This window comes from Saccharothrix longispora (genome assembly GCF_030852425.1).
In the GTDB taxonomy this organism is placed as follows: Bacteria; Actinomycetota; Actinomycetes; order Mycobacteriales; family Pseudonocardiaceae; genus Actinosynnema; species Actinosynnema longispora.
Genome location: NZ_NSDM01000027.1, coordinates 1 through 56,472 on the forward strand (window position 1 = coordinate 1; position 56,472 = coordinate 56,472).

General features: G+C 73.3%; 56 protein-coding genes and 1 riboswitch. Of the genes, 14 read left to right on the forward strand and 42 right to left on the reverse strand.

Translation table 11 applies throughout. From position 1 onward, the window contains the following. Positions 1–125: 125 nt before the first annotated feature. The 5 genes from CKY47_RS34910 to CKY47_RS34930 all read right to left on the reverse strand — a co-directional run bounded on the left by CKY47_RS34910 (position 126) and on the right by CKY47_RS34930 (position 5,025). Complete coding sequence (locus CKY47_RS34910; RefSeq protein WP_306750650.1) at positions 126–350, reverse strand: hypothetical protein; 225 nt, start codon at positions 348–350, stop codon at positions 126–128. A gap of 61 nt (positions 351–411) precedes the next feature. Beyond that, positions 412–1,344 (reverse strand): RluA family pseudouridine synthase, encoded by a 933-nt coding sequence (locus CKY47_RS34915; RefSeq protein WP_306750651.1) that lies wholly within the window; start codon positions 1,342–1,344, stop codon positions 412–414. Continuing rightward, positions 1,341–1,958, reverse strand: a complete 618-nt coding sequence (gene lspA / locus CKY47_RS34920) for a signal peptidase II (protein WP_306750652.1) — start codon at positions 1,956–1,958, stop codon at positions 1,341–1,343. Before lspA ends, CKY47_RS34915 begins: the two co-directional genes overlap by 4 nt. Positions 1,959–1,981: 23 nt before the next feature. Further along, complete coding sequence (locus tag CKY47_RS34925; RefSeq protein ID WP_306750653.1) at positions 1,982–3,301, reverse strand: aminotransferase class V-fold PLP-dependent enzyme; 1,320 nt, start codon at positions 3,299–3,301, stop codon at positions 1,982–1,984. A 40-nt stretch (positions 3,302–3,341) separates the two neighbouring features. Continuing rightward, positions 3,342–3,455, reverse strand: a riboswitch (SAM riboswitch). Between the two features lie 88 nt (positions 3,456–3,543). After that, entirely contained in the window at positions 3,544–5,025 is a 1,482-nt protein-coding gene (locus tag CKY47_RS34930; protein WP_306750654.1) for a potassium/proton antiporter, read from the reverse strand. A gap of 177 nt (positions 5,026–5,202) precedes the next feature. Between CKY47_RS34930 and CKY47_RS34935 the strand changes: the two genes are divergently transcribed. Continuing rightward, positions 5,203–6,144: a M28 family metallopeptidase gene (locus CKY47_RS34935; RefSeq protein ID WP_306750655.1), complete on the forward strand. Its 942-nt coding sequence runs from the start codon at positions 5,203–5,205 to the stop codon at positions 6,142–6,144. Between the two features lie 24 nt (positions 6,145–6,168). Here the strand turns inward: CKY47_RS34935 and CKY47_RS34940 are convergent, their stop codons facing one another. Then, positions 6,169–6,447, reverse strand: a complete 279-nt coding sequence (locus CKY47_RS34940) for a DUF167 domain-containing protein (protein WP_306750656.1) — start codon at positions 6,445–6,447, stop codon at positions 6,169–6,171. Further along, positions 6,440–6,988 (reverse strand): TetR/AcrR family transcriptional regulator, encoded by a 549-nt coding sequence (locus tag CKY47_RS34945; protein ID WP_306750657.1) that lies wholly within the window; start codon positions 6,986–6,988, stop codon positions 6,440–6,442. The genes CKY47_RS34940 and CKY47_RS34945 overlap by 8 nt, the downstream gene beginning before the upstream one ends. Positions 6,989–7,046: 58 nt before the next feature. On the opposite strand from CKY47_RS34945, the gene CKY47_RS34950 reads away from it, so the two are divergent. The 3 genes from CKY47_RS34950 to CKY47_RS34960 all read left to right on the forward strand — a co-directional run bounded on the left by CKY47_RS34950 (position 7,047) and on the right by CKY47_RS34960 (position 8,918). Further along, a complete protein-coding gene (locus tag CKY47_RS34950; protein WP_306750659.1) occupies positions 7,047–7,502 on the forward strand; it encodes an SRPBCC family protein in 456 nt (151 codons plus the stop codon). Between the two features lie 202 nt (positions 7,503–7,704). Then, complete coding sequence (locus tag CKY47_RS34955) at positions 7,705–8,253, forward strand: RNA polymerase sigma factor (protein WP_306750660.1); 549 nt, start codon at positions 7,705–7,707, stop codon at positions 8,251–8,253. A 98-nt stretch (positions 8,254–8,351) separates the two neighbouring features. Next, positions 8,352–8,918, forward strand: coding sequence for an RNA polymerase sigma factor (locus tag CKY47_RS34960; RefSeq protein WP_306750710.1), 567 nt, complete (start codon positions 8,352–8,354; stop codon positions 8,916–8,918). A gap of 114 nt (positions 8,919–9,032) precedes the next feature. On the opposite strand, the gene ileS is transcribed toward CKY47_RS34960, so the two are convergent. After that, the gene (gene ileS, locus CKY47_RS34965) at positions 9,033–12,140 is read right to left on the reverse strand and encodes an isoleucine--tRNA ligase (protein WP_306750661.1); all 3,108 of its coding nucleotides are present in this window, start codon (positions 12,138–12,140) and stop codon (positions 9,033–9,035) included. Between the two features lie 328 nt (positions 12,141–12,468). On the opposite strand from ileS, the gene CKY47_RS34970 reads away from it, so the two are divergent. Further along, positions 12,469–12,969, forward strand: a complete 501-nt coding sequence (locus CKY47_RS34970; protein ID WP_306750662.1) for a hypothetical protein — start codon at positions 12,469–12,471, stop codon at positions 12,967–12,969. A 12-nt stretch (positions 12,970–12,981) separates the two neighbouring features. On the opposite strand, the gene CKY47_RS34975 is transcribed toward CKY47_RS34970, so the two are convergent. From CKY47_RS34975 to mraZ, 20 genes are all read right to left on the reverse strand, one after another. After that, a complete protein-coding gene (locus tag CKY47_RS34975; RefSeq protein WP_306750663.1) occupies positions 12,982–13,533 on the reverse strand; it encodes a hypothetical protein in 552 nt (183 codons plus the stop codon). A gap of 28 nt (positions 13,534–13,561) precedes the next feature. Then, positions 13,562–14,377 (reverse strand): DivIVA-like cell division protein Wag31, encoded by an 816-nt coding sequence (wag31, locus tag CKY47_RS34980; RefSeq protein ID WP_306750664.1) that lies wholly within the window; start codon positions 14,375–14,377, stop codon positions 13,562–13,564. 45 nt (positions 14,378–14,422) lie between these two features. After that, positions 14,423–14,707, reverse strand: coding sequence for a YggT family protein (locus CKY47_RS34985; RefSeq protein ID WP_233812844.1), 285 nt, complete (start codon positions 14,705–14,707; stop codon positions 14,423–14,425). 20 nt (positions 14,708–14,727) lie between these two features. After that, on the reverse strand, positions 14,728–15,345 hold the full coding sequence (locus tag CKY47_RS34990) for a cell division protein SepF (RefSeq protein ID WP_306750665.1): 618 nt from the start codon (positions 15,343–15,345) through the stop codon (positions 14,728–14,730). Between the two features lie 68 nt (positions 15,346–15,413). Continuing rightward, the gene (locus CKY47_RS34995) at positions 15,414–16,139 is read right to left on the reverse strand and encodes a YggS family pyridoxal phosphate-dependent enzyme (RefSeq protein ID WP_306750666.1); all 726 of its coding nucleotides are present in this window, start codon (positions 16,137–16,139) and stop codon (positions 15,414–15,416) included. Positions 16,140–16,189: 50 nt separating this feature from the next. After that, positions 16,190–16,894 carry a peptidoglycan editing factor PgeF gene (gene pgeF / locus CKY47_RS35000; RefSeq protein ID WP_306750667.1) on the reverse strand — a complete coding sequence of 235 codons (705 nt, stop codon included), beginning with the start codon at positions 16,892–16,894 and terminating at the stop codon, positions 16,190–16,192. 238 nt (positions 16,895–17,132) lie between these two features. Beyond that, entirely contained in the window at positions 17,133–18,452 is a 1,320-nt protein-coding gene (gene ftsZ / locus CKY47_RS35005; RefSeq protein ID WP_306750669.1) for a cell division protein FtsZ, read from the reverse strand. A 209-nt stretch (positions 18,453–18,661) separates the two neighbouring features. Next, positions 18,662–19,174, reverse strand: a complete 513-nt coding sequence (locus CKY47_RS35010) for a DinB family protein (RefSeq protein WP_306750670.1) — start codon at positions 19,172–19,174, stop codon at positions 18,662–18,664. A gap of 78 nt (positions 19,175–19,252) precedes the next feature. Further along, on the reverse strand, positions 19,253–19,987 hold the full coding sequence (locus tag CKY47_RS35015; protein WP_306750671.1) for a cell division protein FtsQ/DivIB: 735 nt from the start codon (positions 19,985–19,987) through the stop codon (positions 19,253–19,255). Then, positions 19,984–21,330, reverse strand: coding sequence for a UDP-N-acetylmuramate--L-alanine ligase (gene murC, locus CKY47_RS35020; RefSeq protein WP_371320790.1), 1,347 nt, complete (start codon positions 21,328–21,330; stop codon positions 19,984–19,986). The genes CKY47_RS35015 and murC overlap by 4 nt, the downstream gene beginning before the upstream one ends. A gap of 47 nt (positions 21,331–21,377) precedes the next feature. Further along, positions 21,378–22,481 (reverse strand): undecaprenyldiphospho-muramoylpentapeptide beta-N-acetylglucosaminyltransferase, encoded by a 1,104-nt coding sequence (gene murG, locus CKY47_RS35025; RefSeq protein ID WP_306750673.1) that lies wholly within the window; start codon positions 22,479–22,481, stop codon positions 21,378–21,380. A gap of 36 nt (positions 22,482–22,517) precedes the next feature. Then, the gene (gene ftsW, locus CKY47_RS35030) at positions 22,518–23,960 is read right to left on the reverse strand and encodes a putative lipid II flippase FtsW (RefSeq protein WP_306750674.1); all 1,443 of its coding nucleotides are present in this window, start codon (positions 23,958–23,960) and stop codon (positions 22,518–22,520) included. Positions 23,961–24,021: 61 nt separating this feature from the next. Beyond that, entirely contained in the window at positions 24,022–25,377 is a 1,356-nt protein-coding gene (gene murD / locus CKY47_RS35035) for a UDP-N-acetylmuramoyl-L-alanine--D-glutamate ligase (protein ID WP_306750676.1), read from the reverse strand. A gap of 4 nt (positions 25,378–25,381) precedes the next feature. Continuing rightward, positions 25,382–26,470 (reverse strand): phospho-N-acetylmuramoyl-pentapeptide-transferase, encoded by a 1,089-nt coding sequence (mraY, locus tag CKY47_RS35040; protein WP_306750677.1) that lies wholly within the window; start codon positions 26,468–26,470, stop codon positions 25,382–25,384. Next, the gene (locus CKY47_RS35045) at positions 26,467–27,939 is read right to left on the reverse strand and encodes a UDP-N-acetylmuramoyl-tripeptide--D-alanyl-D-alanine ligase (RefSeq protein WP_306750679.1); all 1,473 of its coding nucleotides are present in this window, start codon (positions 27,937–27,939) and stop codon (positions 26,467–26,469) included. The genes mraY and CKY47_RS35045 overlap by 4 nt, the downstream gene beginning before the upstream one ends. Next, a complete protein-coding gene (locus CKY47_RS35050; RefSeq protein ID WP_306750680.1) occupies positions 27,936–29,465 on the reverse strand; it encodes a UDP-N-acetylmuramoyl-L-alanyl-D-glutamate--2,6-diaminopimelate ligase in 1,530 nt (509 codons plus the stop codon). Before CKY47_RS35050 ends, CKY47_RS35045 begins: the two co-directional genes overlap by 4 nt. Before the next feature lie 70 nt (positions 29,466–29,535). After that, positions 29,536–31,446, reverse strand: coding sequence for a peptidoglycan D,D-transpeptidase FtsI family protein (locus CKY47_RS35055; RefSeq protein WP_306750681.1), 1,911 nt, complete (start codon positions 31,444–31,446; stop codon positions 29,536–29,538). Further along, positions 31,446–32,126, reverse strand: coding sequence for a cell division protein FtsL (gene ftsL, locus CKY47_RS35060; RefSeq protein ID WP_306750682.1), 681 nt, complete (start codon positions 32,124–32,126; stop codon positions 31,446–31,448). Before ftsL ends, CKY47_RS35055 begins: the two co-directional genes overlap by 1 nt. Continuing rightward, positions 32,123–33,073 (reverse strand): 16S rRNA (cytosine(1402)-N(4))-methyltransferase RsmH, encoded by a 951-nt coding sequence (gene rsmH, locus CKY47_RS35065; RefSeq protein ID WP_306750684.1) that lies wholly within the window; start codon positions 33,071–33,073, stop codon positions 32,123–32,125. The genes ftsL and rsmH overlap by 4 nt, the downstream gene beginning before the upstream one ends. Before the next feature lie 158 nt (positions 33,074–33,231). After that, positions 33,232–33,663 (reverse strand): division/cell wall cluster transcriptional repressor MraZ, encoded by a 432-nt coding sequence (mraZ, locus tag CKY47_RS35070; RefSeq protein WP_306750685.1) that lies wholly within the window; start codon positions 33,661–33,663, stop codon positions 33,232–33,234. Positions 33,664–34,186: 523 nt separating this feature from the next. Between mraZ and CKY47_RS35075 the strand changes: the two genes are divergently transcribed. The 3 genes from CKY47_RS35075 to CKY47_RS35085 are packed head-to-tail and all read left to right on the forward strand — an operon-like array spanning position 34,187 to position 38,938. After that, positions 34,187–35,236, forward strand: coding sequence for an AAA family ATPase (locus CKY47_RS35075; RefSeq protein ID WP_371320788.1), 1,050 nt, complete (start codon positions 34,187–34,189; stop codon positions 35,234–35,236). 1 nt (position 35,237) lies between these two features. Then, positions 35,238–36,503 (forward strand): DUF58 domain-containing protein, encoded by a 1,266-nt coding sequence (locus CKY47_RS35080; RefSeq protein WP_306750686.1) that lies wholly within the window; start codon positions 35,238–35,240, stop codon positions 36,501–36,503. Between the two features lie 2 nt (positions 36,504–36,505). Beyond that, positions 36,506–38,938 carry a transglutaminase TgpA family protein gene (locus CKY47_RS35085; protein WP_306750687.1) on the forward strand — a complete coding sequence of 811 codons (2,433 nt, stop codon included), beginning with the start codon at positions 36,506–36,508 and terminating at the stop codon, positions 38,936–38,938. A gap of 113 nt (positions 38,939–39,051) precedes the next feature. On the opposite strand, the gene CKY47_RS35090 is transcribed toward CKY47_RS35085, so the two are convergent. The 7 genes from CKY47_RS35090 to CKY47_RS35120 form a co-directional block, all read right to left on the reverse strand. After that, positions 39,052–39,435, reverse strand: a complete 384-nt coding sequence (locus CKY47_RS35090) for an SCO2097 family morphological protein (protein ID WP_306750688.1) — start codon at positions 39,433–39,435, stop codon at positions 39,052–39,054. Positions 39,436–39,721: 286 nt separating this feature from the next. Then, positions 39,722–40,660, reverse strand: coding sequence for a hypothetical protein (locus CKY47_RS35095; protein WP_306750689.1), 939 nt, complete (start codon positions 40,658–40,660; stop codon positions 39,722–39,724). Positions 40,661–40,864: 204 nt separating this feature from the next. Then, positions 40,865–41,122, reverse strand: a complete 258-nt coding sequence (locus CKY47_RS35100) for a hypothetical protein (protein ID WP_306750690.1) — start codon at positions 41,120–41,122, stop codon at positions 40,865–40,867. An 84-nt stretch (positions 41,123–41,206) separates the two neighbouring features. Further along, the gene (locus CKY47_RS35105; RefSeq protein ID WP_306750691.1) at positions 41,207–41,848 is read right to left on the reverse strand and encodes a Crp/Fnr family transcriptional regulator; all 642 of its coding nucleotides are present in this window, start codon (positions 41,846–41,848) and stop codon (positions 41,207–41,209) included. Positions 41,849–41,920: 72 nt separating this feature from the next. Continuing rightward, entirely contained in the window at positions 41,921–43,198 is a 1,278-nt protein-coding gene (locus CKY47_RS35110) for a DNA polymerase IV (RefSeq protein ID WP_306750692.1), read from the reverse strand. 61 nt (positions 43,199–43,259) lie between these two features. Beyond that, complete coding sequence (locus tag CKY47_RS35115; protein ID WP_306750712.1) at positions 43,260–43,850, reverse strand: sigma-70 family RNA polymerase sigma factor; 591 nt, start codon at positions 43,848–43,850, stop codon at positions 43,260–43,262. A 373-nt stretch (positions 43,851–44,223) separates the two neighbouring features. Beyond that, positions 44,224–44,946, reverse strand: a complete 723-nt coding sequence (locus CKY47_RS35120) for a class I SAM-dependent methyltransferase (RefSeq protein ID WP_306750694.1) — start codon at positions 44,944–44,946, stop codon at positions 44,224–44,226. Positions 44,947–44,979: 33 nt separating this feature from the next. On the opposite strand from CKY47_RS35120, the gene CKY47_RS35125 reads away from it, so the two are divergent. Genes CKY47_RS35125 through CKY47_RS35135 form a run of 3 tightly spaced genes read left to right on the forward strand, consistent with a single transcriptional unit; the run spans position 44,980 to position 47,649 of the window. Continuing rightward, positions 44,980–45,828, forward strand: a complete 849-nt coding sequence (locus CKY47_RS35125; protein WP_306750695.1) for a ParA family protein — start codon at positions 44,980–44,982, stop codon at positions 45,826–45,828. Further along, on the forward strand, positions 45,815–46,612 hold the full coding sequence (locus CKY47_RS35130) for a DNA-formamidopyrimidine glycosylase family protein (protein WP_306750696.1): 798 nt from the start codon (positions 45,815–45,817) through the stop codon (positions 46,610–46,612). The genes CKY47_RS35125 and CKY47_RS35130 overlap by 14 nt, the downstream gene beginning before the upstream one ends. Positions 46,613–46,623: 11 nt before the next feature. Beyond that, positions 46,624–47,649, forward strand: coding sequence for a quinone-dependent dihydroorotate dehydrogenase (locus CKY47_RS35135; RefSeq protein ID WP_306750697.1), 1,026 nt, complete (start codon positions 46,624–46,626; stop codon positions 47,647–47,649). On the opposite strand, the gene CKY47_RS35140 is transcribed toward CKY47_RS35135, so the two are convergent. The 7 genes from CKY47_RS35140 to rimO all read right to left on the reverse strand — a co-directional run bounded on the left by CKY47_RS35140 (position 47,646) and on the right by rimO (position 54,095). Next, positions 47,646–48,890: a uracil-xanthine permease family protein gene (locus CKY47_RS35140; RefSeq protein WP_306750698.1), complete on the reverse strand. Its 1,245-nt coding sequence runs from the start codon at positions 48,888–48,890 to the stop codon at positions 47,646–47,648. The genes CKY47_RS35135 and CKY47_RS35140 overlap by 4 nt on opposite strands. 231 nt (positions 48,891–49,121) lie before the next feature. Further along, positions 49,122–49,883: a phage shock envelope stress response protein PspM gene (gene pspM, locus CKY47_RS35145; RefSeq protein WP_306750699.1), complete on the reverse strand. Its 762-nt coding sequence runs from the start codon at positions 49,881–49,883 to the stop codon at positions 49,122–49,124. 51 nt (positions 49,884–49,934) lie between these two features. Next, the gene (locus tag CKY47_RS35150) at positions 49,935–50,795 is read right to left on the reverse strand and encodes a PspA/IM30 family protein (protein ID WP_306750701.1); all 861 of its coding nucleotides are present in this window, start codon (positions 50,793–50,795) and stop codon (positions 49,935–49,937) included. A 284-nt stretch (positions 50,796–51,079) separates the two neighbouring features. After that, positions 51,080–51,502, reverse strand: coding sequence for a helix-turn-helix domain-containing protein (locus tag CKY47_RS35155; protein ID WP_306750702.1), 423 nt, complete (start codon positions 51,500–51,502; stop codon positions 51,080–51,082). A 156-nt stretch (positions 51,503–51,658) separates the two neighbouring features. Beyond that, entirely contained in the window at positions 51,659–52,141 is a 483-nt protein-coding gene (locus CKY47_RS35160) for a CinA family protein (protein ID WP_306750704.1), read from the reverse strand. Continuing rightward, a complete protein-coding gene (pgsA, locus tag CKY47_RS35165) occupies positions 52,138–52,722 on the reverse strand; it encodes a CDP-diacylglycerol--glycerol-3-phosphate 3-phosphatidyltransferase (RefSeq protein ID WP_306750705.1) in 585 nt (194 codons plus the stop codon). Before pgsA ends, CKY47_RS35160 begins: the two co-directional genes overlap by 4 nt. Beyond that, complete coding sequence (rimO, locus tag CKY47_RS35170; protein ID WP_306750713.1) at positions 52,719–54,095, reverse strand: 30S ribosomal protein S12 methylthiotransferase RimO; 1,377 nt, start codon at positions 54,093–54,095, stop codon at positions 52,719–52,721. Before rimO ends, pgsA begins: the two co-directional genes overlap by 4 nt. Before the next feature lie 127 nt (positions 54,096–54,222). On the opposite strand from rimO, the gene CKY47_RS35175 reads away from it, so the two are divergent. From CKY47_RS35175 to CKY47_RS35185, 3 genes are all read left to right on the forward strand, one after another. Further along, positions 54,223–54,723 carry an amino-acid N-acetyltransferase gene (locus CKY47_RS35175; protein ID WP_306750707.1) on the forward strand — a complete coding sequence of 167 codons (501 nt, stop codon included), beginning with the start codon at positions 54,223–54,225 and terminating at the stop codon, positions 54,721–54,723. A gap of 63 nt (positions 54,724–54,786) precedes the next feature. Then, entirely contained in the window at positions 54,787–55,641 is an 855-nt protein-coding gene (locus CKY47_RS35180) for a MerR family transcriptional regulator (RefSeq protein ID WP_306750708.1), read from the forward strand. A 224-nt stretch (positions 55,642–55,865) separates the two neighbouring features. Beyond that, the gene (locus CKY47_RS35185; protein WP_306750709.1) at positions 55,866–56,297 is read left to right on the forward strand and encodes a phospholipase; all 432 of its coding nucleotides are present in this window, start codon (positions 55,866–55,868) and stop codon (positions 56,295–56,297) included. Positions 56,298–56,472 lie beyond the last annotated feature (175 nt).

Consider the following 56,472-nt stretch of genomic DNA (forward strand, 5'->3'; position numbering starts at 1 on the left):
CGAGGGCCTCCGTCGGTTTGGTGTAGACGTCGCAATCCACACCGAACCCGGAGGCCCTCCCTCATTCCAACATCATCCGACTACGTGTCGGACCGCCCACAACCTCCCAGGGCAGTACAACTAGGTCATCCGTCGCGGCGGAGGAACCGGCCCAGGAACGAGCGCTTCGCCGCCCCCTCCGGCGCCTCGTCCACCCGCGCGGGCGGCGGCGCGGCGGTCGGCAGCGGCTCGGGTTCCGGCAACTCGCCCCCGATCACGGCGGGCGCCACGCTCCAGCCGTCGTCATCGGCGGCAGGCATCCCGATGCCCTGCGGCGGCGTGAGATCCAGGTCGTCGTTGCCCGTGGACACCACACGTACCTCCCCTACGAGCGGGCCGTCGCCGACCACGCTACGCGAGGGAGGCCCGCGATCAGTAGCCCTCGGCGCGCAGCAGCTCCAACGCGTCCCGCAGGTCGGCGGGGTACTCGCTGGTGAACTGGACCCACTGGCCGTCGGCCGGGTGGTGGAAGCCGAGCGTGCGGGCGTGCAGCCACTGCCTGGTGACGCCGAGGCGCTTGGCCAGGACCGGGTCGGCGCCGTAGGTCAGATCGCCCACGCACGGGTGGCGCAGCGCGGAGAAGTGCACCCGGATCTGGTGGGTGCGACCGGTCTCCAGGTGCACGTCCAGCAGGGACGCGGCGCGGAACGCCTCGACCACCTCGTAGTGGGTGATGCTCGGCTTGCCGTCGGCCATCACGGCGAACTTGTAGTCGTGCTTCGGGTGCCGGTCGATGGGGGCGTCGATGGTGCCCCTGGTCGGGTCCGGGTGGCCCTGCACGAGCGCGTGGTAGAGCTTGTCGACGGTGCGTTCCTTGAACGCGTGCTTGAGCGCGGAGTACGCGTGCTCGCTCTTGGCGACGACCATGACGCCGGTGGTGCCGACGTCGAGCCGGTGCACGACGCCCTGCCGCTCGGCCGCACCGGAGGTGGCGATGCGGATGCCCGCGGCGGCCAGGCCGCCCACCACGGTCGGGCCGGTCCACCCCGGGCTGGGGTGCACGGCCACGCCGACCGGCTTGTCGACCACGATCACGTCGTCGTCCTCGTGCAGCACGAGCAGACCCTCCACGGGCACCGCCTGCACCTGGACCGGCCGCTCGGGCTCGGGGAGGGTCACCTCCAGCACCGAGCCGGCCACGAGCCGGTCGGACTTGCCGGCGGGCTGCCCGTCCAGCACCACGTCACCGGACTCGGTGAGCGCGGCGACGACGGTGCGCGACAGGCCCAGCAGCTTGGCCAGGCCCGCGTCGACCCTCATCCCGTCCAGGCCGTCGGGCACGGGCAGGGTGCGGTAGCCGCTCATTCGCCGGCCTTCTTCTCGGAAGTGGACCCCGCCGAAGTGGACCCGGCCGGCTTCTTCTTCTCCACGCGCGTCCCGTCGTAGTCGCGCTGGAGCAGCGCCATCAGGACGATGACACCCCCGCCCACGCAGATGGCCGAGTCGGCCAGGTTGAACACCGGGAAGAACCGGCCCCACGGGTCGAGGACCGAGATGTAGTCCACGACCCCGCCGCGCAGCGGGCCGGGCGCCCGGAAGATCCGGTCGGACAGGTTGCCCGCGGCGCCGCCGAGGACGAGCCCGAGGCCGATCGCCCAGCCGACCGAGCGCAGCCGGCGGGCGATCCACAGGATGAACCCGACCACGCCGCACGCGATCAGCGCGAGGACCACCGTCCAGCCCTCGGCCATGCCGAACGCGGCGCCGGTGTTGCGGATCAGCGGCAGGTAGACCAGGCCGCCGAACAGCTCGACCGGCTCCCGACCCTCCAGCCGGTCGACCGCGATCACCTTGATCACGACGTCGAGCGCCAGCACGACCGGCGCGATGACCGCCAGCAGCGCGACGCGGCGCTTCGGCAGCGGCGCCTCGGGCTGGTCGGCGACGTCGTCCGGCTCGGCGCTGGGATCGGTGCTCACCCGGCCATTGTCCAACACCCCGCTCAGCGCAGGAACGGCGGGAGCGCGCGCCGGTCGTCGCACGGCGCCCAGCGGCCGTCGCGCTGCTCGTAGGACCACCGCGAGCCCTCGGTGACCAGGCCGCGCAGCGCCGCCACGAGCCGGTCGACGTGCTCCTCGGTGGTGCCCAGCCCGAGGGACGCGCGCAGCGCCCGCCGGTCGCCGGTGAGCCGGTGCACGGCGACGTGGGCGCAGAACGCGCCGTCGCGCACGCCGATGCCGTGCTCGGCGGACAGCGCCGCGGCCAGGTGGCCGGCGTCGTGGCCGCCGACGGTGAAGCTCACCACGCCGACCCGGTCCCGGTCCCCGTCGAACAGGGCCGGCTCGTGCATGCCGGGCACCGTCCGCAGGCCCTCGCGCAGCCGGGCCAGCAGGGCGCGCTCGTGCGCGGCCGTCTGCTCCCAGTGCCGCCCGAGGACGTCGCAGGCCACCGCGAGGGCGTGCACGCCGACCACGTTGGGCGTGCCGGCCTCGTGCCGCTCGGGCACCGCCGCCCAGGCCACGCCGAGCCGGTCGCCGTGGTCGGTGACGCGGCTCGTCGCGCCCCCGCCGACCAGGTACGGCTCGGCGGCCTGGAGCCAGTCGCCGCGGCCGACCAGCGCGCCGGAGCCGAACGGCGCGTACAGCTTGTGCCCGGAGAGCACGGCGTAGTCCACGTCGAGGGCGCGCACGTCGACCGGGCGGTGCGGCGCGAGTTGGGCGGCGTCCAGGGCGGTGCGGGCGCCGTGCCGGCGGGCGACCCGGGCCAGCTCGGCGACCGGCCACAGCTCGCCGGTCACGTTGGACGCGCCGGTCACCACGACCAGGCGCGGCCCGACCGGGGCCTCGCGCAGGGCGCGGTCCAGCTCCGCCACGGCCGCGGCGGGCGAGGACGGGGTCCGCAGGCGGCGCACGTGCGGGCCGCGCCAGGGCAGCAGGGCGGCGTGGTGCTCGGTGTCGAACAGCACCACGGCGGTGTGCCGGGGCAGGCTGCGGGCCAGCAGGTTCAGCGCGTCGGTGGCGTTGCGGGTGAACACGACGGCGTCCGTGGACCGGGCGCCGAGGAAGCGGCGGACCGCGGCGCGGGCCTGCTCGTACACGCGGGTGGAGACCTGCGAGGCGAAGCCGGCGCCCCGGTGCACGCTGGCGTACCAGGGCAGCAGCTCGTCCACGGCGTCGCGGACCTGCTCCAGGCACGGGGCGCCGGCGGCGTGGTCGAGGTTGGCGTACTCGACGAGTTCGCCGGTGACCAGCGGCACGCGCAGCGCGGAGCCGACGACGCGGGGCAGGCCTGCGGTGGTGGGCCTGGGGACTGCGACGGTCATGACACCCTCCGGGGAGTCCGGGACTCACCCGTGGAGAGGGAGTCCGCGCTTGCCGGACGCCCTGCGCGCCGGCCAGGTCCTCATCGGGGGCACCCCACCGCGGTAGGAGGGTTGCCGGCCGGCTAGCCCGAGCTTGTCACCGGCACTCATGACCTTCGCCACGACGGTAGCCCGGACGCCGCGCCGCCGTCGAGCCGCGCCCACATCCTGGGAGCCCTCCGCCCCGGCAGGGGAACCCGGCGCTACGGGAGCCCGGCGTCGCCCTTCCAGCGCGCGAACCGGCCGGCCCGGTCGACCGCCCTGATCCGCTGCTCGGTGGCGGTGCGCGCGACCTCCGTGCACACGACCAGCAGCTGGTCGTGCTCCTGGAGGCGGGTGGTCGGCTGCGGGGTGAAGCTGTTCTCGGCCCGCACCACGAGGCTGACCGAGGAGCCCGGCGGCAGCCGCAGCTCGGACAGGTAGACGCCGTGCAGCTTGGAGCCGCGCTGGATGCGGACCTGGAGCAGCTCGGCGCCCAGGGCGTCCAGCGCCGACGAGTCGACCTGCACCTCGCGCGCCTCGCCGGACTTGACCAGCCCCAGCCACTTCGCGAGCCACGGCAGGGTGGTGCCCTGCACCAGGGTCAGCAGCACGACCAGCACGAACACCGCGTCGACCAGCCGCTGGGCGCCCTCGACGCCCTGGATCAGCGGGATCAGCGCGAACACGATGGGCACCGCCCCGCGCAGCCCGGACCAGGAGATGAACACCTGTTCCCGCCACGGCACCCGGAACGGCAGCGCCGCGCACAGCACCGACAGCGGTCTGGCCAGCAGCACGAGCACGGCCCCCGCGACCAGGGCGGGGACCAGGGCGTCGAGCAGCCGACCGGGTGACGCGTACAGGCCGAGCAGCACGAACAGGCCGATCTGGGCGATCCAGCCCAGGCCCTCGGCGAACGACAGGGTGTCCGCGCGGTGCGGCAGGCGGGCGTTGCCGAGGACCAGCGCGGCGATGTAGACGGCGAGGAAGCCGGAGGCGTGCGCGAGGTCGCCCGCCGTGTAGGCGAGCAGGCACACGGCGACCGTGGCGAGCGGGTACAGGCCGGTTGCGGGCAGCGCGGCGCGGCGCAGCCCCACGCCGCCGAGCCAGCCCAGCGCGATGCCGATGAGGGCGCCCGCGACCAGCTCGTAGGCCATCAGCGCGGGCGCGGCCCAGGTCACCGGGTCGGACGCGGCGAGCAGCACGACGGCGATGTAGACCGGCGCGTCGTTGATGCCCGACTCCAGCTCCAGCGCGCCGATGAGCCGCTTGCCCACCCCCACCCCGCGCAGCACGCTGAACACGGCCGCCGCGTCCGTGGACGACAGCACCGCGCCCCACAGCAGGGCCGTGCGCCAGTCCATGTCCAGCAGGAAGTGCAGGGCGAAGCCGGTGACCGCGATGCTGACGCCGACGGACACTGTGGACAGTGCGACGCCCAGGCCCAGCGCGGGCTTCACCGCGCTCCACCGCGTGGTCAGGCCGCCCTCGGTGAGGATGAGCACGAGCGCGGCCGTGCCCAGCGAACGGGTGAGGTCGGCGTCCTCGAACTGGATGCCGACCACCGCCTCGCCCAGCAGCACCCCGATGCCGAGGTAGAGCAGCAGCGACGGCAGGCCGAGCCGGATCGACACCCGCACCGCGACGACCGAGAGCAGGAGGACCGCGGCGGCCACGCCGAGGAAGCCCGTCACACCGCCCACTCGACCTCCTGTAGCCACCCGACGGGGGTCATTCTCCCCGGTGGCGTGGAAATGGACTAATCCGGCAACGGTGAGGACCACCATCCGAACGCCCCTAGCGCGGCCCGCGCGCGTGCGGGCATGTTGGTGTGCGGGTCCGCCGCCCCGGTCACCTCCACTTCCCTGCGGGAGAACACCGTGAAGTTGCGAACGATCTCCACCGCGCTGGTCCTGACCGGCGCGCTCCTCGGTTCCGGGGCGGCCACCGCCGCGCCCGCCGCCGTCCTGGCCGGGCCGGACATCCCGGTCGCCGCCATCCAGGCCGACCTGGCCCAGCTCCAGTCGATCGCCTCGTCGAACGGGGGCAACCGGGCGCACGGCAGGCCCGGCTACCTCGCGTCGGTCAACTGGGTCAAGTCCAAGTTGGACGCGGCCGGCTACACCACCCGGGTGCAGTCGTTCACCAGGAACGGGGCCACCGGCTACAACCTCATCGCCGACTGGCCGGCGGGCGACGCGAACAACGTCGTCATGGTCGGCGGGCACCTCGACAGCGTCGCCGCGGGTCCGGGCATCAACGACAACGGCACCGGTTCGGCGAGCATCCTGGAGGTCGCCCTCGCCGTGCGGTCCAGCGGTTTCCAGCCCGGCAAGCGTTTGCGCTTCGCCTGGTGGGGCGCCGAGGAGCTGGGCCTGGTCGGTTCGACGCACTACGTGAACTCGCTGTCCACAACGGACCGGTCGCGGATCAGGAGCTACCTGAACTTCGACATGACCGGCTCGCCGAACCCCGGCTACTTCGTCTACAGCGCGTCCGGGCAGCCGTCCGGCTCGCTCGCCCTCCAGCAGACGCTCCAGGGGTACTTCGGTTCGATCGGCGTGCCCACCGAGCTGACCAGCGTGGGCGGCCGGTCCGACCACGCGGCGTTCGCCCGCGCGGGCATCCCGGTCGGCGGCACGTTCACCGGCGCGGAGGGGGTCAAGACCTCCGCGCAGGCGCAGAAGTGGGGTGGCACGGCGGGCACCGCGTTCGACCGCTGCTACCACCGCTCGTGCGACACCACGTCGAACGTGAACGCGACCGCGCTGGACCGCAACGCGGACGCCATCGCGCACGCCGTGTGGACGCTGGGCGCGTGACGCCGCGCGGGCCGGGGGCCTGAGCTAGCCCAGCAGCCGTTCCAGCACGTCCCGGGCGTCGGCCGGGGCGGGGTCGACCTGCACGACCTTGTCCCGGCCGCGCGCGCCCGCGACCACCTCGACGTCCTGCTTGCGCACGCCGAACGCCCCGGCCAGGGCCTTGCGCACGGCCTCGTTGGCCTTGCCCTCGACGGCGGGCGCGGCGACCGCGACGACCAGCGCGCCGTCACCCCACCGCCCGCCGACCGCCTCGCGCCGGGCCCCGGGCTTGACCCGGACCGCGAACCGGAACGCCTCAGCCACGACCCGTCACCGCCGCCAGCGCCTCCTCCAGCAGCGCCTGCCGGTCACCGGTCACGTGCGGGGCGGCGACCAGCAGGTGCACCTGGCCGACGTAGACGGAGTAGGCCAGCAGCGCCCTCCTGCGCGCCGTCCCCGGCGCGAACCCGAGTTCGCCGAAGAGGCCGGTCAGGTACTCGACGCGCCGGTCCGTGACGCGCCGCAGCACCGGGGCCACGGCCGGGTCGTCGCGGGCGGCGAGCATGGCCGCCTCGACCGCGGCGTCCCCGACGCGCTCCAGGACCGTGCCGAACAGCAGCCGCAGCCGGTCGAGCGGGTCCGGCACGGCCTCCACCAGCCCGATGACGGCCTCGGTGTGCTCCCGCTCCCAGCGTTCGAGGGTCGCCGCGAGCAGGGCGGCCCGGTTGGGGAAGTGCCAGTAGGCGCTGCCCTTGGTCGCCCCGAGGCGCGCGGCCAGCGGTTCGACCGCGACCGCGGGCACCCCGCCCTCGGCGAGCGCCCGCAGCGCGACCGCGGTCCAGTCGTCGCGGGTCCTCCGTGCCACGGTTCCGTACGCTACCGTACGGGCGCGCACCGTACGGTGCCGTACGGAAGGGGTACCGGTGATCGACAACGTGCACGAGCGCGCCGTCCCGGGCGCGGCGGACCTGGTGGACCGGGTCGTCGAGCTGTGGCCCGCGGACCGCTGGCCGCCGCTGGTGCTCGACCGGCCCCTCGGCGTGGGGGCGACCGGCGGGCACGGGTTCGTGCGGTACGCGTGCACCGGGCACCGACCGCGCGAACGGGTGGAGTTCACCTTCGCGCCGACCCTCGGCCTGGTCGGCGGGCACGTGCTGGAGGTCGTCCCCGGCGGGCTGCGCCACGTGCTGCGGGGCGAGCCGCGCGGGTGGATGCGGCTGTGGTGGCCGCTCGCCGTGCGATGGCTGCACGACGCGCTGGTCGAGGACCTGCTGGACCGGGCCGGACGGATGGCGGGACACCCACCCGCCCGGCCGGCCCGGTGGTCGCCGTGGGTGCGGCTGCTGCGCGCCGGGGCGCGCCGGCTCGCCCGCCCCTGACGACCGCCCTGCCCGACGACCGCCCTGCCCGACCAGCGCCCTCCCGGGGCGACCCGGCCGCGGTTCACCCGGACAGGTGGTCCAGGCGGGTCGGCTTGCCCCGGGCGGCGACCGGGAGGATGGTCGGCGGCGAATTTCCTCCACAACCCGCGGGTCCGTCCGTCTACCGGGTACGGGCACCGATCGGAGGGGAGGGGGGTTCGTGCCGGCAGACCCCGATCACGCGGCCGCCTTCACCGACTTCTACCACCGCGAACGCACCCGCATGTGCCGGTTCGCGGCGGTGCTGTCACCCCACCTGGACCACGAGTCCGCGGTGCAGGACGCGTTCGCCTCCGCGTGGCGGAACTGGCCGGTGATCGCCGTCGCGTCGAGACGTGCTTGGCTGGTGCGGACGATCCGCAACCTGCTGGTGGACCAGGCCCGCCGGCGGGAGCGGCCGAGCGAGCTGTCCGACGAGGTCGTGGCCCGGCAGCGCGGTACGTTCCGCATCCTGGTGCAGCGGCACCGGGACGCCGAGGCGTGGCACGAGTTGACCAGCACGCTGGCCGCCGTCGCGACCCTGCCGGAGCACCTGCGCACCGCGCTGGTGCTCCGGTTCTGGGACTTCGCCGACGACGAGATCGCCGACGTGCTGGGCTGCGGCCGCGACTCGGTGCGCCGGTACGTGTCGGAGGCGCGGGCGAAGGTGAGCGCACGGGTGGGCAACGAGGAACGCCGCGTGCGCGGGAAGGGGACTTCAACTCCATGAGCGACGAACTGGACCCTCGGCTGGACCACCTGCGCGCGGAGCTGGCCGACGCCATCCCCGACGACCCGGAGCCGGACGAGCTGGGCCTGGTCGCGATCATGGCGCAGGAATCGCGGCACGAACGCCAGGCCGCCCTCGTCACCGCCGCCCGGTCCGGCTCCCGCGAGGCGATGGACGCGCTGGTCACCGAGCTGACCCCGCTCGTCTGGCACGTGGCCCGCGGCAACGGCCTCGACCAGGTCACCGCGGAGGACGTCGTGCAGACGGTGTGGTTGAGCCTGCTGCGCCACCTGGACCGCCTGGTCGAGCCGCGCGCCGTCGCCGGCTGGCTGATCGTCGCCACCCGCCGCGAGTCCCAGCGCGCGTGGCGCGAGCGCAACGGCCGCCCAACGCTGTCCACGGACTCGGCCCTGGACATGCCCGACGACCGCTGGCTGCCCGAGCCGGAAGCCCTCCAGAACGACCGCGACCGCCGCCTGTGGCAGGCGTTCGGCACGATGTCGAGGCGCTGCCAGGAGCTGCTCAGGCTCACCGTGCTGGCGGGCCGCGCCGAGTACCGGGCGGTGGCCGAGGCCCTGTCGATGCCGAGGGGCTCCATCGGCCCCACCCGCGGCCGGTGCCTGACCCGGTTGCGCGAACGCCTGGAGAAGGACGACGTCGTGTGACGACGCGTGCGGCACCGGAAGTCGTCCACAGGCCGCCGCGGACGCGCCGGAGCCGTCGGTGCCGGCCGGCAGGATGAAAGCAGGGGTCCCCTGGCGGGGACCCCTGCGGCAGCCTCAGACCCGCGACACCGCGATCCGGGCCTTCCGGCCCTCGCCGACGACGCAGTCGGAGCCCTCCGGCACCTCGCCGTGCACGACCACCTCGGCGAGGGTCTCCTGCTTCACGAACGCCTCGAACGCGCGCACCGCCGCCTCGACGTCCTCCGGCAGGTCCAGCACCAGCGCGATCCGGTCCGACACGTCCAGCCCGGCGTCCTTGCGCGCCTGCTGCACGCCCCGCACCAGGTCGCGTGCGACGCCCTCCGCCGCCAGCTCCGCCGTCACCACCGTGTCCAGCACGACGAGACCCGAGTTGTTCGGCAGCGCCGCCGTGGCGTCCTGGTCCGTGGCGACCAGCCGCTGCTCGTACTCCTCCGGGAACAGCTCGACCCCGGCGGCCACGACGCGGCCGTCGACCTCGGCCCAGTCACCGGCCTTCACGGCCCTGATGACCTTCTGCACGTCCGGCCCGAGCCGAGGCCCGGCCACCCGCGCGTTGACCGCGAGCTGGAAGTGCCCGTGCGCGTCCACGTCGTCGGTCAGCTCGACCGACTTGACGTTCACCTCGTCCCGCAGGACCTCGGCGAACGGCTCCAGCAGCGCCACGTCCGGCGCGGCGATGACCAGCTTCGCCAGCGGCAGCCGCACGCGGAGCTTGTTCGCCTTGCGCAGCGACAGCGCCGTGGACGCCACCTGCCGCACCTTGTCCATCGCCGCGACCAGCACGGCGTCGGCCGGCAGGTCGGACGCGGCCGGCCAGTCGGCCAGGTGCACCGAGCGCCCGCCGGTCAGCCCGCGCCACACCGACTCGGTGGTGAGCGGCAGCAGCGGCGCCGCCACCCGGCAGACCACCTCCAGGACGGTGTGCAGGGTGTCGATCGCGTCCTGCTCGCCCGCCCAGAACCGGTCGCGCGACCGCCGCACGTACCAGTTGGTCAGCACCTCCAGGAACTCCCGGACCGTCGCGCACGCGCCCGAGATGTCGTAGGCGTCCAGCTGTCCCGTCACCGCCGCGACCAGGTCGTGCGTCTTGGCCAGCGCGTACCGGTCCAGCACGTGCGGCGAGTCGGTCCGCCAGGTCCCCTCGCGCCCCTCGGCGTTGGCGTACAGCGCCAGGAAGTACCAGGAGTTCCACAGCGGCAGCACGGCCTGGCGCACCGCGTCCCGGATGCCCCGCTCGGTGACGACCAGGTCGCCGCCGCGCAGGATCGGCGACGCCATGAGGAACCACCTCATCGCGTCGGACCCGTCGCGGTCGAACACCTCGTTCACGTCCGGGTAGTTCTTGCGCGACTTGGACATCTTCTGGCCGTCGTCGCCCAGCACGATGCCGTGCGCCACGCAGTTGCGGAACGCGGGCCGGTCGAACAGCGCCGTGGCCAGCACGTGCATGGTGTAGAACCAGCCGCGCGTCTGGCCGTTGTACTCGACGATGAAGTCGCCCGGGTAGTGGTCCTCGAACCACGCGCGGTTCTCGAACGGGTAGTGCACCTGGGCGAACGACATCGAACCGGACTCGAACCAGCAGTCCAGCACCTCGGGCACCCGGCGCATCACCGAGCGGCCGGTCGGGTCGTCCGGGTTCGGCCTGGTCAGCTCGTCGATCACGGGCCGGTGCAGGTCGGTCGGGCGCACGCCGAAGTCGCGCTCCAGCTCGTCCAGCGAGCCGTACACGTCGACCCTCGGGTACGCCGGGTCGTCCGACACCCACACCGGGATCGGGGAGCCCCAGAACCGGTTGCGGCTGATGTTCCAGTCGCGGGCGTTCTCCAGCCACTTGCCGAACTGGCCGTCCTTGATGTGCTCCGGCACCCAGTTGATCTGCTGGTTCAGCTCGACCATGCGGTCCTTGAACTTCGACACGGCGACGAACCACGACGACACCGCGCGCTGGATCAGCGCGTTGTCGCACCGCCAGCAGTGCGGGTACGGGTGGTCGTAGGTCTCGTGGCGCAGCAGCAGGCCCGCGTCCTTCAGGTCGCGGATGATCGGCTTGTTCGCCTCGAACACCTGGAGGCCCTCGTACGGCGGCACCTCGGCGGTGAACCGGCCGTGCGCGTCCACCGGCACGACGACCTCGATGCCGGCCGCGTCCGTGACGGCCTTGTCCTCCTCGCCGAAGGCGGGGGCGATGTGCACGACGCCCGTGCCGTCCTCGGTGGTGACGTAGTCGGCGGGCAGCACCTGGTGCGCGTTCTCCCGCCCGGCGAAGAAGCCGAACGGCGGCGCGTACTTCCGGCCCACGAGGTCGGCGCCCTTGCACCGGGCCACGACCGGCGGCTCCTCGCCCAGCTCGCGGGCGTACGCGGGCACGCGGGCCTCGGCGAGCAGGTAGCGCTCGCCGTTCGCCTCGACCGTCACGTAGTCCACGTCCGGGTGCACGGCCGCCGCGAGGTTCGACGGCAGCGTCCACGGCGTCGTCGTCCAGACCAGGGCCAGCTCGCCGGTCTCCAGGCGCAGGCCGACGGTCACCGCCGGGTCCTGCCGGTCCCGGTAGGTGTCGTCCATCTTCGTCTCGGTGTTGGACAGCGGCGTCTCGCAGCGCCAGCAGTACCAGAGCACCCGGAAGCCCTCGTAGACCAGGCCCTTGTCCCACAGGGTCCGGAAGGCCCACATGACGCTTTCCATGTAGTCCAGGTCGAGGGTCTTGTAGTCGTCGTCGAAGTCCACCCAGCGGGCCTGCCGGGTCACGTAGTCGCGCCACTGGCCGGTGTACCGGAGCACCGACGTGCGGCAGGCCTCGTTGAACTTCTCGATGCCGAACGCCTCGATCTCGCTCTTGGACGAGAACCCGAGCTGCTTCTCCGCCTCGACCTCCGCGGGCAGGCCGTGCGTGTCCCAGCCGAACCGGCGCTCGACGTGCTCGCCCCGCATGGTCCGGTAGCGCGGGACGACGTCCTTGACGTAGCCGGTCAGCAGGTGACCGTAGTGCGGCAGGCCGTTGGCGAAGGGCGGGCCGTCGTAGAAGACGAACTCGTTGGACCCGTTGTCCCCCGCCGGGCGCGCGTCGATCGACGCCTGGAACGTCGCGTCGGACTTCCAGAAGTCGAGGACGCCCTCTTCCAGGGCGGGGAAGGACGGCTGGGAGGGAACGGAGCCCTCGCCTGCCTTCGGGTAGGCCATCGTGCTGCTCCTCGCGTGCGTACATCCGGCTCACGGGGACGACGCGCCGACGGACGGCGCACCGCGGTACCACCCCGCTTGCCAGGGCGCGAAGGCTCTGGCCTCTCTTGGTCGAACGGCTGTGACGGGCCGCACCCGTCCGGTTCTACTGAGGCCCTCGCGGGCCCGTTCTTCCGGAGGCTCCCCGGTGATGGCCGGATCGGCGCCTTGCTACCACCAAGGGTAGCCGAGCGGGCAAACCGCTTTGAGTAGTTCCCCCCATGGCGGCGGGACGGACCACACCGACAACCTGGTGGAGCAGCTATCGCCGTTCACGAGGGGGAACACCGTGGGAAGAACCACCGCACTGCTGCTGGCGGTCGTCGCGCTGCCGGCCCTGGCCCTGCCGGCCGCGGCCGGCGAGGAGCGGGTGGCGACGTTCGAGGTCCGCTCCGAGGCGGGATCGTTCCCGGTCGGCGAGCGGGACGTGCACTGGTCCACCCCGGAGGACGACGTCCGGGTCTGGGAGCTGGACGGCGTGCTCAAGTTCGACGTGGACTCGGTCCCGAACGCGGACCTCGTCCGGGTCGAGCTGGCTGCGGCGGGCGGCGCACCGCTGGAGGTCGGCACGTACACCGACGTCACCTGGCGCCTCGACCCGGCGAAGCCGACCCTGCGGGTGATCGCCGGGGGGTTCGTGTGCGGCCCGGTGTCCGGGCACTTCACGATCCACCGGATCGAGCGCGACCCGGGGACGGGGCGGCTCACCGACGTGGACGTGGAGGTCGAGCAGCGCTGCGGCACCGCCGACGCGCCCGCGTTCCGGGGACGCGCCACGCTGGGCAGCTGAGTCGCCGGTCGGCTAGGACGCCTCGGACTCGGCGGGTTCCCCGGAGCCCGTCGAGTCCGCCGAGCGCTCGGCCCCGGCGAGCGAGGAGTCCGGCCGGCACACCGCGCACGGCGTGAACCCGAGCCGGCGGGCCTCGTCGACCGGCAGCCCCAGCGAGGTCCGCTCCCCCAGCCACGAGCAGTCGGCCAGGTGGTAGCGGGGTCGTTCGTCGAGCACCCGGACCTCGTCGGTCAGGTCGGCAACGACCAGGGCGTCGGCGGCGTCCACGTCCTCCTCGGCGGGCTCGGCGTCGGAGCGCTCGACCTGCCCGGACGACGCCCGCGGGCCGTCCGCCCCCTCGGTTCCGCCCCGTCGACCGCCACCGCTAACCTGATGATCAACACCGGTGGCGCCGGCAGCCCGGGGTCCCGACCGGCGGCGGAGCCACCAGTCGAGCACCAGGACCACGGCCGCGGCCCCGCTCGCGCCCACCGACGACCACGCCCAGGACGTCTGGGTCGTGGTCAGGGCGGGCACGAGCAACCCCAGGGCTACCAGCACCAACAGCAGGACTACGTACAGCACGTCGAGCAGACTAGATCAGCGACGCCGATCAGCCGGCCTCGGCGCGCGCCCCGAACGAGTAACCACCGGGCTGGCGGCTGTCGGACGGTGCGGCCGGGCCCCGGTCCTGGAGGTCGCGCAGCGACGACTCCAGCATGGTCTTGAGCCGGGTCCGGTACTCGCGCTCGAAGGTCTGGAGCTTGTCGATCTGCTTCTCGAGCGTGTTCTTCTCCTGGGTGATGTTGCCCATCACCTCGGCGTGCTTGCGCTGCGCGTCGCGGTCGAGCGCACCGGCCTTCTCACGGGCCTGCCGCTCCAGCGTCTCGGCACGGGTCCGCGCGTCGTTGAGCATGGTCTCGGCACGCGTGCGCGCCTCGTTGACCATCGTGTCGGCCTTGGCACGGGCCTCGCTCAGCAGCTGCTCGGACTTCGTCCGGGCCTCCGACAGCATCCCGTCGGCCTCGGCCTTGGCCTCACCGGTGAGCCGGTCGGCCATCTCCTGGGCCAGTCCGAGCACCTTGGCGGCCTGGACGTGGTGGTCCCCACCACCACCGGGCGACGTCTGCTCCAACGCCGAGGGGGGCGGCACGGGCGCGAGCCTGCGGGGCTCGTCCACGACGCGGCTGGGGCCGACGCCTGCCGCGACCTTGGCTCGGGCGTCCTCGAGGTCGGCACGCGCGGTCTCGACCTGCTGGTCGAGCTGCTCGACCTGCTGGCGCAGGTCGTTGTTCTCCTCGATCAGGCGGGCGAGCTCGCCCTCAACCAGGTCGAGGAACGCGTCCACCTCGTCCTCGTTGTAGCCCCGCTTGCCAATCGGCGGCTTGCTGAACGCGACGTTGTGCACGTCCGCGGGGGTCAACGGCATCAGATCACCTCACGCACTCCTGGGCTGTGGACATCCCCGGTCCCCTCACCTGGGATCGGCTACTCGCATCAGAATGATAACGACCAGCAACAGCACAATAATGGACAAGTCCAGCCCGATGCCCCCGATCCGCACGGTCGGGATGAGCCGACGCAGCAGGCGGACCGGGGGATCGGTCACGGTGTACACGGTCTCCAGAGCAACTGCCACCCCGCCCGCAGGCCGCCATCCCCTGGCGAAACTGCGGACCAGCTCGACGACGACACGCGCCGTGAGCAGCAGCCAGAACGAGAACAGGACGTAGTAGACCACGAGCCAGAGGGCATCCACAGCGTCAACTGTGCCACCACTCAGTCCCGCTTGAGGAACCCGCCCTCGGCGAGCCGCCTCCGGTCCTCCGCAGTCACCTCGATGTTCGGAGGTGAGAGGAGGAACACCTTGTGGGTCACCTTGTCCATGGACCCGCGCAGCGCGAACACGAGACCCGCCGCGAAGTCGACAAGCCGCTTGGCGTCCGCGTCGTCCATGTCGGTGAGGTTCATGATCACCGGCGTGCCGTCGCGGTAGTGCTCGCCGATGGTCCGCGCCTCGTTGTAGCTGCGCAGGTGCAGGGTGGTGATCCGGGCCAGCGGGTTGCCCGCGGGCTCGGGGGTCGGGCGCGGCCTGCTGACCGGCTCGCGCTGCGGCTCCACGGCCAGCGCGCCGTGCGTCTCCGGGCTCCACGAGCGACGCGGCCGCGCGCCGCGCTCGGGCTCGTAGTCCTCCGCCTCGTCCAGCTCGGCGCGGTAGGCGCCGGCCGGCCGGCGGCGGGGGCCGCGCTGCTCGGGGTACGGCTCGTAGTCGTCGGCGTCGGAGTACTCGGACCGGTAGTCCGAGTACCGACGGTCACCGTCGTAGGCGTCGGGGTCGTCGGCGTACTCGGCGGGGACCATCCCGAAGTAAGCCTTCAGCTTGTGAAACCCGCTCATGGTTCGAGCCCTTCCTCCGCCGATCCCTACCCGCAAGGACGTCGCGGCCGTCCCAGGGTTCCAGACAGTTACGGCGAGGCTAGTCTCCGGCTGCCCAGCAACGCTGTTCCGACACGCACGCACGTCGAACCGTGTGCAATGGCATCTTCCAGGTCGCCGCTCATCCCCGCCGAGATCACGGTGGCATCGGGATGATCGTCCCGCAAGCGGGTTACCGCTTCGTATAGAGCGGCAAACGCCTGCTGTGGAGACATGGAGAGGGGTGCGACGGTCATCACACCTCGCAAAAAAAGTTCACTCGTAAGTGCTACGTGATCGGCCAGTCGCGGTAGGTCACCGATGGGGTGCCCGCCACGTGCGACGTCGCCGTCGATGCTCACCTGGACGAGGACGTCCACCGGCTCCGTCGCGGCCCTCGCGAGGGCGTCGGCGAGCCGGGTCGAGTCGACCGTGTCCACCCGGTCGGCCCAGCCGAGCACCGAGCGGGCCTTGTTCCGCTGGAGGGAACCGACCATCCGCCATTCGGCCGCGGCGCCGGGTCGCAGCTCGGCGAACTCCGCCACCTTGCGGCTCGCCTCCTGGTCCCGGTTCTCGGCGAACTCGGTGAGCCCCAGGTCCGACAGGATCGCCACGTCGGACGCGGGCCACGTCTTGGTGACCGCGAGCAGCGCCACCTCGTCCTCGCCGCGCCCGACCGCCCGGCAGGCCCGCGCGATCCGCTCCCGCACCTCCCCGAGCGCCTGCGCAAGCTCCTCCCGCCGCCCAGGCGCCTCCGCCACGTCACCCTCCGCCACGTCACCCTCCGCCACGTCGCCCCCACCCACCCGACTCACCGCTCCCGCGTTCACCGGTCGATCCAGACGACGCCGGCCAACCGCCCGGTCCCGGGCGTGCGGCGGTGGCTGAACAGCGTCTTCTCCTCCACCGTGCACCGCGGGTCGACGCCGATCTTCCCGACGCCGGCGTCCGCGAGCTGCTGCCACAACCCGGCCCGCAGGTCGAGGGCGGGCTTGCCGGCCCGGGTCGTGGCGGCACTGCCCGGCAGGTGCTTCTCGACGTCGGCGCGCATGTCGGCGGGCACCTCGTAGCACTGGCCGCACACGGCGGGTCCCAGCAGCACCTCGACGCGCCCCGGGTCCGCCCCCAGCTCGACCATGCGCTCCAGCGCGGCCGGCACGACCCCGACCCGCGCGCCGACCCGTCCGGCGTGCACGGCGGCGACGACACCGGCCTCGGGGTCGCCCATCAGCACCGGCACGCAGTCGGCGGTGAGCACCACCAACCCCAGCCCCGCCTGGTCGGTGACCACCGCGTCGGTGGCCTCCAGCGGCGCGTCGACCGGCCCGCGGACGACCCCCACCGTCCGCCCGTGGACCTGTTCCATCCAGACCAGCCGGTCGGGCGCCAGCCCTATCCCCTCGGCCAACCTCCTCCGGTTGGCCTCGACGGCGACCGGGTCGTCACCGACGTGGTCACCGAGGTTGAACGAGTCGAACGGAGCCTTGGACACCCCACCCTCACGGGTGGTCAGGACACGACGGATGCGCACCCCCCCAGCTTCCCACCCCCGCGAGTCCAACCCCCAAACCCCGAGAGTCGTAAGCCCAGCCCGCGCGAGTCGTACGTCCAGCCCCGGCGAGTCGTAAGTTCGGGCGCCCCGTGCCGAACACTCGTGCCGCCGAGCGCGAAAGCCCAGGACCTCCGAAGTCACGACTCGGGGGTCCTGGGCTTACGACTCGCGGAGCCTGGGCTTACGACTCGCCCGGGCTGGGCTTACGACTCGCGGGTCAGCGGCGCATGAAGGGGGGGACGTCCACCTCGTCGTCGGGGTCGTCGGTCACCGGGACGGCGCGGTTCGGGAGGGTTCCCGAGGTGCCGCCCTGGAGGCCCGGGGACAGCGAGCGGGGTCCGGTGGGCTGCGGTGCCGAGTACGGCGACTGGCCGTTGCCCTGGACGGGCTGGGGCTGCTGCGGCACGACGGTGCGCTGCGGCACGACCGGGGGCTGCTGCTCCACGGGCGCGACGGGGGGCGGCGGCGGCTGCACGGCGGGCGGCGGGGGCTGCTGGGGCGCGGACAGCTCGCCGGCGGTCGCCGTGGCGACCGGGTTGCCGCGGGCGGGACCGGCCAGCGCCTGCGGCTCCAGCTTCTTGTGCGTCGGCCCACCGCTGTCGAACCCTGCCGCGATCACCGTCACCCGCACCTCGTCGCCGAGCGAGTCGTCGATGACCGTGCCGAAGATGATGTTCGCGTCGGGGTGCGCGGCCTCCTGGACCAGCGACGCCGACTCGTTGATCTCGAACAGCCCGAGGTCGCTGCCGCCGGCGATCGACAGCAGCACGCCGTGCGCGCCCTCCATCGACGCTTCCAGCAGCGGCGAGTTGATGGCCTTCTGCGCAGCCGTCACGGCTCTGCCCTCGCCGCGCGCCGAGCCGATGCCCATCAGGGCGCTGCCCGCCCCGGACATCACGGACTTCACGTCGGCGAAGTCGAGGTTGATCAGACCGGGGGTGGTGATGAGGTCGGTGATGCCCTGGACACCGGACAACAGCACCTCGTCCGCCGAGCGGAACGCGTCCATCAGCGAGACACCGATGTCGCCGAGCTGGAGCAGCCGGTCGTTCGGGATCACGATGAGCGTGTCGCACTCGTTGCGCAGGGCCTGGATGCCCTCCTCGGCCTGCTTGGCGCGGCGCTTGCCCTCGAACGAGAAGGGCCGCGTCACGACGCCGATGGTGAGCGCGCCGAGCTTGCGGGCGATGGAGGCGACGACGGGCGCGCCGCCGGTCCCCGTGCCACCGCCCTCGCCGGCGGTCACGAAGACCATGTCGGCGCCCTTGAGGACCTCTTCGATCTCCTCGCGGTGGTCTTCTGCGGCCTTGTGGCCGACTTCCGGGTTGGCGCCTGCTCCGAGACCGCGGGTGAGTTCGCGGCCGATGTCGAGCTTCACGTCGGCGTCCGACATCAGCAGAGCCTGGGCGTCGGTGTTCACCGCGATGAACTCGACGCCCTTGAGCCCGACCTCGATCATGCGGTTGACGGCGTTCACGCCGCCACCGCCGATGCCGACGACCTTTATCACCGCGAGGTAGTTGTGCGGGGGCGTCATCGGTCCGCCTTCCTGATCGTGTCCGTGCTCATGTGCTGGAGTGGATGACCACCGGTGTCACAGCCCGGACGGAACTCCACCCGGATTGAAACCCTCAACCAGAGGTCAAGAGTTGTGTCAACCCCGTATGTTCCTGCTGGACGTTATGCACCATGAATGCCTCGGTCCAGCAGCCACGCCGTGTTGTGTCCTGACCGGGTGAGCAGTCACTACTCGCCGATCGTCCCGTCGAGCAGCTCCCGCACCGCGTCCAGGTGCCCCGCGTGCCGACCCGTTTCCTCGATCATGTGGATCAGCACCCAGCGCACGGAAAGGCGTTCGTCACCCCGGAACGCCACCTCGTGGTCGAGGTCGAGTCCCGCGACGAGCTCCCGACTCGCCGTGCACTCCGCAGCGTAGTCGGCGAGCAATCCCGAGATCGTCTCGCCCGGCTCGACTCGCCAGTCCGCGTCCGGGTCCTCCTGCGTGTAGGGGGCCTTGCTCGGCTCGCCGGCCAGCGCCACCCGGAACCAGTAGTTCTCCACCCACCGCAGGTGCTTGACGATGCCCGCGGCCGTGGTGAGCTGCGAGGGGAGCACGGGACGCGCCGCGTCCTCGTCGCCCAGGCCACGGCACTTGTGCTCGATCGTGCCGCGCAGGAAGTCGAGGAAGGAGCACACGAGGGTCCGCTCGTCACCGGAGAACGGCACGTCGACGCGGTTGTCGGTCTTCTCACTGCCCATGGGGCGCGAGTATCGACGGCCGGGCGACGCGCGACGACCGACTTTTCCCCTTCAAACCCGTTCGGGGTGTGGGGGTTTTCACTCCGGCCCGTCGGACACGGTCGGCAGTTCGGGGCTGGAGACGTCGAACACCGTGCCGTTCCGGGTGAGCAGGACGTCGAGCACGGCGGCCTTGCGGGGAGTGTCCTCCGGCGAGCCCCAGCGGACCTCGCGCCCCTCGGAGAGGGTGAGCCGGATGTCGGCCGGCGACCCGGCCCGCACGAGCGACACCTCCCGGCGCAGCGACTCGGGCACGGCCGTCAGCACGCTCACGGCGGCGGCCACCGCGTTCGGCTGCGCGGTCAGCTCGGGCACGCCGTCGGGCGGCGACGCCACGACGGCGTAGTCGAGCCCGGTCGCGTCGACCAGGTGCGCGCCGTCCGCGGCCTTCACCACGGCGACCGGCTCGCGCTCGTCCACGGTGAGCCGCACCGTGGACGGCAGCACGCGCTCCACGGTCACCCCGGCGACCCGGGGCAACCGGTGGACGCGGTCGGCGACGGCCCGGGTGTCGAGCTGCACGAGCGGCGTGCCCTCGTCGATCGCGGCGACCTCGCGGACCTGCGCCTCGGTGAGGTCCACCACACCGGCGACCTCGACCTCGCGGACGCCGAGCGCGGGCGTGAACCAGACCGTCACGACGAAGGCCGTGACGCCGACCAGGACGAGGATCGCGACCAGTCTCCTGCGCAGCACCGTGCGCCGGGACGGGCCGCGCGACGGGCGTCGCCGTGCGGCGGGGGCCGGGCGACGACGCGCCGTCCGCGTGCTCACGACCGATCCAGCTCCCCGACGATCTCCGGGCCGAGCATCGTCACGTCGCCCGCGCCCATGGTGACGACCAGGTCGCCGTCCGACACGAGCCCCTTCACCAGCGCGGGCACCCGGTCGAACGACGGCTCGTAGTGGACCTTCCCCACGTCCAGCGCCACCTTCCCGGCCACCAGCGCGCCGGTGACGCCCGGCTCCGGGTCCTCGCGCGCGCCGTAGACGTCGAGCACGACGACCTCGTCGGCCAGGCCCAGCGCGGCGCCGAACTCGTCGGCGAACAGCCGGGTCCGCGAGTACAGGTGCGGCTGGAACACCACGACCAGCTTGCCCTCCCCCGCCACCGGGCGGGCGGCGGTGAGCTGCGCGGCCACCTCGGTGGGGTGGTGGGCGTAGTCGTCGTAGACCCGCACGCCGCCCGCGCGGCCCTTGAACTCGAAGCGGCGGCGCACCCCGCCGAACGCGGCCAGGCCCTCCAGCACGCCCGCGCGGTCCGCGCCCAGCTCCAGCGCGGCGACCAGCGCGGCGACCGCGTTGCCCGCCATGTGCTCGCCGGGCACGGAGACGCGGACCTCCACGACCTCGCCGTCGACCTCGACCTTGGCCAGGCCGCCGCCCTCGTGCGGCCGGTGGTCGACCAGGCGGGCCGAGCCGGGGCCGGTGGCCGTGCGGCCGTAGGGGCGGACCCGGATGCCGAGCTTCGCGGCCCGTTCGGCCAGCGCCGCCGCGCCCGGGTCGTCCGCGCACGCCACGAGCACGCCGTCGGGCCGGATGCGTTCCAGGAACGCGTCGAACACCGCCGTGTAGGCCTCGACGGTGCCGTGGTGGTCCAGGTGGTCGGCCTCGACGTTGGTCACCACCGCGATCGACGGCGCGAAGTGCAGGAACGAGCCGTCGCTCTCGTCGGCCTCGGCGACGAACACGCCGCCGGAGCCCTGGTGGGCGTTCGCACCCGACTCGTTCAGGTCGCCGCCGATGGCGAACGACGGGTCGAGCCGGCAGTGCTGGAGCGCCACGGTGAGCATCGAGGTGGTCGACGTCTTGCCGTGCGTGCCGGCGACGCAGACCACCCGGTGGTCCTCCATCAGCGCGGCCAGCGCCTCGGCGCGCCGCAGCACGGTCACGCCGCGCTCGCGGGCGGCGACCAGCTCGGGGTTGTCCGCGCGGATCGCGGTGGACACCACGACGGCCGTGGGGCCGCCGTCGAGCTGGTCGAGGTTCGCGCCGTCGTGGCCGACCGCGATGGCCGCGCCCTGCGCGCGCAGGGCGAGCACCGTGCGCGAGTCCTTGGCGTCGGAGCCGGAGACCCGCGCCCCGCGGGCGAGGAGGATGCGCGCGATGCCGCTCATGCCGGCGCCGCCGATGCCGACCAGGTGGACCCGGTCCAGGACGTCGTTCACTTCCCGACCACCTCCAGGACGATGCGGGCCAGCACCTCGTCGGCCTCGCGGTGACCGGTGCTCAGCGTCGCGGTGGTCATGGCGGCCAGCCGGTTGCGGTCCGCCACCAGCGGCACCACGGTGCCCGCGACCCACTCGGGGGTGAGCTGCTCGTCGGGGACCAGCAGGCCGCCGCCCACCGAGACGACGGGGTTCGCGTTGAGCGCCTGCTCGCCGTTGCCGTGCGGCAGCGGCACGAACACCGCGGGCAGGCCGACGGCGGACACCTCCGCCACCGTCATCGCGCCCGAGCGGCACAGCACCGCGTCGGCCGCCGCGTAGGCGAGGTCCATCCGCTCCAGGTACGGCACCGGCACGTACGGCGGCGCGCCCGGCACCGACTGCACGGCGACGGTGTTCTTCGGGCCGTGCGCGTGCAGCACGCCGATGCCGGCCTGCGCGAACGCGGGCGCGGCGGCCGAGACGGCGTTGTTGATCGACCGCGCGCCCTGGGAGCCGCCGAACACCAGCAGCACCGGCGCGGTGGGGTGCAGCCCGAAGTGGGCGCGGGCCTGCTGCCGCAGCGCGGCCCGGTCGAGCGAGGTGATCGAGTGGCGCAGCGGGATGCCGATGACCTCGGCGTCGGCCAGGCCCGAGTCGGGCACGGCCGCGGCGACGCGCTCGGCGAACTTCGCGCCCACCTTGTTCGCCAGGCCTGCCTTGGCGTTGGCCTCGTGCACCACGATCGGCACCCTGCCGCGGGCGGCGAGGTAGGCGGGCAGGGCCACGTAGCCGCCGAAGCCGACCACCACGTCCGCGCGCACCCGGTCCAGGACCTCCCGGGTGTGCTTGACCGCGCCGCGCACCCGCAGCGGGAGCTTGAGCAGGTCCGGCGTGGGCTTGCGGGGCATCGGCACCGGCGGGATCAGCTCCAGCGGGTAGCCGCGGGCGGGCACGAGCCTGCTCTCCAACCCGCGCTCCGTGCCGAGCGCGACCACGCGCGCGTCGGGCCGCAGCCGCATGACGGCGTCGGCCAGGGCCAGTGCGGGCTCGATGTGCCCGGCGGTGCCGCCTCCGGCGACCACCACGCACGGTCCGGCCTGCTGGGGAACCCCGGTCACGCACTTCCTCCTCGCGTCGGTGTACTGCTGTGCCCGCTAACGCCCGTCCCTGCGCCGGGACCTCACGTCCCGGTCCTGGCCGGCCTTGCGGGATTCGCGACGACGGTACTCCGACGGCGGAGCGTGACGGCCGGCCATCCGCCTCTCGTCGACCGGCGGCGGCGCGGCCTTGCGGCTCCTGGGCGGCGTGGAGGGGCGTGAGGGGCGGCGCTTGGGCGGTGGCTTGTACGCCTCGGGGGCGGGCAGCTTCAGCGCGCCGCCCACCCGGCCCGGCCCCAGCGAGCGCAGCGCGGACACGGCTTCCGGCTCGTGCCGGGCGCAGCTGGCCAGGATGCCGAACACCACCATCGTCGTGACCACCGACGTGCCGCCGGAGGAGATCATCGGCAGTGTGATGCCGGTGACGGGGAGCAACTGCACGACGTAGCCGATGTTGATGGCGGCCTGCGCGACCAGCCACACAGTGAGCGTCGCCGAGACCATCCTGATCCACGGGTCGGTGTTGCGGGCGGCGATGCGCAGGCCGACCACGGCGAGCAGGGCGAACAGGCCGAGCACCAGCAGGCAGCCGATGAAGCCCAGCTCCTCGCCGATGACCGCGAAGATGAAGTCCGAGTGGACGTTGGGCAGGTAGCGCCACTTCGAGCTGCCGTTGGTCAGGCCCTTGCCGAGGAACCCGCCCTCGGCCAGCGCGTAGAGCGCCTGGAGGGCCTGGAGGCCGGCGCCCTGCGGGTCGGCCTCGGGGTTGAGGAAGGTCTGCACCCGGGCGAGCCGGTAGGTCGCGCCGATGGCCAGCACGACCGCGCTGGTCACCGCGCCGATGGCGATGACGCCGAACAGCCGCATGGGCGCGCCGACGAACCAGAGCAGGCTCATCAGCACCACACCGAGCGTGATCGTGCCGCCGAGGTCGGGTTGGAGCATCACCAGGGCGAACACGACCAGCGCCACCGGCACTACGGGCACCAGCAGGTGCCGGTACTGGTCGAGCAGGGCCCGCTTGGTGACCAGCACGTGCGAGCCCCACAGCGCCAGCGCGAGCTTCGCCGGCTCGATGGGCTGGAACGACACCGGCCCCACCGTGAACCACGACTGCGCGCCGCCCGCGACCGTCCCCAGTGGAGTCAGGACGAGGCACAGCATGATCACGCAGACGAGCATCGCCATCGTGCTGCCGTGCCGGAACCGGCGCAGCGGGATGCGCAGCACCACCAGGAACGCCACCGCGCCCACGCCCACGTACAGCAGCTGCTTCTTGAACACGCTGTACGCGGACGCGCCCTCGGCCACCTCCCCCGGCGCGGACGCCGAGAGCACCATGATCAGGCCGAGCACGGTCAGCACGCCGAAGATCGCGAGCAGCAGGTGGAAGTCCGCCAGCGGCCTGCCCAGCCACGCGGTCAGCGACGTGCGCGTCGGCCGCCGGGGCCGCCTCGGTCGGGCCGCGCGAGCAGCGGGTCGCTGTTCCACCGCAGTCATGCGCCCATCGTCTCCCGCGGGCACGCGGAAAACATGAACATCCGCCGCGTGTCGCGCGTGTTCAGCTCGTGACCAGCGTCTGCACGGCCTCCGTGAACGCCTGGCCGCGGTGCGCGTAGTCGCTGAACATGTCCATGGACGCCGCCGCCGGCGCGAGCACCACGGCGTCGCCCGGCTGCGCCATCGACCGGGCCGCGCGCACCGCGTCGTCCATCGTGGCGCCGTCCAGCACCGCCACCGGCACCGCCGGCGCGTGCCGGGCCAGCGCCTTCGCGATGACCTCGCGGTCCGCGCCGATCAGCACGGCGCCGCGCATGCGGTGCGCCTCGGCCCGCACGAGGTCGTCCACCGACGCGCCCTTGAGCAGGCCTCCCGCCACCCACACCACGCTGGGGTGCGACCGCAGCGACGCGGCGGCGGCGTGCGGGTTGGTGGCCTTCGAGTCGTTCACGTACAGCACGCCGCCGGCGGAGGCGACGACGACCGCGCGGTGCGCGCCCGGCCGGAACGACCGCAGCCCCGCCGCGACGGCCTCGGCGGGCACGCCGTGCGCGCGGGCCAGTGCCGCGGCGGCCAGGGCGTCGGCCACGCCGGGCGGACCGGCCGGCTGCACGTCGGCGGCCGGCAGCAGCACCGCGTCCGGCCCGAACGCCCGGTCGACCAGCACGCCGTCGTGCACGCCGAGCTGCCCCTCCTCGGGTGAGGAGAGGGTGAACCCGACGTGCGCCCCGGCGGGCGCGGCGGCCAGCAGCTCCGCCACCACGGGGTCGTCCACCCCGCCGATCGCGACCCCGCCGGTCAGCACCCCGGCCTTCGCCGCCGCGTACGCGCCGAACGTGCCGTGCCAGTCCAGGTGGTCCTCGGCGAGGTTCAGCAGCACCCCGGCGAACGGCCGCACCGACGGCGACCAGTGCAACTGGAAGCTCGACAGCTCCACCGCCAGCACCCGGTGCCCGGCCAGCAGCGCGTCCACGACGGGCAGGCCGACGTTGCCGCACGCCACCGCGTCGATGCCGGCCGCGCGCAGGATCGACTCCAGCATGCCGACGGTGGTGGTCTTGCCGTTGGTCCCGGTCACCGCGAGCCACGTCGGCGGGTCGGCCAGCTCCGCGCCCATCCGCCAGGCCAGCTCGACCTCGCCGATGACCTCGACGCCGGCGGCCCGCGCGGCGACCAGCAGCGGGCTGTCCGGCCGCCACCCGGGGCTGGTCACGACCAGGTCCACGCCGGGCGGCGGCGCGACCAGGCCGGGCACCAGGTCCACGCCGGGCAGCAGCTGCTCCAGCGCGGCGAGGCGATCGGCGGACCCGTCGGTCACGGTGACCGCCGCGTCCGCCGCCAGCAGCGCCTCGGCCGCGGAGCGACCGGTCACGCCGGCGCCGGCGACCAGGACGTGGCGTCCCGCGAGGAAGCCCACGGCGTCAGCTCTCCACCGCGGTGAGCCACTCGCTGTAGAACAGCCCGAGGCCCAGCATGCAGCACATGGCCGCGAGCAGCCAGAACCGGATGATCACCGTGGTTTCCGCCCACCCGGCGAGTTCGAAGTGGTGGTGGAACGGCGCCATGCGGAACAGCCGTCGCCGCGACGTGCGGAACACCGCGACCTGGAGCACCACCGACAGCGCCTCGACCACGAACAGACCGCCGATGACGACCATCAGCAGCTCGGTGCGGGTCGCGATGGACAGGCCGGCGACCAGGCCGCCGAGCGCCAGCGAGCCGGTGTCGCCCATGAAGATCTTGGCGGGCGCGGCGTTCCACCAGAGGAAGCCGATGCAGCCGGCCATCGCGGCGGCGGCCACCAGCGCCAGGTCCAGCGGGTCGCGCACGTCGTAGCAGCCGGCCACGAGCAGGTTGGAGCAGTTGTAGCGGAACTGCCAGAAGCTGATGACGACGTAGGTGCCGAGCACCATCGCGGACGTGCCGCCGGCGAGCCCGTCGAGGCCGTCGGTCAGGTTCACCGCGTTCGACCAGGCGGAGATCGCCGCGTAGCAGAACACCACGAAGCCGACGATGCCGAACGACACGACGCTGATGTCGCGGACGAACGAGAGGTTGACCGACGCGGGCGTGAAGCCGTCCTTGTTCGGGAACTGGATGACCAGGACGGCGAAGATGATCGTGGCGACGAACTGGCCGACCAGCTTCGCGGTCTTGTTCAGGCCAAGGTTGCGCTGCTTGCGGATCTTGATGAAGTCGTCCAGGAAGCCGACGACGCCCAGCGAGGTCGTCAGCATCAGCACGAGCAGGCCGGACGCGCTGGGCGTCTGGTCCTGCGCGGAGGCGGACATCGAGTTCACCAGGTGCGCGCCGAGGTAGCCCGCCCACATCGCGACCAGGATCGCGACGCCGCCCATGGTGGGCGTGCCGCGCTTGGTCTTGTGGCTCTGCGGGCCTTCCTCGCGGATCTCCTGGCCGAAGCCCTGCCGGGAGAAGATCTTGATCAGGTACGGCGTCAGCATGATCGACGTGATCAGGGCGATGGCCGCCGCGATCAGGATGCTCTTCACTTGCTGCCCGCCTCCAGGAGAGCCTCGGCAACCCGCCACAGGCCGTATGAGTTGGATGCCTTCACCAGCACGACGTCACCCGGTCGCACCTCGTCGCTCAGCAGCTGGACCGCCGCGGCGACGTCCGGCACCAGAACCGCTTCTTCGCCCCATGATCCTTCCAGGTGCGCTCCCTGGCGCATCGCGCGGGCGTCCTCCCCGACGACGACCAGCTTGTTGATGTCCAGGCGGACCGCGAGCCTGCCGATCTCGTCGTGCGCGCGGACGTGGTCCGCACCGAGCTCCGCCATCGGGCCGAGCACCGCCCAGCTGCGGCGGGCCGGGGTGGTGGACCGCGAGATGGTGGCCAGCGACTTCAGCGCCGCCTTCACCGACTCGGGGTTCGCGTTGTACGCGTCGTTGACGACGGTCACGCCGTCGGGGCGCTCGGAGACCGCCATGCGGTGCGCCGACACCCGCTCCGCCGTGCCGAGGGCGTCCGCGACCTGCTGCGGCGTCGCGCCCAGCTCCAGCGCGATCGCGGCGGCGGTGAGCGCGTTGCCGACCTGGTGCGGGCCGTGCACGGCCAGGCGCACGCGCGCCTCGCCCTGCGGCGAGACCAGCGTGAACCCGGCGCGGGCCTGCGCGTCCAGCTCGACGTCGACGGCCCTCACCTGCGCGTCGGACCGCTCCCCGACCAGCACGACGCGCGCCCGCGTGCGCGGGGCCATGCCCGCGACCAGCGGGTCGTCCGCGTTCAGCACGGCCACGCCGTCGGCGGGCAGCGCCTCCACCAGCTCGCCCTTGGCCTCCGCGATGCCCTGCTTGGAGCCGAACTCGCCGACGTGCGCGCTGCCCACGTTGAGCACCGCGCCCACCGTCGGCGGCGCGACCCGGCACAGCTCGGCGATGTGCCCCTTGCCGCGGGCGGACAGCTCCAGCACCAGGAACCGGGTGCTCGCGGTGGCGCGCAGCGCGGTCCACGGGTGGCCCAGCTCGTTGTTGAACGACCCGGGCGGCGCGATGGTCTCGCCCAGCGGCGCGAGGACCCCCGCGATGAGGTCCTTGGTCGAGGTCTTGCCGGACGAGCCGGTCACGCCGACCACCGTGAGGTCCGGCAGCCGGTCCACGACGTGCCGGGCCAGCTTGGCCAGCGCGGCCAGCACCGCCGCGCCCGCGCCGTCGGCGTCCCCGGACAGCACGTACGCGTTGCCGGTCTTCCCGTCGCCGGTCCCGACCGGCGGTGGGACCAGGACGGACGGCACGTCGACCGGGCGCCCGGCGAGCACGCCCACCGCGCCGGCGCCGATCGCGCGCGCGGCGAAGTCGTGGCCGTCGACCCGTTCGCCGGGCAACGCCAGGAACAGGCCGCCGGGCGTGAGCTTCCGGGTGTCGAACTCGACACCGCCGGTGACGACCTCGTCGCCGGTGGCGTGGTGGACCGTGCCGCCGACGACCTCGGCGATCTCGGCCAGGGTCAACGGGATCACCGGGCTGCTCCTCGGATGGCGTCGGCCAGGGTTTCGACGTCGGAGAACGGGTGCACGACCCCCGCGACCTCCTGGCCGGTCTCGTGGCCCTTGCCGGCCACGACGACGACGTCACCGGCACGGGCCTCGCCCACGGCGTGCGCGATGGCCAGGCGGCGGTCGCCGATCTCCACGACCTCGCCGCGCTCGGCGTCGGGCACGCCCAGCGCGCCGCGCAGCATCGCGGCCCGGATCTCCGCCGGGTCCTCGCCGCGCGGGTTGTCGTCGGTCACGACGAGCACGTCGCTGCGCCGCGCCGCCTCCTCGCCCATGAGCGGGCGCTTGGCCGTGTCGCGGTCGCCGCCGCAGCCCAGGACGGTGATGATCCGGCCCGTCGCGCGCGCCCGCACCGCGTCCAGGGCGAGGGCGACGGCGGCGGGCTTGTGCGAGTAGTCGACGACGGCGGTGAAGTCCTGCCCCTCGTCGACGCGCTGCATGCGGCCGGGCACCTCGACGTCGCGCAGGCCCGCCCGGATCGACTCGTGGTCGACGCCCCGCGCGTGCAGGCAGCCGATCGCGAGCAGGGCGTTGGCCACGTTGAACTCGCCGGGCAGGCGCAGCTCCACGTCGAACGAGACCCCGCCGGGGCCGTGCGCGGTGAAGCTCTGCTCGCCGGTGGCGGTGACGGCGACGCCGGTGGCCGTCCAGTCGGCGTCGCCGGTGGTCGCCACGGTGACCGTGCCCGGCTTCACCAGCCGCGGACCCCACTCGCCGTCGACGCAGACGACCTCCACCCGGGCCCGGCCGTCGAACAGCTCGGCCTTGGTCCGGAAGTAGTCCTCCATGTCGGGGTGGAAGTCCAGGTGGTCCTGCGACAGGTTGGTGAACGCGCCGACCGCGAACCCGACGCCGCCGACCCGGCCCAGGCGCAGGGCGTGGCTGGAGACCTCCATCGCCACGTCCGTGGTGCCGCGCTCGTGCATCACGGCCAGCAGCGCCTGGAGGTCGGGGGCCTCGGGCGTGGTCAGCGCGCTGCCGAGCCGTTCGCCCGCGATGCGCGTCTCGACCGTGCCGATCAGGCCGGTGGCCCGGCCGGCGGCCTTCAGCGCGGACTCGATCATGTAGGTGGTGGTGGTCTTGCCGGACGTGCCGGTCACGCCCCACACGGCCACCTTCGACGAGGGGGTGCCGTAGACGCGGGCGGCGAGCGCGCCGAGCACGGCACGCGGCTCGGGGTGCACCAGCACGGGCACGCCGGCGACCTTCGCGGCGCCCTCGGCGTCGGTCAGGACGGCCACCGCGCCGGCCTCGACGGCCCGGGCGGCGAAATCGGCTCCGTGGACGCGGGTGCCCGGCAGGGCGGCGAACAGGTCGCCGGGCCGCACGTGCTGGGCGCGCAAGGTCACCCCGCTCACCAGCACGTGGGCCCGGTCGGGAGCGGTCAGGTGCGCGTCGACGGTCGTGGCGAGCTCCGACACGGGAACGGGCTGGGTGCGGGAAGGGCGAGGCGGGGCGGTCGCGACCTTGCCCTCTAGCTTGGCAGGCACGCGCGGAAGGCTACCGGCGCACGGAGAGTGGTCGTCCGGCACGTCCACCCGGGACGTGCCGGACGACCCGCTACGGCTTGATGATCAGCGGCACGACGGGGCTCGGCTCCGCCGACATCGGCACCTGGTAGCGCTGCGACAGGTAGGACGCGACGTCGTGGAACAGCGGCGCGGCGGACTGCTCGCCGACCGTCGGGTTGTCGAGCATGATCCCGACGACGAAGCGGGGGTTGTCCGCGGGGAAGATGCCCGCGAACGTGATCCAGTACTGGCTGTGCGAGTAGCAGCCGCACTTCGGGTCGACCTGCTGCGCCGTGCCCGTCTTGCCGCTGACCTGGTAGCCGGGCAGCGCCGCGGACGGGCCGGTGCCGGTCTGGTCCGGGTCGCTCGTCGACCTCTGCACCACCGCGCGGAACATGTCGCGGACCGTCTTCGCGGTCTCCGGCGACACCACCCGCACGCCCTCCGGGGGTTGCTTCACCTGCCGCGCCCCGTCGGCGGAGATCTCGGCGCGGATGATGCGCGGCGGGACGCGCACGCCGTCGTTCGCGATGGCCTGGTACATGCCGGTCATCTGGAGCAGGTTCGTGCTCAGGCCCTGGCCGATGGGCAGGTTGCCGAACGTCGAGCCGGACCACTGGTTGCGCGGCGGCACGTAGCCCGCCTCCTCGCCGGGCAGGCCCGACTGGGTGCGCTTGCCGAGGCCGAACCTGGTCAGCATCTCGGCGTACCGGTCCTCGCCGATCTCCTGCGCCGTCATGAGCGTGCCGACGTTGGAGGACTTGGCGAACACGCCGGTGAACGTCATGTCCTGGCGCGGGTGCGGGACGGAGTCCTTGATGACGCGGTCGGAGACGCGGATGCTGCCGTCCACGCCGAGCACGCTGTCCGGCTGGTGGATGCCGTCCTCGACGGCCGCCGCGGCGGCCACGACCTTGTTCACCGAACCGGGTTCGAACACCGTGGACACGGCGGCGTTGCGCAGGTGCTCCTCGTCGGCCTTGCCGAACTGGTTCGGGTCGAACGTCTTGTCGTTGGCCATCGCCAGGATCTCGCCCGTGCGGGCGTCGAGCACCACGGCGGAACCCGAGCGGGCGGCCGTCTTCCCGGTGTGCTCGGTGACCATCCGCTGGAGCGCGTACTGGGTGTCGACGTCGAGGGTCAGCTCCAGGCTCTTGCCCGGCGTGGCGGCGGCCAGCTCGCGGGAGCGGCCCGGCCCCGGGATGACCACGTCGTCGTTGCCCTGCATGGTGTCGACGACGCGCCGCCCGTTGCGGCCGGCCAGCAGGTTGTCCTCGGAGATCTCCAGGCCCAGCAGGCCGTGCGTCGCGGGCGGCTCCTTGTCCTTGCGCCAGTTCGCCGCGCCGATGATGTTCGACGCCAGCTCGCCGTTCGGGTACACCCGCACCGCCCGGTACTCCGAGCCGATGTTGAAGTACTTGTCGGTGATGATCGCGGCCCTGCCGGGGTCGACGTTGTCGGCCAGCTCGACGTAGGTGGTGTCCTGCGAGAGCTTGGCCAGCACGGTGTCCCGGTCGGTCTTCTGGCCGGCGACCTCCTTGCCCAGCGTCTGCTCGAAGAACGCGGCGATGTCGGCGATGCGGTCCTCGAAGCTGCCGATGTCCGGGTCGCGCTCCAGCGCCTTCGCCCACTCCTGGCGCATCAGCCGCGGCACGGCGTACAGGGCGCGCGCCTCCACGCTGAACGCGAGCTGGTTGCCGTTGCGGTCGAGGATGGAGCCGCGCGCGGCGGGGATGTCGATGGGCGTGGCGCGCTGTTGCTCGGCCTGGGCGGACAGCGCCTCGGCCTGGAAGCCCTGCACCTGCACCAGCTTCACGCCGGCGGCCAGCAGCGCGCCCACCAGCAGCAACCGCCCCACCGCGAGGCGGACCCGGCTGTTGCCGCCGCGCCGCCGCTTGGGGGCGGACGGGCGGACGGACAACGGGCGTCGGGCAGGCCTGCCCCGGCTGGGCCCCGGCATCACTGACCTCCTGGTGCCGGCTGCCCGTCTGCCGGCGTCTGTGCCGGTGGTGTCTGGGCAGGCGGAGTCTGGGCGGGTGGGGTCTGGGCCGGCGGGGTCTGGGCCGGCGGGGTCTGGGCGGGCGGGGTCTGGGCGGGCGGGGTTTCCGTCGACGTCTGCGGCGGCGGGGGCGGCTGCACGGCGGACGGCCTGCCGTACATCTCCACCGTCCCGTCGGGCAGCTGCCGCAACCGCGCCGGGTCGCCCGCCGGGAGCAGCCCGAGCCTGGTCGCGGCCTCGGCCAGCTCCAGCGGCGACTCGGCGAGCGCCACCTCCTGCCGCAGCTGCTCGACCTGCCGGGCGAGCCGGGTCTCCTCGGCCCGCGCGTCCTGGAGTCGGTACGAGTCGGCCGTGGCCTGCGTCGACAGCCACATGATCGCGGCGATGCCCACGCCGAGCACCACCATGACCATCACGACGAACGGCGCCTTGGGCGTCACGACGGGCTGCCGCGTCACCGCCGGGCCGCGCTTGGACGGCGTCCGCCGGTCGCGCCGCGCGTAGGCCCGCTCCGCGGCCGACGACCTGCGGCGCTCCGCGGGGACGGACCGCAGCGCGCGCTCGCGCGGGTTCCCCCCGGTCGTCGACCTGGGCTTGGGCGACGGCGCGCCGCCACCGCCGGTCCGTGCCGGTGCGGTCATGTCGCCTCCCGGATGCGTTCCGCCGCCCGCAACCTCACCGAGGCGGCCCTGGGGTTGTCCTCGATCTCGCGCTCGTTCGCCTGCTCGGCGCCGCGCGTCACCAGCTTCAGCTGGGGGCCGTGGCCGGGCAGCTCCACCGGCAGGTCCAGCGGTGTCGTCGAGGCGGCCAGGTCGGCGAAGGCCCGCTTGACCATGCGGTCCTCCAGCGACTGGTAGGACTCCACGACGATCCTGCCGCCCACCGCCAGCACCGACAGCGCCGCGGGCAGGGCCGCGCGCAGCGACTCCAGCTCCTGGTTGACCTCGATCCGCAGCGCCTGGAAGGTGCGCTTGGCCGGGTGCCCGCCGGTGCGCCGCGTCGCCGCGGGCACGACGTCGTAGAGCAGCCGGACCAGCCGGCCGCTCGTGGTGAACGGCTCGCGCGCCCGTTCCCGCACGACCGCGCCCGCGATCTTGCGGGCGAACCGCTCCTCGCCGTAGTCGCGCAGCACGCGGGTCAGCTCGTCGGCGGGGTACTCGTTCAGCACGTCGGCCGCCGTCATGCCCGAACCGGCGCTCATGCGCATGTCCAGCGGCGCGTCCTTGGAGTAGGCGAACCCGCGCTCCTCGGCGTCGAGCTGCAACGACGACACCCCGAGGTCCATGAGCACGCCGTGCACCTCCGCGCCGCCGACCGCCTCGGCGATGCCGTCGTAGGTGGTCTGCACGAAGGACACGCGGTCGGCGAACGGCGCGAGCCGCTCCCGGGACAGCGCGATGGCCTGCGGGTCGCGGTCGAGCCCCACCAGCCGCACCTTCGGGTGCGCCCGGAGGACCGCCTCGGAATGCCCGCCCAGGCCGAGCGTGCAGTCGACGAACACGGCGTCGTCCCGATCGGCCAGCGCGGGGGCCAGCAGGTCGAGGACGCGATCGAGCAACACCGGCACGTGACGCGCCTGCTCCACCACGCCCCCTCCCTGGATGATCCCCCCTCTGCACACGTGAAATTCGGGTGTCGTCAGGTCCCCGCCCGCCCGTCGGACCTGGCGCCGGGGAAGGTGCGCCAGGGCCGATAGCCGAGCGGACCGAGGCCTCACGGCACCCGAAACCTCGAGTCAACGGCCGATCAGAACAGTCCGGGGAACACCTCCTCGCGGGCTTCCGCGTACCGCTGCTCGTGCTCGTCCATGTACCGCTGCCACGCCGTGGCGTCCCAGATCTCCAGCCGGGTGATCGCGCCGATGACCACGCACTCCTTGGTCAACCCCGCGTACCGGCGCAGTTCCGGGGCGATGAGGACCCGGCCCTGGCCGTCCGGCCGCTGCTCGTCGGTACCGGCGAACAGGTAGCGCTGGTAGGCGCGGACCGCCTCGTTCGTGAACGGGGCCTCCGCGACCTTGCGCGCCATCTGCTCGAACTCGGCCCGCGGGAACACGTACAGGCAGTGGTCCTGGCCCTTGGTGACCATGAGACCCCCCGCTAGCGCGTCCCGGAACTTCGCAGGCAGCGTGATGCGGCCCTTGTCGTCCAACCTCGGGTTGTGCGTGCCCAGGAACACTGCGCACCCACCTCCCGACGCCGGATGTCGAGCTGACGACCGGCAGTGGAGCCCCCGTCTGCCCCACCGGCCGCCACAGTACCCCACTTTTCCCCACAGTCAACGCTGAAACGGGTGGATGCACGACCCTCCGCGAGACATTTGCGCTGGTAGAGCGAAGATGAGCAGCTCGGTTGGCGGTGGGGGAAGCCGACGCCCACCACCTCCCCGAGTGAGCCGAGGAGGCCCGAAGACCACCCGAACGGCCCAACGAAATCGGGCAAAACCGGTTCATGCGACGCCCCGGTGGGGAATCGTGGTGGGGAGCCTCTGAACCGACCGGGTCCGCGGGCCGTGGAAACCGACAGCACGAAGATGTTCAATCGGGTGTGGGGCGCTTCGCCCCGGTTTGACACACTGCGTGAAACGCTCACCGCCACCGCGAACCGGTCGCGGGAGGGCCGCGCCCGCTCCAGGAGGTCGAGTGACTCCGAGTACCCAGCCAGCCGCGCCAGAGCACCCGTACGGTGTCGGCGGCCCCGCGGTGAACCACGTCGACAACACGGTGCCGGTGAACGGCTCACCCCGGTTGGACGAGGTGCTGGGCGAGCTGCACGCCGTGGTCGGCCGGATCGCCGGCAACGTCGAGAGGGTCATCGTCGGCAAGCCGGACGTGGTGCGCGTCGCGCTGGTCACCCTGCTCGCCGAGGGGCACCTGCTGGTCGAGGACGTGCCGGGCGTCGGCAAGACGTCACTGGCCAAGGCGCTGGCCCGGTCGATCGACTGCACGGTCAGCCGCATCCAGTTCACGCCCGACCTGCTGCCCAGCGACATCACCGGTGTGTCGATCTACAACCGGCAGGACAACGACTTCGAGTTCCGCCCCGGCCCGGTGTTCGCGAACATCGTGGTGGGCGACGAGATCAACCGCGCCTCGCCGAAGACCCAGTCGGCGCTGCTGGAGTGCATGGAGGAGCACCAGGTCACCGTCGACGGGCAGACCTACCCGCTCGGCGCGCCGTTCATGGTGATCGCCACCCAGAACCCGATCGAGATGGAGGGCACCTACGCCCTGCCCGAGGCGCAGCGCGACCGCTTCACCGCGCGCGTGTCGATCGGCTACCCCGACCCGCAGGCCGAGCTGGCCATGGTCGACGAGCACGCGGGCCACGACCCCATGTCGGACCTGCGGCCGGTGTCGGACTCCGCGCAGGTGCTCAGGCTGATCCAGGCCGTGCGGCGGGTGCACCTGTCGACCGAGATCCGCCGGTACGCCGTCGAGCTGGTCGGCGCCACCCGGCGGCTGCCGGAGCTGCGGCTGGGCGCGTCCCCGCGCTCCACGCTCCAGCTGGTCCGGTCGGCGCGGGCGCAGGCGGCGCTGGCCGGACGCGACTTCGTGGTGCCCGACGACGTCCACGCGGTGGCCGTGCCGGTGCTCGCGCACCGGCTGGTGCTGACCGCGGAGGCGCAGGCGGCCCGGCGGTCGTCGGCCGACCTGGTGCGCAACCTGCTCCAGCGGGTGCCGGTGCCGCAGGCCGCGCCGGACCCGTCCGGCCAGTTCCCGCACAACGCCAACCCGAACAACCACCGCTGACATGCGCGGGGCGCTGTCCGGCCTGACCACGCGCGGCCGGTGCCTGCTGGCGGCCGGGTTCGCCGCGGGCCTGTGCGCGATCGTGCTCAACGAGCGCGACCTGCTGCGCGTCGCCGCGTTCGTGGTGGCGCTGCCGCTGCTCGCCGCGTGGCTGGCGCAGCGGGCGCGGGTCGGCCTGCACGCGAACCGCGTGCTGCACCCGAGCCGGGTCCAGGTGGGCTCGGCGACCGACGTGCGGGTGGAGCTGCGCAGCGCGGGCCGGCTGCCCACCGGCGGGCTGCTGCTGGAGGACGCCGTGCCGTACGCGCTGGGCGCGCGGCCGCGGTTCGTGGTGGAGCGGCTGCCGCGCAACACGGTGACCGTGCTGCGGTACCCGCTCAAGCCGGTGATGCGCGGCGTCCAGCAGGTCGGGCCGCTGCTCGCGCGCATCACCGACCCGTTCGGGCTGGCCGAGTTCGACCGCGAGATGGCGGGCCGCAGCCGGCTCGTCGTCGTGCCGCGGGTGGTGCAGCTGACCGGTCTGCCGAACGGTTCGGGCATGGGCTCCGGCGACGACGGCTCGATCCGGCTGCGCGCCGGGCAGGGCGAGGACGACGCCGTGGTCCGGCCCTACCGGCACGGCGACGACCTGCGCAAGGTGCACTGGAAGTCGACGGCGCGGCGCGACGAGCTGATGGTGCGCGTCGAGGAGCGGCCGTGGCGCGGCGGCACGACCGTGCTGCTGGACCACCGGTTGGCGGGGCACCGGGGCAGCGGCCCCGGGTCGAGCCTGGAGTGGGCGGTGTCGTTCGCCGCGTCCGTCTCGCTGCACCTGCACCGCTACGGCCACCAGGTGCGCCTGGTCGGCGACGACGGCCGGGTGCTGGCGGGCGGTCCGGGCGGCAGCGGGTACAGCGACGCGGTGGTGCTGGACGCGCTGGCCGCGCTCCAGCCCTCGCACCGGCGCGAGCCCGCGGTGGGCATCGACCCGGGCGCGGGCCAGGAGGTCGTCGCGATCCTCGGCGGCTGCACGCCCGCCGTGGTGGACGCGCTGGTGCGCAACCGCCCGCGCGGCACGCGCAGCCTCGCGGTGGTGCTGGACGTGCGGGCCTGGGCGTCCGCGTCGGAGGACCCGGCGCCGGACCCCGCCGACGCGCGGGAGCTGCTGGGCGGTGCGGGGTGGGGCGTGGTCGTGGCGCGACCGAACACGCCGATGGGGCAGGTCTGGCAGGAGCTGTGCCACAGCGCGGGCAACCGCGGCCCGGTGGTGCGCGCGGAGGTGGGTTGACGGTGACCGGCAGGACGACCGCCCCGGCGGGCGGGAACTGGGTGGTGACCGCGACGCCCGCGGTCGCCGGGCTGGCGACGCTGTGCGCGGCCACCGCGCTGTCGAGCGTGCTCGACGGCGTGCTGTGGATGGTGCACCTGGCGGTGGCGATCGTCGTGGTGGTCGGCACGGGCGTGCTGCTGCGCCCGACCAGGCTGCCCTCGCCGCTGGTGGTGCTCGGGCAGGTCCTGGCGCTGCTGTGCCTCCTCGTGGCGCTCTACACGACCAGCGGGTTCCTGGTCTTCCTGCCGGGGGCCGAGTCGTTGCGCGACCTGGGCGCGGTGCTGGGCAACGCGCTCGGCGAGGTGCAGGCCGGTGTGCCGCCCGTGCCGGACAGCCGGAACATGCGCTGCCTGGTGATGGTGGCCATCGGCCTGGTGGCGGTCCTGGTGGACGCCCTGGCGGTCGGCGCGGCGGCGCCCGCGGCGTCCGGCCTGGTGCTGCTGTGCGTGTTCGCGGTGCCCGCGTCGCTGGCCGACGAGATGCTGCCGCTGTGGACGTTCGTGTTCGGCGCGGCGGCGTTCGCGCTGCTGCTGGCCGTGGACGGGCAGCACCGGCACGAGGCGTGGCGCGGCAGGCTGCCGGGCGCCGGGCAGAGCGGCTCCGGCCCGGCGGCGACCGCCGTGGCGGGCCTGGCCGTGGTGATCGCGCTGCTCGCCGGGACGAGCCTCACGCTGGTCGGCACCGTCGGGCGGCTGCCGGGCACGGGTGACGAGATCGGCGGCGGCTCCGGCGGGTTGGGCATCGACCCGATCACCGAGCTGCGCGGCATGCTCAACCAGGGCGCGAGCCGCGAGATGTTCCGGGTGCGCGACCTGCCCGAGTCGGCCTACCTGCGCGCGATGACGCTGCCGCGGTACGTGCCGGACCAGGGCTGGACCGGCGGCCGGGACATGCCGGAGGGCGTGCCCGCCCGCGGCGACCTGCCCGCCCAGCCCGGCGACCCGGGCGACGGCGAGGTCGTCGAGGTCGAGATCGAGCCGGTGACCTGGCTCGACTACTGGCTGCCGGTGTACGGCAAGCCGCGGGGGATGCCGAACGTCGACGAGGCGTACCGGTACGACCCGGAGCGCGGCATGGTCTACGCGACGCGGGCCCGCAAGTCAGGCACGTACTCGCTGCGGACGGTGCTGGACACGCCGTCCGCCGACACCCTGCGCCGGGCGACCGGCCCGATCGACGTGGACCCGGTGTACCTGGAGGCGCCCGGCGTCGAGGACCGGGTGGCCGACCTGGCGCGCGGGATCGTCGCCGGCGAGAGCAACCAGTTCGACCGGGCGACCGCGCTGTACCGGTACTTCACCGACGGCACGCAGGGCTTCACGTACACCACGGAGACCACGAACAACATGAGCGCGGGTGCGCTCGAGGACTTCGTGCTCAACGGCAAGAAGGGCTTCTGCGAGCAGTACGCGTCGGCGATGGCGATCATGGCGAGGTCCGTCGGCATCCCGGCCCGGGTGGCCCTCGGCTTCACCGCCGGGTACCCGACCGGCGACTTCCAGACGATCACCTCGCAGGACGCCCACGCCTGGGTGGAGGTCTACTTCCCCGGCCACGGGTGGATGACCTTCGACCCGACGCCCCTGTCCGACGGCCGCGGCGTGGCCCCGCCGTACATCTCGGGCAACCAGGCCGACGACGAGGAGGACGACCCCAGCGCCGCGGCCACCGCGACCACCACCACGACCACCGCTCCCGGCGCGTCGGCCTCGGCCTCGGTCGCGCCGGACGCCCAGGGCCAGGACGGGACGACGCAGACGGCCGCGCCGACCCCCGCGTGGCACCTGATCACGCTGGTCGCGGCTGGGCTCGTCGCGCTGCTGCTGTGGGCGCTGCTGCTCTTCGGCGCGGTGTGGCTGAGCAGGAAGACCTGGCTGCGCCCCGCCGTCGTGGCCGCGCTGGCGGTGCTGGGTGCCGTCGCGCTCGCGCTGGTCCTGGCGCTGGTGAGCTGGTGGCTGGCCGCGCCGGCGCTGGTGGCGGCCGCCGTGGCGGCGCCGGCCCTGGTGCGCGCCTGGCGTCGCCGCGAACGGCTCCGCGCCGTGGCGGCCCTGGGCCCGAACGCGGCGGGCGCGGCGTGGCGGGAACTCGTCGCCGAGTCCGTCGACCGGGGCACCCGCGTGGCGAGCACGGAGACGATCCGGGTCGCCGCCCGTCGCCTGGTGAAGGCGCACAACCTGGACGACCAGGGTCGCGACGGCCTGCGCGCGATCGTGGGCGCCGTGGAGCGCTCCTGGTACAGCGCGCACGCGGACGCGGACCCCGCCCTTCCGCGCGCGGTGGACGACGTCCGGGCCAGTCTGCACCGCAACGCGCCGCTGGCCCTGCGGGCGAGGGTCCTGCCGCGCTCGGTCCTCAAGCCGAGGCCACCGGCCGACAGCGACCCGATCGGCTGACCCCGATCGGCCGGCCCGCGCCGGCCGATCGGCAGGTACGGGAAGCCGCACGGCCCGCCCCCTGGTGCTGCGGGGGCGGGCCGTGTGCGTGTCCTGTCGGGCTGTTACGCGGACTACTCGTCCTCGAAACGGCGACGGAAACGTTCTTCCATCTTCTGAGAGAACGAGCTGCGGCTGGGCCGGCTTCCCTCTTGCCTGGGCTCCTCGGCACCCTGGTCACCACGACGCAGTGTCGTCACGGTGAGCAGCACGCCGAAGAACATCAACAGGAAGCCGACCACGCTCACCACCGGGATACCAGCGAGCTTCGGCAACATCACACCCGTCACCAGCAGAGCCACACCCACGGCGAACAGCGCGATGCCCTGGATGCGACGCCGTCGGGACGGCTTGCGCAGCTTGGCGCCACGCACGGTGGATGCGAACTTCGGGTCCTCGGCGTAGAGCGCGCGCTCGATCTGGTCGAGCAGTCGCTGCTCGTGCTCGGAGAGTGGCATGGCTCCTCCTCCGGCACAGCGGTCGCGGGCGCCGGGTAATCACGGTTGCCGCCGGTCCCGGCGGACGCCCCACCCTGGGGGCGTCACAACCAGGATACGATTCGGGAGGCTCTCCGACTACCCAGTCCGTGCCCCTAAGCGGTTCGTTCGGTCACCATCATCCTCACGGGTCAACGGTCAGACCTTCGTGAGGTCCCGGATGACCGCCCCTTGGTCAACTGTCAAGCCCTCCCGTGCACTTCCCGGTCGATTCGATCACGCGCTGCCACGGTCCGTGTTCGGCCGGCTACCGGCACCCCGAAGGCGCCGGCCCGGCCGGCGACCGCGCCACGACCACGCGGACGTCGCCCTTCCGGTCCGCGGCCCGGGCGGCCGCGGCGAGCAGGGCCCGCGCGGCTTCGGCCGGTGCCTGGCGCAGGCGTGCCGGCGGGGTGTGGACCACGACGGCGCCGGCCGCGGCCAGGGCGGGCGAGCGGGCGGTCGTGGTGGTGAACTGCCAGGCGAGCCCCAGCTCCTCCCACCAGGCGTCGACGGCGCCCAGCGACCCGCCCGCCGCGGAGCGCAGGCACACGCCCCACCTCGGCGGCGGCAGGGGCAGGCCGGCCACCAGGGACCTCGCCCACGCCTGGGGCGCCGAGCGGACGCCCTCCCCCAGCTCGGCCAGGACCCGCTTGGCCGGCGCGGACGCCCGGGACAGGTGGGGTCGCAGGTCGTCGACCGCGACACCGCCCCGGCGCAGCGCCTCGGTGAGCACCGCCCGGATGTCGTCGCGCGTCTCCAGGGTCCTGGCCGCGTCGGCCGCCGCCCTCGCCAGCGGGGCGGTGAGGAAGCCCCGGCGCAGGACCGGGTCCGGTGGGTGGCGGGTCCTCGTGGCGCGGACCCTGGTGCTCGGGTCCACCGGGCGGGTCACCAGGACGTGGACCGGGCCGCGGGCCGGCAGGGCGCGCATGCCGTGCAGCTGGAGCGCGTCGAGGCCGGTGACGATGCTGCCGGTGCCGCAGTGGCGCAGCGCCGCCTGGACGAGCTGCGGGCGCGTCGGGGGCCGGTCGGACAGGAGCAGGACGCCCGGCAGGACGTGCTGCCACCCGCCCCGCGGGCGGCAGCGGCGGGACAGCTCCTCGCTGCCCAGGCCGAGCGACAGCAGGTCGGCGGCGGTCGCCACCCGGTGCGGGAAGAGGGCGGCCAGGGCGTCGACGGCGATCGTGGTGCGGGTCGTGGTGTGCATGGGTCCACGATCGCCCCGGGGCGGCGGGGCGGTCGAGGACGTGATCGCGAACTGTGGACAACTGCGGCGCCTGTGGACAACCCGGCGCGGCCGACCGCGAAGATCCGGTGCGGCCGACCGCGGGATGAGGCATTCCGCGGGCCCGACCGCCCGCGGAATGCCTCGGAGGACGGTGGCTGCCCCTCGTCAGCCACCGCGTGGTCTCTAGAGCCGGACGAGCTCCTCGCGGATCTCCACGTCGAGCTCCTTGCGCACCGAGCGGACCTCGCGCCAGGCGTCGTGCACCGCGACCAGGGCGCCGGCGAGCACCAGCGCGACCGCGAGGGCGACCACGCCGACGCCGTCGAACCGGGCCGCGATCACGACGGCCGCCCAGAGCTGGAGGACGGTGAACACGAGCGTGCAGGCGAGCCGTTCGGTGAACCGGCGGCGGGACTTGGCGGGCTCCTCGTTGTGGTTCATGCTTCCCCCTCCGACCAGGACTGACAGGTCATTTCTAGGGGGTTCCGGAGCAGGTCACCGCGTCAGATGACGCACAACGGGAAGTCAGTTGGTGAAGTCGTAGAGCCGGCTCACCCGGTGGATCTCGATCTTCCGCCGGCCCGTGCTGATGATGCCCTCCTCGCGCAGCGCGCGCAGCACCCGCACGAGGGATTCGCGCGACGTGCCCGCGATGCCCGCCAACTCCTCCTGGCTGAGCGCGACGGCCCCCTGGTCGGCGATGCCGCGCTGGAGGGCGACGTCGATCAGCACCGCCGCCACGCGCTGCGTCGCCGTGCCGCTGATCTGCACGCGCTGCCGGTCGGTGTCCCGCTGCCGGGCGACGACGACGGTCAGCACGGCCCACGCGATGCGCGGGTACCCCCGGCACAGCGACGCGAAGGCCGACGCGGACAGCACCAGCGCCCGCACCGCGCCCAGCGCCTGCACGGTCGCGGAGCGCGGCAGCCCGTCGACCGCCGAGCGCTCGCCCACGATGTCGCCCGCGCCGCGCACGGCCAGCACCTTCTCGGTGCCGCCCGACGTGGTCGCGGTGACCCGCAGCAGACCGCGCCGGACCACGATCACGTGCCCCGTGACCTCGCCCTCGCGGCAGACCACCGAGCCGGCGGCGTAGTCGCGCTCGATGCCCGTAGCGCCGAGCACCCCGTGCTCGGACTCGGTGAGGAGACCCCAGAACCGGTCCACGGCACCAGCGTGCCCGGTGATCGTCCCGGCGTCCGCGATGACGGGCCCGAACCACCCGAACGGCCCGCCGCGTCAGCGTTCCGGGCGCGGGACGGCGGTGCCGGAGCGGGTCGGTCCCTGGTCCAGCAGCGACGCCGGTCGCACCGCGGCCCGCCCGAACTTCGACCGCGCCTGGTCCGCCGCCTGCTCGGCCTCGCGCCACCCCCGCTCCGGGGCGTCGAACATCAACTGCTCGCCGTCGTCGCCCTCGACGAGCTGCTCGACCCGCACGCCGATCAACCGCACGGCGCCCGGCGGCACCTGCTCGTCCAGCAGCGTCGAGGCGGTCTTGTAGACCTCCTGCGCGACGTCGGTGGCCACGCGCAGCGTCTTCGACCGGGTGATCGTGGTGAAGTCGGCGAACCGCACCTTGATCGACACCGTCCGGCCGCGCAGCCCGCGCGAGCGCAGCGTCGCCGCCGACCGCTCGGACAGCCGCAGCAGCTCGCGACGCAGCAGCTCACGGTCGAAGTGGTCGACCTCGAACGTCTCCTCCGCGCCGATCGACTTCTCCCGCGTCGACGGCACGACGGGCCGGTCGTCGTGGCCTCGGGCGAGGGCGTGCAGGTGCTCGGCCAGCGCCACGCCCACCACCCGGCGCAGCCTCGGCAGCGGTGTCACCGCCACGTCCGCCACGGTCGCCAGCCCCACCCGGTCGAGCTGCTCGGCGGTCCGCTTACCGACGCCCCACAGCGCCGAGACCGGCAGCGGGTGCAGGAAGGACAGCACCTCGTCGCGCGGGACCACCATCAGCCCGTCCGGCTTGCACATCCCGGACGCGAGCTTGGCCAGGAACTTCGTCGGCGCCACACCCACCGAGCAGGTCACGCCGAAGGCCTCCTCGACCTGCGCCCGGATGAGCTGCCCGATCGCCGCCGGGGTGGCCCGCATCCGCTTGAGCGCGCCGCTGACGTCGAGGAACGCCTCGTCCAGGCTCAACGGCTCGACCAGCGGCGTGACGTCGCGGAAGATCGCCATCACCCCCCGCGAGACCTCCTGGTAGCGGGCGAAGTCGGGCGGGATGAACACCGCGTGCGGCGCGAGCCTGCGGGCGTGCGCGGTCGGCATGGCGGAGCGCACGCCGAACTCCCGCGCCAGGTAGTTGGCCGACGCGACCACGCCGCGATTCGCCGTCCCGCCCACGACCACCGGCCGGTCGGCCAGCTCGGGGCGGTGCCGGATCTCGACCGAGGCGTAGAACGCGTCCATGTCGACGTGCAGCATCGGGCAGCCGGTGTCGTCCGGCCACGTGTCGCCGCGCGCGCGGAAGCGGTCCACCAGACCGCGCGGCAGGTTGGCGCTGCGGCCCACGGAACCCCTCCCCCGAACACCCGTTCGACAGACTACGCCACCCCGGCGGCGCGAGGGCGCTTCAGGACCGCCCCAGGGCTTTCCTCAACCGCGCCAACGCGCGGTGCTGGGCCACCCGGACCGCGCCCGCCGTCGAGCCGACCATCACCGCGGTCTCCTCCGCGGACATGCCCAGGACGACGCGCAGGACCAGGATCTCGCGCTGCCGCTCGGGCAGCACCTCCAGCAGCTGCCCCATCTTGGAGGACAGCTCGCCCTCCAGCGCCCGCTGCTCCGGTCCCGGCTCCCTGCCCGCGCCGTCGGGCAGCTCGGGCACCGACTCCGCCCGGTTGCGCGCCGACGCCCGGTGCGCGTCCGCGACCTTGTGCGACGCGATGCCGTACACGAACGCCAGGAACGGCCTGCCCTGGTCGCGGTACGACGGCAGCGCCTTGAGCACCGCCAGGCACACCTCCTGCGCCACGTCGTCCGCCGACGCCTGCGACCGCTCCCCGCGACCGACCCGCGCCCGGCAGTACTTCACGACGAGGGGCCGGATGAGCCTCAGCAGCTCCTCCACCGCCCGCTGGTCGCCCCGGACGGCCGGCTCGACCAGCGCGTCCGCCCCTTCCGGCACGGCCGTCGACCCACCCACCGGCCGCACCGACGACATCGGGACCGCCGGCTCGCGCTCGTGCTGCGCGGACATCACCGACCTCCCCCCGAGGACGTGCGGCGCACCGCGACGTCCCGGCACCACTCCGAACCCGACCACTGCTGCTGCTTCCATCCCGAGCTCCTCGGAGTCCGCGCGCTGGACCACCCCTTGGGGCACATGCGAACGCGACGTCGATCCCTCACGTGGATGACGCGACTCACGCGAAGTTGGTCTGAATGGCCGCGTTTGAAATGCGATCGGATGAATGTACTACAACCATTGGTCGCTCTGAGTAATTGTCAGCAGGCGTGTCGCCCGACCTCGCGATGCAGGCGGGGCGCCGCGCACGCGCTCTTCGGGGCCCTCCGGGTCCGGGGTGGTCCCCGGGTCAGGCGGACTTCCGGCCCAGCACGTGCAACCGGGCGGCCACGTCGCGCAGCGGCGAGCGGGTGGACGCGGCCAGCTCCAGCTCGGCCAGCGCCTCCGCCGCGCCGGGGTTGGCGTCCAGCACCGAGCCCGGGACCAGGTCGGACACCACGCCGTGGCCCTGGAGCAGCTCCACCTTCAGGCCCGAGGCGAGCACCAGCGCCTCCAGCCCGGCCACGTCGAACCGGCGCAGCAGCGGGTCGCGCGCGCCCACGAGCTGGCCCGCCTCGTCGTCCAGCAACCGCCGGGCGTCCACCAGCCGGCCCGCGATGGCCCGGTGCAGCACGGCCGCGAACCGGTTCGCCACCAGCACGGACACCGCGCCGCCGGGCACCGCGGCCCCCGCCAGCGCGGCCAGGGCGGCGCTCGCGTCGTCCACGACCTCCAGCACGCCGTGCCCGAGCACGAGGTCGGCCCCGCCGTGGGGCTCCAGCGCGTCCGTGTCGCCCTGGACGGCCGTGACCCGGTCCAGCACGCCCACCTCGGCCGCGCGGCGGTGCAGCGTGGCCAGGGCGTCGGGGCTGGGGTCGACGACGGTCACCGAGCAGCCGGCCAGGGCGAGCGGCACGGCCCACACGCCGCTGCCCCCGCCCACGTCGAGCACCCTGGGCGGTTCCCCGCCCCGGCGGTCGCGCGCGGCGGCCAGTTCGGCGTCGAGCACCCTGTGTACGGCGTCCGGTCGCATGGCACCAGAGCCTAGGGGCCGTAGGCTGACGACGTGCATACGGTGGCGGTGCTCAGCCTCAAGGGTGGCGTGGGCAAGACGACGGTCGCGCTCGGTCTCGCGTCCGCCGCGCTGCGGCGCGGTGTTCGCACGCTGGTCATCGACCTCGATCCGCAGTGCAACGCCACCTCGACCCTGGAGCCCGAGGACACCGGCACGAGCATCTTCGACGTGCTCCAGGAGCCGACCGCCGAGAACCTGCGCGACGCCGTCGCGCCCAGCGGCTGGGGTGACGGCGTGGACGTCCTCGCCGGCTCCGAGGACGCCGAGTCGCTCAACCACCCCGACCCCGGCGAGACCCGGCTGGGCAAGCTGCGCGAGGCGCTGGCGCTGCTCAAGGAGGACGACGAGCCGTACCAGCTGGTGCTGCTGGACTGCCCGCCGTCGCTGGGCCAGCTGACCCGGTCGGCGCTGGTGGCGGCGGACCGCGCGCTGCTGGTGACCGAGCCCACCATGTTCGCGGTGGCGGGCGTGCAGCGGGCGTTCGAGGCGGTGCAGGCCGAGCGGGCGCACAACCCGGAGCTCCAGCCGCTGGGCGTGGTGGTCAACCGGGTCCGGCCGCGCTCGCACGAGCACCAGTTCCGCATCGAGGAGCTGCGCGACATCTTCGGCCCGCTGGTGATGCCGGTGGCGCTGCCCGACCGGCTGGCCGTCCAGCAGGCGCAGGGCGCGTGCATGCCGATCCACGAGTGGGGCACGCCCGGCGCGCGCGAGGTGGCGCTGGCGTTCAACCTGGTGCTGGCGCGCATCCTGCGGATGAGCCGCAGCCGGCGGCGCATCAGCCACCAGGACTTCGACGACGACGAGATCAGCGAGGCCGTCGACAGCGGTGCCCGAGGGTGACACGGTCTTCCTGGCCGGGCACCGCCTGGACGAGGCGCTGTCCGGTCGCGTCCTGCTGCGCGGCGAGCTGCGCCACCCCCGGTGGGCCACGGCCGACCTGGCCGGTCGCGAGGTGCTGGGCGTCCGGTCGGTCGGCAAGCACCTGTTCACCCGGTTCTCCGGTGACCTGAGCCTGCACAGCCACTTCCGGATGGACGGCGCGTGGCACCTGTACCGGCCTGGCGAGAAGTGGCGGCGGCCCGGGCACCAGGTGCGGGCTGTGCTGGAGGTGCCCGACCGCGTCGTGGTGGGGTTCTCCCTGCACGACCTGGAACTGCTGCCCACCGGCGAGGAGCACCGGCTGGTCGGGCACCTGGGGCCGGACCTGCTCGGCGAGGGCTGGGGCGACGCCGACGAGGCCGAGGCGGTGCGCCGGCTGGCCGCCGACCCGGAGCGCGAACTGGGCGTGGCGCTGCTCGACCAGCGGGTGCTCGCGGGTGTGGGCAACCTCTACAAGGCCGAGGTGTGCTTCCTGCTGAAGGCCTCGCCGTGGAGCCCGGTGTCGGCGGTGGACCCGGCGGAGGCCGTGCGGCTGTCGCGCAGGCTGCTGCTGGCCAACGCGTGGCGCCCGGAGCAGAGCACCACCGGTTCGCTCGCACGGGGCCGGCAGCACTGGGTGTTCGAGCGGACCGGCAGGCCGTGCTTCCGCTGCGGCACGCGGGTGCGCGTGGGCGGGCAGGGCGAGGGGGTCCACGAGCGGCCCGCGTACTGGTGCCCGCGCTGCCAACCAGGACCGATCGCCTAGGGTTGCGCACCGTGGTCTACAAGAGCGTGGTGCGCAAGGCGTTGTTCCGGATGCACGGCGGGGACGCGGAGCGGGTCCACGAGACCACCCTCGGCCTGCTGGCGGCGGCGAGCCCGGTGGCGAAGGTCCTCAAGCGCGGGCCGAAGCTGGAGCGCACCGTCTTCGGCGTCACGTTCCCCAACCCGGTCGGCCTCGCCGCGGGCCTGGACAAGAACGGCCGGGCGCTGCCCGCGTGGGGCGCGCTCGGGTTCGGGTTCGTCGAGGTCGGCACGGTCACCCGGCACCCGCAGCCGGGCAACCCGAAGCCGCGGCTGTTCCGGCTGCGCGACAGCGACGCGATCATCAACCGGATGGGCTTCAACAACGACGGCGCGCAGGCGCTGGCGGACCGGCTGGACCGGCTCGGCCCGCTGTCCGTGCCGCTGGGCATCAGCCTGGGCAAGTCCAAGGTGACGCCGGTCGAGGAGGCCGTCGAGGACTACCGGGCCTCGCTGCGCGCGCTGTACCGGCACGGCGACTACTTCGCGATCAACATCAGCTCGCCGAACACGCCGGGCCTGCGCAGCCTCCAGGACCGGGGCGCGCTGACCGAGCTGCTGGCCGGCCTCGACGAGGCCGCGCGCGGGCTGGCGGGCGCGGCGCCGCGCAAGCCGATCCTGGTCAAGATCGCGCCCGACCTGACCGACGAGGCGATCGGCGAGGTGCTGGAGGTGTGCGCGGCGCACGACGTGAGCGGCCTGATCGCGACCAACACCACGTTGTCGCGCGACGGCCTCGCCCCGTCCGATCAGGCGCTGGCGCACGAGGCGGGCGGGTTGAGCGGCCGGCCGCTGACCGAGCGGGCGCGCGAGGTGGTGCGGTTCGTGTCGCGGCGGACCGACGGGAAGCTGCCGATCATCGGGGTGGGCGGCATCGCGTCCGCCGGCGACGCCAAGCGGATGCTCGACGCCGGCGCGAGCCTGCTCCAGGTCTACACCGGGTTCATCTACGAGGGGCCCGGCCTGGTGCGCCGGATCAACCGGGCGCTCGCGCCCTAGCCCTTGCGCACGGCCCCGAGCCAGCGCAGCACCGGGTGCAGGATCACGACCAGCAGCGAACCCCACACCAGGCCACCCAGCTCCATGTCGCCCAGCTCCAGGGTCAGGTCGCCGACGCCCGCGACCAGCGCCGCGCCGCCGACCAGGGCGTTGCCGGGGTTGGCCAGGTCGACCCGGTGCTCCATCCAGATCCGCACGCCGACCAGGCTGATCAGGCCGAACAGCACGAGCGTCGCACCGCCCACCACGCCCGCGGGCACGGTGGTGAGCAGCGCCGCGGCCTTCGGCGAGAACGCCAGCAGGACCGCGGCCACCCCGGTCACCGCGTACGCGGCCGTCGAGTAGACCTTGGTCACGCCCATCACGCCGATGTTCTCGGAGTAGGTGGTGGTGCCCGGCCCGCCGCCGATGCCCGCGAGCGCGGTGGACAGGCCGTTGGCGATGATCGAGTCGCCGATGCTGCCGTCGAGGTTGCGGCCGGTGAGCGCGCCGACGGCCTTCACGTGGCCCACGTTCTCCGCGACCAGCACGATCACCACCGGCAGCACCAGCAGGGTCACCGAGGGCCTCAGCTCGGGCGAGTGGAACGCGGGCAGCCCCACCCAGTCGGCGCCCGCCACCGCGGCCGTGTCGACCAGGCCGAGCCAGAAGCCCATCGCCCAGCCGACGAGCACGCCGAGCAGCACCGAGAAGCGGAAGAACGCACCGCGCCCGAGGACGCCGCACAGCAGGATGATGCCCATCGTCACCGCGGCGGGCAGCGGCTGCTCGGCGAACGAGCCGGTGGCGCGGTGGGACAGGTTCAGGCCGATCAGGACGACCACGGCGCCCGTCACGACCGGCGGCATCACCGATTCCAGCATCCGCACGCCCAGCGCCTTGACGGCGACGCCGATGATCACCACCAGCAGGCCCGCCGCGAGGACCCCGCCGAGCTGCGCGGCGATGCCCTCGTCGCGGGCGGCGGACAGCGGGGCGATGAACGCGAACGACGCCCCGAGGTAGCTCGGCACGCGGTTGCGGGTCAGGACCAGGAACAGCAGGGTGCCGACGCCGGAGAACAGCAGCGTGGTGGAGACCGGCAGGCCGGTGGTGGCCGGGACGAGGATCGTGGCCCCCGCCATCGCGACGAGGTGCTGCGCGCCGAAGCCGATGGTGAGCGGCCAGCTCACCCGCTCCTGCGGCGCGATGGCGTCACCGTCGGTGGGACGGCCATCGCCGTGCACGGTCCACAACGCCACTCGACGACCTCCCGGCGATCAGACCGGACAGCTCTGTCCGACGCAGCGATCCTGCCACGCCACGTAGTGGCAGCCGCCATATAACGGTCTGATAATCACACTATTGCAGCAGCGTACGCCACTGCACCGAGGACGGCAGCTCAACTTCGCTACGCAACGTGATGCAACGAACGTTCGTACAGATGGCCGTGCGGGTGCGCTGCCGACGACTCCGGGAGCCCGCCGGGACGGTCAGCGGGACAGCTCGCGCAGCGCCGACGCCAGGCCCGCCAGGTGGTCGGTCGCGTCGCCCAGCACCTGCCGGGGGTTGGTGGCCGTGCTCTCGGCGAGCACGCGGCCGGCGGCGGCCACCAGGCCGCAGTAGCCCTCCACGCCCTCGTCGAGCTGGGCGCGCAGCCGTCGCACGCCCTCGACGAGCGGCCCCCGGTCCAGCGGGGGCGCCGTGTCGCGGGCGCGTTCGACGGCCTGGAGCTGGTGGGACACGGCGCGGATCGCCGCGCCCGCCTCGGCTCCGGTCGCCCGCGCCTGCTCGACCGACTCGGTGGGCACCGAGGTCAGCGCCGCCGAGTCGAGCTGCCGCAGCAGCTCGCGCAGCGTGTCCTCGGCGTCCTCCAGCCGTTCCATCGGCAGGCGGGCGGCCGAGGCGCGGGACGGCAGCGGGACGCGGACCGGGGCGGCGCTGAGCTGCCGCCGCCTCCGGTCGATGTCGCGCATCCGCATGTTCGTGCGCACCGCCAGCACGGAGGTGCCGGCGAACCCGAGGGCCGCGCCGACACCCGCCGCCACCGGCAGTGCGTTCACCAGCGTGAGCACGCCGACCACCGCGAGCAGCGCCAGCACGATGAGCCAGAAGGTGAGCGCGCGGCCCGACCGGCGGTACTGCCGGTCGAGCTTCGCGCGCGGGTCGCTCCACGCGGCTATGCGCCGCTTGACCTGGTCCGCGATCGGTCCCTGGATCTGGCCACCGACGATCTGGACGATCTCACCGGTCACCTTCCGAGCTGGGTGCACCGCGGACGCTCCCCTCTCAGCCCACGCCGGGTCTCAGCCCTGGCTGGGCGGCTGCTGGATCTGCTGGGTCTGCTGCGGCTGCGCCTGCTGCTGCACCCGCTGCTGGATCTCCTGCTGGATGCTCGCGCTCGCGCCGGCAGGCTTGCCCGCGGTCACCTCGCCCGCGACGTTGCCACCCGCCATCGAGGCGCGGATCTGCTCCAGGCGGGACGAGCCCGCCATCTGCGTGGTCGACTGCTGGACCTCCAGCATCCGGCCCTGCACGGAGTTCTGCGCCAGCTCCGCGGAACCGAGGGCGGTGGTGTACCGCTTCTCGATCTTGTCGCGGACCTCCTCCAGCGACGGCGTGTTGCCCGGCGCCGCCAGCTCGGTCATCTGGCGCAGCGAGTGCGACACCTGCTCCTGCATCTTCGCCTGCTCCAGCTGGCTGAGGAGCTTGGTGCGCTCCGCCAGCTTGCCCTGGAGCACCATCGCGTTGCGCTCGACGGCCTGCTTGGCCTGCTGAGCTGCCTGCAACGCCTGGTCGTGCAGCGTCTTCAGGTCCTCGATGCTCTGCTCGGCGGTCACCAGCTGGGTGGCGAACGACTGCGCGGCGTTCTCGAACTCCGTCGCGCGCTGCTCCTCGCCCTTGCCCCGGGCCTCGTCGGCGAGCACGAGCGCCTGGCGCGCGGACGCCTGGAGCTTCTCCACCTCGCCGAGCTGCCGGTTGAGCTTCATCTCCAGCTGGCGCTGGTTGCCGATCACCGCCGCCGCCTGCTGCGACAGCGCCTGGTGCTGGCGCTGCGCCTCCTCGATGGCCTGCTGGATCTGCACCTTAGGGTCGGCGTGCTCGTCGATCTTCGACGAAAAAGCCGCCATGAAGTACTTCCACGCCTTCACGAAAGGGTTGGCCATCTCCTACGCCTGCCTTCTCCGCACGTCCCTGGCTCGCGCTCGTGATTGGCAACGACCCGGTGCTGTTGTTGGTTCCATCGTTCCAGTTGTGGCGCGCTGCTTCCACCGACCGGGGGAGATATCCGGGTTCACCCTGATCCACCCCCGAAACTTCGGTCGACGTGGCCATCCTCCCCCGATCCCGCGGGCGGGCACGCGCCGACCCCGTCCGGGGTTGTCGAGTCGTTGCGAACACCGAGAGCCGAGCCGGAACACCGGCTCGGCTCTCGGTCGCTGATCTGGGGCTACGCCGCCACCACCGTGCCGCGCGGCTTGCTGAGGGAGCTGGGCAGCCGGTGCGTGAGCACGGGCTGGAGCCGCAGGTCGGACAGGTCGTTGCCGATCATCGCGGGCACCACGGTGCCGCCCTCCAGGCCCGCCGGGGCGGGCGTCGCCCGCTCGGCGAGCTCCGCCGGGCTGGGCACCGGCTGCTGGAGCGCGCCGATGTCCGAGGCGACCAGGTGGAGCAACTCGTAGAGGGGCAGGTCCAACGCCTCGCAGATCGCGGCCAGCAGCTCGCTGGACGCCTCCTTGCGGCCCCGCTCCACCTCGGACAGGTACCCCAGGCTGACGCGGGCGGTCCTGGAGACCTCGCGCAGCGTGCGGCGTTGGGTGGTGCGGGCATGGCGGAGCCGATCACCGATCGCCTCGCGTAGCAGCACGGTCATCGCGCGCCTCCTTCCGGCCGGCCGTGCCACCACGTTACCGACCCGTCCCGTCGACGGGCAGTGACTTCATGACACGTCCGCTAAGGGTGAACGGGTGAACAGCTCCGGGAGTTCCCGCTCGGCCCGGCTGATTTCCGCGCGAAGCCGCAGCTCAGATCACCCGACCGGGATTTCGAGGTACCCCCGGAGGAGGTCGAGGGCCCCTGTCGTGGAAGCGGTGCGGATTTCGTGCCTGTCACCACTCAGAGTGAGCATTCGGACGAACGAACCGGGCGGACCGGACAAACCGATGTGGACGGTGCCGGCGGGCACGCCGTCCTGCGGGTCGGGCCCGGCCACGCCGGTCAACCCGAGGCCCCAGGTCGCGCCGCACCGCTCCCGCGCCCCGACGGCGAGCTGCCGCGCCACCTCCGGGTGGACCGCGCCGTGCTCGGCGAGCAGGTCGGCGGACACGCCGGCGAGCGCGTGCTTCAGGTCCGTGGCGTAGACCACGAGCCCGCCGCGCACGACGGCGCTGGAGCCCGGCACGGCGGTGAGGGTGGCCGTGACCAGGCCCGCGGTGAGCGACTCGGCCGTGGCGACCGTCTCACCGCGCTCCCGCAGGGCGCGCACGACGTCCTCGGCCGGCGGGAACGTCACGCCCCCGCCACCGCCCGCTTGCCGCGCGCCCGCAGGCGGAACGCGCGGATCACGTAGTCGACGCCCGTGACGACCGTGAGCACGACCGCCGCACCCATCGAGACCAGCGCCAACGGCTCCAGCCACGACGGCAGCGGCAGCAGGTAGAGGCCGATCGCGAAGATCTGCACGAGCGTCTTGGCCTTGCCGCCGCGGCTGGCCGGGATCACGCCGTGCCGGATCACCCAGAACCGCAGCAGCGTGACGAACAGCTCGCGCACCGCGATGACGACCGTCACCCACCACGGCAGCTCGCCCAGCAGGCTGAGGCCCACCAGGGCGGCGCCGGTGAGCGCCTTGTCCGCGATGGGGTCGGCGATCTTGCCGAAGTCGGTGATCAGGCCGAGCTTGCGGGCGAGGTTGCCGTCGACGTGGTCGGTCACCGAGGCGATGGCGAACACGACGAACGCCCACAGCCGCCACACCGGCTCGTCGCCGCCGTCGGCGAACAGCAGGTAGAGGAACACCGGCACGAGCACCAGCCGGGACATCGTCAGCACGTTGGCGATGTTCAGCACCGGCACGCGCGCGGGTTCGGTCACCTCGGGAGCACCTCGATCACGGAGACGACCAGGTCGACACCCTCGGCCGCGTCCACGCGGCACCGGACCAGGTCGCCCACCTTCAGGTCCTGCCCGTCGGCGACCACGCACTCGCCGTCGACCTCGGGCGCCTGGTGGGCTGCCCGGCCGACGCAGTCGCTCTCGTCGTCCTCCTCGGTCTCGACCAGGACGACGACCTCGTCGCCGACGCGGTCCTCCGCGCGCTGCGAGGTCAGCTCCTCGACGAGGTCGGAGATGCGCGCGACCCGCTCGGCGATGGTGTCCGCGTCGAGCTTGCCGGTCAGCCCCTCGGCCTCGGTGCCGTCCTCGTCCGAGTAGCCGAACACGCCGACCGCGTCCAGGCGCGCCGCGGTGAGGAAGCGCTCCAGCTCGGCCACGTCCTCCTCGGTCTCACCGGGGAAGCCGACGATGACGTTGCTCCGGATGCCGGCCCGCGGCGCCAGCGCGCGGATCTGCTCGACCAGGCCCAGGAACGACTCGGTGCTGCCGAACCGGCGCATCCGGCGCAGCACCGGCTCGCTGGAGTGCTGGAACGACATGTCGAAGTAGTCGGCCACGCCCTCGGTGGTCGCGATGGCCCGCACCAGCGACGGCTTGGTCTCGGCGGGCTGGAGGTAGGACACCCGCACCCGGTCGATGCCGGGGACGGCGGCCAGCCGGGGCAGGAGCTGCTCCAGGCCGCCCAGCTCGCGCGGCAGGTCCTTGGCGTAGGAGGTGGAGTTCTCCGAGACGAGGAACACCTCGCGCACGCCCTGCTCGGCCAGCCACATCGCCTCGGCCACCACCTCGTCGGGGTGCCGCGACACGAACGCGCCCCGGAACGACGGGATGGCGCAGAACGAGCACCGCCGGTCGCAGCCGGAGGCGATCTTCAGCGGCGCGACGGGCGTGTCCTCCAGCCGGGTGCGCAGCACGCGAGGCCCCCACCCGTGCCCGGGGACCTGCACCTCCTCGGCCGCCTTCGGCCGCTGCACGGGCGTGAGCGGCAGCAGCGTGCGCCGGTCGACGGGCTTGTGCGACTCGACGGTCCGACCCGCCACCACGTCGTCCAGCCGGTCGGCGAGGTTCGCGTAGTGGTCGAAGCCGAGGACCGCGTTCGCCTCGGGCAGGCTGTCCGCCAGCTCGGCCCCGTAGCGCTCGGCCATGCAGCCGACGGCGACCACCTTCGCGCCGCTGTCGGACGCGGCGAGCAGCGTGTCCACCGAGTCCTTCTTGGCGGACTCGACGAAGCCGCACGTGTTGACCACGACCACGTCGGCGTCGTCGTCGACCAACTCCCAACCGCCGGCGGTGAGGCGACCGGCGAGCTCCTCGGAGTCGACTTCGTTGCGGGCGCACCCGAGGGTCAGCATGGCGACGCGCTTGGCCGTGGTGGGGGAAGACACGGTGCTCAGCGTAACCGGCGCCGCCGCCTGTTCCCGCCGGGACCGTCGCCGCACCGAGCGCGCCGACCCCCCGGGCGGCGACTACCTTTGCACCGTGAACGACCCGATCAACGTGCGTCGGGCCCGCACCGGTGACGTGCGGGCGATGAAGGCCCTCATCGACCAGTACGCCGGCAAGGTGCTGCTGACCAAACCGCTGGTGACCCTGTTCGAGGACATCCAGGAGTTCTGGGTCGCCGAGGAGGACGGGGTGGTCCTCGGCTGCGGCGCGCTGCACGTGCTGTGGGAGGACCTGGCCGAGATCCGCACGGTCGCGGTGGAACCGGCGCAGAGCGGGCGCGGGATCGGGCACCGCATCGTGAAACGGCTGGTCGAGACGGCGCGCGAGCTCCAACTCCAGCGGATCTTCGTGCTGACCTTCGAGACCGGGTTCTTCGGGCGGCACGGGTTCGTGGAGATCAACGGGACGCCGGTGTCGCCCGAGGTCTACGAGGAGATCATGCGGTCGGCCGACGAGGGCGTCGCGGAGTTCCTCGACCTGTCGTACGTGAAGCCCAACACGCTGGGCAACTCGCGCATGCTGCTCCACCTCTGACTCTTCCAACGGATACTCGAACAGTCTTGACTCTACGAGCGTCGACCCGTCAGGATCGACGCCGTGGAGCAGGTGATGACGGTCGACGAGCTGGCGGTCCGGGTGGGCCTGCCCGGCAGCACGATTCGCATGTACCAGACCAAGGGTGTGCTGCACCCGCCGCGCAGGCAGGGACGCGTCGCCTTCTACGACGCGTCGCACGTGGAGCGGCTGACCCTCGTCCAGCGGCTCCAGTCCCGCGGCTTCTCGCTGCCCGCCATCGCCGAGCTGGTCAAGGCGCGCGAGCAGGGCGCGAGCGTCGCCCAGGTGCTCGGCGTGGGCGACGAGGAGGGCCCGGACGACTGGGTGCGGGTCAGGGTGCGCGACATCCGGCGGCTCGTGCCGATGGGCGACGTCCGTCCGCGCCTGCTCGTCCGCGCGCTCCAGCTGGGCCTGCTCCGCTGGCGGCGCGGCTGGCCGCACACCCGGCGGTGGGCGCTGGAGGCGGGCGGGCGGCTCGCCGGGCTGAACGTGCCCTGCGACGACGTGCTCGACAGCTTCGAGAAGCTGCGCCGCGCCACCGACGGCATCGCGGCCGACTTCGTGGAGGTCTTCGAGCGCAGGCTGTGGCCCGCCCTCGCCGACGGCGCGGCCGAGGACGACCAGCTGGACCGCATGCGCGCGCTGCTCGTGGAGCTGACCTACACCGCCGAGACCGCCGTGGTCGGCACGCTGCGCGAGTCCATCCGGGACGCCGCCGAGGAGTTCGCGCGACGCCACCGGCTGGTGCCGAACGACGACTTCCGGCCCGCGTGGGTCGAGGAACCCGTGCCCATCGCGGAGCACGTGGTCCGGACCGAGGAGGACGAACTGCCGGACGAGCCGACGATCCAGCGGTTCCTCGACCGGGGTGACGAGCAGGACGAGCCGGTGCGGTGACCCCTGGACGCACCCCCCTGGACGCGCCCACCGCCGGAACGCGGGGGCGCGGGGGCCGGCCGGGGCGTTCGAGCCGATGACGAGGGGTTCGGCTCGCACGCCCCGGCCGGCGACCGCCGCGCCCTGTGGTGGGCCGCCCGCACGGTAGGGGCCGATCGGGGCTGTGCCGACCGCCCCGGACCGGTAAGAACCCTTGTGAAGCCCGTGTAACGAGGGGAAGAACAGTGCTCGCGAAAACCCTGCGCAACGCGTTCGCCACCGTGGTCGCCTCGGTCGCCCTGCTGGCCGGCGCCGGAGTCGGCCAGGCCGCCATCAACGCCCCGGCGGTCACCGACGACTACGTCTTCAGCAAGTCCCTGTCGCAGTTCACCACCCTGCGCAACCAACGGCCCTACAGCGACCAGCTCGACTGGTCGTCGGACGGCTGCTCGTGGTCGCCGGACAACCCGTTCGGCTTCAAGTTCCTGCCGGCCTGCCACCGGCACGACTTCGGCTACCGCAACTACAAGAGGCAGGGCCGGTTCAACGAGACCACCCGGCTGAGCATCGACAACAAGTTCAGGACGGACCTGTACAACCAGTGCGCGGGCAACTGGTCGTGCAACCGCACGGCCGACCTCTACTACCAGGCGGTGCGCGAGTTCGGCGCCAGCTGACGCCCGCCGCGGGGGTCCCGGGCGGGACCCCCGCGGCCGTGGCCGGCGCGCCTAGGTGTACTGCCCTGGGAGGTTGTGGGCGGTCCGACACGTAGTCGGATGATGTTGGAATGAGGGAGGGCCTCCGGGTTCGGTGTGGATTGCGACGTCTACACCAAACCGACGGAGGCCCTCG

Coding starts and splice junctions, on each gene's coding strand:
- CKY47_RS34915 (WP_306750651.1), bottom strand. CDS start 1,344: ATGAGCGGCTACCGCACCCTGCCCGTGCCCGACGGCCTGGACGGGATG.
- CKY47_RS34925 (WP_306750653.1), bottom strand. CDS start 3,301: ATGACCGTCGCAGTCCCCAGGCCCACCACCGCAGGCCTGCCCCGCGTC.
- CKY47_RS34960 (WP_306750710.1), top strand. CDS start 8,352: ATGGCGCAGGAATCGCGGCACGAACGCCAGGCCGCCCTCGTCACCGCC.
- ileS (WP_306750661.1), bottom strand. CDS start 12,140: ATGGCCTACCCGAAGGCAGGCGAGGGCTCCGTTCCCTCCCAGCCGTCC.
- wag31 (WP_306750664.1), bottom strand. CDS start 14,377: ATGCCGTTGACCCCCGCGGACGTGCACAACGTCGCGTTCAGCAAGCCG.
- CKY47_RS34990 (WP_306750665.1), bottom strand. CDS start 15,345: ATGAGCGGGTTTCACAAGCTGAAGGCTTACTTCGGGATGGTCCCCGCC.
- ftsZ (WP_306750669.1), bottom strand. CDS start 18,452: ATGACGCCCCCGCACAACTACCTCGCGGTGATAAAGGTCGTCGGCATC.
- CKY47_RS35010 (WP_306750670.1), bottom strand. CDS start 19,174: ATGGGCAGTGAGAAGACCGACAACCGCGTCGACGTGCCGTTCTCCGGT.
- murC (WP_371320790.1), bottom strand. CDS start 21,330: ATGAGCGGCATCGCGCGCATCCTCCTCGCCCGCGGGGCGCGGGTCTCC.
- ftsW (WP_306750674.1), bottom strand. CDS start 23,960: ATGACTGCGGTGGAACAGCGACCCGCTGCTCGCGCGGCCCGACCGAGG.
- CKY47_RS35055 (WP_306750681.1), bottom strand. CDS start 31,446: ATGCCGGGGCCCAGCCGGGGCAGGCCTGCCCGACGCCCGTTGTCCGTC.
- ftsL (WP_306750682.1), bottom strand. CDS start 32,126: ATGACCGCACCGGCACGGACCGGCGGTGGCGGCGCGCCGTCGCCCAAG.
- CKY47_RS35080 (WP_306750686.1), top strand. CDS start 35,238: ATGCGCGGGGCGCTGTCCGGCCTGACCACGCGCGGCCGGTGCCTGCTG.
- CKY47_RS35090 (WP_306750688.1), bottom strand. CDS start 39,435: ATGCCACTCTCCGAGCACGAGCAGCGACTGCTCGACCAGATCGAGCGC.
- CKY47_RS35095 (WP_306750689.1), bottom strand. CDS start 40,660: ATGCACACCACGACCCGCACCACGATCGCCGTCGACGCCCTGGCCGCC.
- CKY47_RS35100 (WP_306750690.1), bottom strand. CDS start 41,122: ATGAACCACAACGAGGAGCCCGCCAAGTCCCGCCGCCGGTTCACCGAA.
- CKY47_RS35115 (WP_306750712.1), bottom strand. CDS start 43,850: ATGTCGTCGGTGCGGCCGGTGGGTGGGTCGACGGCCGTGCCGGAAGGG.
- CKY47_RS35120 (WP_306750694.1), bottom strand. CDS start 44,946: ATGCGACCGGACGCCGTACACAGGGTGCTCGACGCCGAACTGGCCGCC.
- CKY47_RS35150 (WP_306750701.1), bottom strand. CDS start 50,795: ATGGCCAACCCTTTCGTGAAGGCGTGGAAGTACTTCATGGCGGCTTTT.
- CKY47_RS35155 (WP_306750702.1), bottom strand. CDS start 51,502: ATGACCGTGCTGCTACGCGAGGCGATCGGTGATCGGCTCCGCCATGCC.
- rimO (WP_306750713.1), bottom strand. CDS start 54,095: ATGCTGACCCTCGGGTGCGCCCGCAACGAAGTCGACTCCGAGGAGCTC.